Origin of the sequence: Glutamicibacter sp. NPDC087583 (genome assembly GCF_044743685.1) — a bacterium.
In the GTDB taxonomy this organism is placed as follows: domain Bacteria; phylum Actinomycetota; class Actinomycetes; order Actinomycetales; family Micrococcaceae; genus Glutamicibacter.
Map to the genome: position 1 here is coordinate 456,142 of NZ_JBIUWY010000002.1, position 57,317 is coordinate 513,458.

The 57,317-nt window shown below is 59.3% G+C and carries 52 protein-coding genes, 1 pseudogene and 1 riboswitch (1 of these 54 running past the window's edge); of the genes and pseudogenes, 14 read left to right on the plus strand and 39 right to left on the minus strand.

What is annotated here, in order from left to right; all coding sequences use genetic code 11:
• From ACIOU9_RS08270 to ACIOU9_RS08295, 6 genes are all read right to left on the minus strand, one after another.
• A protein-coding gene (locus ACIOU9_RS08270; RefSeq protein WP_402696502.1) for a LysR family transcriptional regulator crosses the window boundary here: on the minus strand, positions 1–232 show its beginning. The gene continues 695 nt to the left of window position 1, outside the view; the window shows 232 of its 927 coding nt (coding positions 1–232); the start codon lies at positions 230–232; its stop codon lies off the left edge, out of view.
• A 107-nt stretch (positions 233–339) separates the two neighbouring features.
• Complete coding sequence (locus ACIOU9_RS08275; RefSeq protein ID WP_402696504.1) at positions 340–852, minus strand: 2'-5' RNA ligase family protein; 513 nt, start codon at positions 850–852, stop codon at positions 340–342.
• A gap of 8 nt (positions 853–860) precedes the next feature.
• Entirely contained in the window at positions 861–1,877 is a 1,017-nt protein-coding gene (gene trpS, locus ACIOU9_RS08280; protein ID WP_013348087.1) for a tryptophan--tRNA ligase, read from the minus strand.
• A gap of 8 nt (positions 1,878–1,885) precedes the next feature.
• Entirely contained in the window at positions 1,886–2,725 is an 840-nt protein-coding gene (locus ACIOU9_RS08285; RefSeq protein WP_402696506.1) for an exodeoxyribonuclease III, read from the minus strand.
• Positions 2,726–2,827: 102 nt separating this feature from the next.
• Positions 2,828–3,325, minus strand: a complete 498-nt coding sequence (locus tag ACIOU9_RS08290) for a hypothetical protein (RefSeq protein ID WP_013348085.1) — start codon at positions 3,323–3,325, stop codon at positions 2,828–2,830.
• Between the two features lie 69 nt (positions 3,326–3,394).
• On the minus strand, positions 3,395–4,177 hold the full coding sequence (locus ACIOU9_RS08295; RefSeq protein WP_402696508.1) for a GAP family protein: 783 nt from the start codon (positions 4,175–4,177) through the stop codon (positions 3,395–3,397).
• 109 nt (positions 4,178–4,286) lie between these two features.
• Between ACIOU9_RS08295 and ACIOU9_RS08300 the strand changes: the two genes are divergently transcribed.
• Positions 4,287–5,450 carry a sensor histidine kinase gene (locus ACIOU9_RS08300; protein WP_402696509.1) on the plus strand — a complete coding sequence of 388 codons (1,164 nt, stop codon included), beginning with the start codon at positions 4,287–4,289 and terminating at the stop codon, positions 5,448–5,450.
• Positions 5,447–6,109: a response regulator gene (locus ACIOU9_RS08305; protein ID WP_402696510.1), complete on the plus strand. Its 663-nt coding sequence runs from the start codon at positions 5,447–5,449 to the stop codon at positions 6,107–6,109. Before ACIOU9_RS08300 ends, ACIOU9_RS08305 begins: the two co-directional genes overlap by 4 nt.
• Here the strand turns inward: ACIOU9_RS08305 and ACIOU9_RS08310 are convergent.
• Entirely contained in the window at positions 6,057–6,413 is a 357-nt protein-coding gene (locus tag ACIOU9_RS08310; protein ID WP_402696512.1) for a VOC family protein, read from the minus strand. The genes ACIOU9_RS08305 and ACIOU9_RS08310 overlap by 53 nt on opposite strands.
• Positions 6,414–6,445: 32 nt before the next feature.
• Positions 6,446–7,345, minus strand: a complete 900-nt coding sequence (locus ACIOU9_RS08315; RefSeq protein ID WP_402696513.1) for a LysR family transcriptional regulator — start codon at positions 7,343–7,345, stop codon at positions 6,446–6,448.
• Between the two features lie 127 nt (positions 7,346–7,472).
• Here ACIOU9_RS08315 and ACIOU9_RS08320 point away from each other — a divergent pair, with 127 nt between their 5' ends.
• Positions 7,473–8,858, plus strand: coding sequence for an MFS transporter (locus ACIOU9_RS08320; RefSeq protein WP_402696514.1), 1,386 nt, complete (start codon positions 7,473–7,475; stop codon positions 8,856–8,858).
• Between the two features lie 51 nt (positions 8,859–8,909).
• Here ACIOU9_RS08320 and ACIOU9_RS08325 read toward each other — a convergent pair whose 3' ends face one another.
• The 4 genes from ACIOU9_RS08325 to ACIOU9_RS08340 form a co-directional block, all read right to left on the minus strand.
• Entirely contained in the window at positions 8,910–9,062 is a 153-nt protein-coding gene (locus ACIOU9_RS08325) for a hypothetical protein (RefSeq protein ID WP_402696515.1), read from the minus strand.
• Positions 9,063–9,258: 196 nt separating this feature from the next.
• A complete protein-coding gene (locus tag ACIOU9_RS08330) occupies positions 9,259–9,603 on the minus strand; it encodes a TM2 domain-containing protein (RefSeq protein WP_193058526.1) in 345 nt (114 codons plus the stop codon).
• Positions 9,604–9,810: 207 nt separating this feature from the next.
• Positions 9,811–10,110, minus strand: coding sequence for a hypothetical protein (locus ACIOU9_RS08335; RefSeq protein WP_402696516.1), 300 nt, complete (start codon positions 10,108–10,110; stop codon positions 9,811–9,813).
• 117 nt (positions 10,111–10,227) lie between these two features.
• Positions 10,228–11,091: a bifunctional methylenetetrahydrofolate dehydrogenase/methenyltetrahydrofolate cyclohydrolase gene (locus ACIOU9_RS08340; protein ID WP_402696517.1), complete on the minus strand. Its 864-nt coding sequence runs from the start codon at positions 11,089–11,091 to the stop codon at positions 10,228–10,230.
• 170 nt (positions 11,092–11,261) lie between these two features.
• On the opposite strand from ACIOU9_RS08340, the gene ACIOU9_RS08345 reads away from it, so the two are divergent.
• Positions 11,262–12,296 (plus strand): flavin-containing monooxygenase, encoded by a 1,035-nt coding sequence (locus tag ACIOU9_RS08345; RefSeq protein ID WP_402696519.1) that lies wholly within the window; start codon positions 11,262–11,264, stop codon positions 12,294–12,296.
• A gap of 9 nt (positions 12,297–12,305) precedes the next feature.
• On the opposite strand, the gene ACIOU9_RS08350 is transcribed toward ACIOU9_RS08345, so the two are convergent.
• Positions 12,306–14,051: a hypothetical protein gene (locus ACIOU9_RS08350; protein WP_402696520.1), complete on the minus strand. Its 1,746-nt coding sequence runs from the start codon at positions 14,049–14,051 to the stop codon at positions 12,306–12,308.
• A 326-nt stretch (positions 14,052–14,377) separates the two neighbouring features.
• On the opposite strand from ACIOU9_RS08350, the gene purU reads away from it, so the two are divergent.
• Genes purU through ACIOU9_RS08365 form a run of 3 tightly spaced genes read left to right on the plus strand, consistent with a single transcriptional unit; the run spans position 14,378 to position 16,706 of the window.
• Positions 14,378–15,220, plus strand: coding sequence for a formyltetrahydrofolate deformylase (gene purU, locus ACIOU9_RS08355; protein ID WP_402696522.1), 843 nt, complete (start codon positions 14,378–14,380; stop codon positions 15,218–15,220).
• Between the two features lie 2 nt (positions 15,221–15,222).
• Positions 15,223–16,134, plus strand: a complete 912-nt coding sequence (locus tag ACIOU9_RS08360; RefSeq protein ID WP_402696524.1) for a DUF1266 domain-containing protein — start codon at positions 15,223–15,225, stop codon at positions 16,132–16,134.
• A 53-nt stretch (positions 16,135–16,187) separates the two neighbouring features.
• Entirely contained in the window at positions 16,188–16,706 is a 519-nt protein-coding gene (locus ACIOU9_RS08365) for a gamma carbonic anhydrase family protein (protein WP_402696525.1), read from the plus strand.
• A gap of 68 nt (positions 16,707–16,774) precedes the next feature.
• Here ACIOU9_RS08365 and ACIOU9_RS08370 read toward each other — a convergent pair whose 3' ends face one another.
• Entirely contained in the window at positions 16,775–18,541 is a 1,767-nt protein-coding gene (locus tag ACIOU9_RS08370) for a DUF222 domain-containing protein (RefSeq protein ID WP_402696527.1), read from the minus strand.
• Positions 18,542–18,913: 372 nt separating this feature from the next.
• Complete coding sequence (locus ACIOU9_RS08375; RefSeq protein ID WP_402696529.1) at positions 18,914–19,165, minus strand: hypothetical protein; 252 nt, start codon at positions 19,163–19,165, stop codon at positions 18,914–18,916.
• Positions 19,166–19,246: 81 nt separating this feature from the next.
• Between ACIOU9_RS08375 and ACIOU9_RS08380 the strand changes: the two genes are divergently transcribed.
• Positions 19,247–19,480 (plus strand): hypothetical protein, encoded by a 234-nt coding sequence (locus ACIOU9_RS08380; protein WP_402696531.1) that lies wholly within the window; start codon positions 19,247–19,249, stop codon positions 19,478–19,480.
• Between the two features lie 190 nt (positions 19,481–19,670).
• Here ACIOU9_RS08380 and ACIOU9_RS08385 read toward each other — a convergent pair whose 3' ends face one another.
• Entirely contained in the window at positions 19,671–19,958 is a 288-nt protein-coding gene (locus ACIOU9_RS08385) for a hypothetical protein (protein ID WP_402696533.1), read from the minus strand.
• Between ACIOU9_RS08385 and ACIOU9_RS08390 the strand changes: the two genes are divergently transcribed.
• A complete protein-coding gene (locus ACIOU9_RS08390) occupies positions 19,904–20,299 on the plus strand; it encodes a restriction endonuclease (protein WP_402696663.1) in 396 nt (131 codons plus the stop codon). The two genes, ACIOU9_RS08385 and ACIOU9_RS08390, sit on opposite strands and share 55 nt — an antisense overlap.
• Positions 20,300–20,674: 375 nt before the next feature.
• On the opposite strand, the pseudogene ACIOU9_RS08395 reads toward ACIOU9_RS08390, so the two are convergent.
• The 14 genes and pseudogenes from ACIOU9_RS08395 to ACIOU9_RS08460 form a co-directional block, all read right to left on the minus strand.
• Positions 20,675–21,433: pseudogene (locus ACIOU9_RS08395) on the minus strand (GyrI-like domain-containing protein).
• Between the two features lie 1,167 nt (positions 21,434–22,600).
• The gene (locus tag ACIOU9_RS08400) at positions 22,601–23,266 is read right to left on the minus strand and encodes a hypothetical protein (RefSeq protein WP_402696534.1); all 666 of its coding nucleotides are present in this window, start codon (positions 23,264–23,266) and stop codon (positions 22,601–22,603) included.
• 65 nt (positions 23,267–23,331) lie between these two features.
• Positions 23,332–23,769, minus strand: a complete 438-nt coding sequence (locus tag ACIOU9_RS08405) for an integrase core domain-containing protein (RefSeq protein ID WP_402696535.1) — start codon at positions 23,767–23,769, stop codon at positions 23,332–23,334.
• Positions 23,770–23,811: 42 nt separating this feature from the next.
• On the minus strand, positions 23,812–24,006 hold the full coding sequence (locus tag ACIOU9_RS08410) for a hypothetical protein (protein WP_402696537.1): 195 nt from the start codon (positions 24,004–24,006) through the stop codon (positions 23,812–23,814).
• A 9-nt stretch (positions 24,007–24,015) separates the two neighbouring features.
• Complete coding sequence (locus tag ACIOU9_RS08415; protein WP_402696538.1) at positions 24,016–24,243, minus strand: hypothetical protein; 228 nt, start codon at positions 24,241–24,243, stop codon at positions 24,016–24,018.
• 61 nt (positions 24,244–24,304) lie between these two features.
• Positions 24,305–24,619, minus strand: a complete 315-nt coding sequence (locus ACIOU9_RS08420) for a hypothetical protein (RefSeq protein ID WP_402696539.1) — start codon at positions 24,617–24,619, stop codon at positions 24,305–24,307.
• A 55-nt stretch (positions 24,620–24,674) separates the two neighbouring features.
• Complete coding sequence (locus ACIOU9_RS08425) at positions 24,675–25,298, minus strand: transposase (protein WP_402696541.1); 624 nt, start codon at positions 25,296–25,298, stop codon at positions 24,675–24,677.
• A 262-nt stretch (positions 25,299–25,560) separates the two neighbouring features.
• Positions 25,561–25,740: a hypothetical protein gene (locus ACIOU9_RS08430; protein WP_402696542.1), complete on the minus strand. Its 180-nt coding sequence runs from the start codon at positions 25,738–25,740 to the stop codon at positions 25,561–25,563.
• 682 nt (positions 25,741–26,422) lie between these two features.
• Entirely contained in the window at positions 26,423–27,049 is a 627-nt protein-coding gene (locus tag ACIOU9_RS08435; RefSeq protein WP_402696544.1) for a HEPN domain-containing protein, read from the minus strand.
• Positions 27,042–28,268 carry a DUF262 domain-containing protein gene (locus tag ACIOU9_RS08440; protein ID WP_402696546.1) on the minus strand — a complete coding sequence of 409 codons (1,227 nt, stop codon included), beginning with the start codon at positions 28,266–28,268 and terminating at the stop codon, positions 27,042–27,044. Before ACIOU9_RS08440 ends, ACIOU9_RS08435 begins: the two co-directional genes overlap by 8 nt.
• Positions 28,269–28,691: 423 nt before the next feature.
• Positions 28,692–28,952, minus strand: a complete 261-nt coding sequence (locus tag ACIOU9_RS08445) for a hypothetical protein (RefSeq protein ID WP_402696547.1) — start codon at positions 28,950–28,952, stop codon at positions 28,692–28,694.
• 103 nt (positions 28,953–29,055) lie between these two features.
• Positions 29,056–30,273: a cystathionine gamma-synthase gene (locus ACIOU9_RS08450; RefSeq protein ID WP_402696548.1), complete on the minus strand. Its 1,218-nt coding sequence runs from the start codon at positions 30,271–30,273 to the stop codon at positions 29,056–29,058.
• Complete coding sequence (locus ACIOU9_RS08455; RefSeq protein WP_402696549.1) at positions 30,270–31,586, minus strand: O-acetylhomoserine aminocarboxypropyltransferase/cysteine synthase family protein; 1,317 nt, start codon at positions 31,584–31,586, stop codon at positions 30,270–30,272. Before ACIOU9_RS08455 ends, ACIOU9_RS08450 begins: the two co-directional genes overlap by 4 nt.
• An 88-nt stretch (positions 31,587–31,674) precedes the next feature.
• A riboswitch (SAM riboswitch) is annotated at positions 31,675–31,765 on the minus strand.
• Positions 31,766–31,997: 232 nt separating this feature from the next.
• Positions 31,998–32,939, minus strand: a complete 942-nt coding sequence (locus tag ACIOU9_RS08460) for a LysR family transcriptional regulator (RefSeq protein WP_402696551.1) — start codon at positions 32,937–32,939, stop codon at positions 31,998–32,000.
• A 123-nt stretch (positions 32,940–33,062) separates the two neighbouring features.
• Between ACIOU9_RS08460 and ACIOU9_RS08465 the strand changes: the two genes are divergently transcribed.
• Entirely contained in the window at positions 33,063–34,055 is a 993-nt protein-coding gene (locus ACIOU9_RS08465; protein ID WP_402696552.1) for a DUF1852 domain-containing protein, read from the plus strand.
• Positions 34,056–34,086: 31 nt separating this feature from the next.
• Complete coding sequence (locus tag ACIOU9_RS08470) at positions 34,087–35,127, plus strand: methionine synthase (protein WP_402696554.1); 1,041 nt, start codon at positions 34,087–34,089, stop codon at positions 35,125–35,127.
• A 537-nt stretch (positions 35,128–35,664) separates the two neighbouring features.
• On the opposite strand, the gene ACIOU9_RS08475 is transcribed toward ACIOU9_RS08470, so the two are convergent.
• The 7 genes from ACIOU9_RS08475 to ACIOU9_RS08505 form a co-directional block, all read right to left on the minus strand.
• A complete protein-coding gene (locus ACIOU9_RS08475) occupies positions 35,665–36,381 on the minus strand; it encodes a hypothetical protein (RefSeq protein WP_402696555.1) in 717 nt (238 codons plus the stop codon).
• 249 nt (positions 36,382–36,630) lie between these two features.
• Positions 36,631–37,860 (minus strand): McrC family protein, encoded by a 1,230-nt coding sequence (locus ACIOU9_RS08480; RefSeq protein ID WP_402696557.1) that lies wholly within the window; start codon positions 37,858–37,860, stop codon positions 36,631–36,633.
• Positions 37,860–40,802 (minus strand): McrB family protein, encoded by a 2,943-nt coding sequence (locus ACIOU9_RS08485; RefSeq protein WP_402696558.1) that lies wholly within the window; start codon positions 40,800–40,802, stop codon positions 37,860–37,862. The genes ACIOU9_RS08480 and ACIOU9_RS08485 overlap by 1 nt, the downstream gene beginning before the upstream one ends.
• Positions 40,802–44,809, minus strand: a complete 4,008-nt coding sequence (locus ACIOU9_RS08490; RefSeq protein WP_402696559.1) for an Eco57I restriction-modification methylase domain-containing protein — start codon at positions 44,807–44,809, stop codon at positions 40,802–40,804. Before ACIOU9_RS08490 ends, ACIOU9_RS08485 begins: the two co-directional genes overlap by 1 nt.
• A complete protein-coding gene (locus tag ACIOU9_RS08495) occupies positions 44,806–47,595 on the minus strand; it encodes a helicase-related protein (protein WP_402696560.1) in 2,790 nt (929 codons plus the stop codon). Before ACIOU9_RS08495 ends, ACIOU9_RS08490 begins: the two co-directional genes overlap by 4 nt.
• Positions 47,596–47,684: 89 nt before the next feature.
• Positions 47,685–52,898 (minus strand): DEAD/DEAH box helicase, encoded by a 5,214-nt coding sequence (locus tag ACIOU9_RS08500; RefSeq protein ID WP_402696561.1) that lies wholly within the window; start codon positions 52,896–52,898, stop codon positions 47,685–47,687.
• Positions 52,899–53,164: 266 nt separating this feature from the next.
• Complete coding sequence (locus ACIOU9_RS08505; protein ID WP_402696562.1) at positions 53,165–53,359, minus strand: hypothetical protein; 195 nt, start codon at positions 53,357–53,359, stop codon at positions 53,165–53,167.
• Between the two features lie 734 nt (positions 53,360–54,093).
• Between ACIOU9_RS08505 and ACIOU9_RS08510 the strand changes: the two genes are divergently transcribed.
• The 3 genes from ACIOU9_RS08510 (at position 54,094) to ACIOU9_RS08520 (ending at position 55,563) form a co-directional block, all read left to right on the plus strand.
• Positions 54,094–54,660 carry a YdeI family protein gene (locus ACIOU9_RS08510; protein WP_402696563.1) on the plus strand — a complete coding sequence of 189 codons (567 nt, stop codon included), beginning with the start codon at positions 54,094–54,096 and terminating at the stop codon, positions 54,658–54,660.
• Between the two features lie 160 nt (positions 54,661–54,820).
• Positions 54,821–55,369: an SDR family NAD(P)-dependent oxidoreductase gene (locus tag ACIOU9_RS08515; protein ID WP_402696564.1), complete on the plus strand. Its 549-nt coding sequence runs from the start codon at positions 54,821–54,823 to the stop codon at positions 55,367–55,369.
• Complete coding sequence (locus ACIOU9_RS08520) at positions 55,360–55,563, plus strand: SDR family oxidoreductase (RefSeq protein ID WP_402696566.1); 204 nt, start codon at positions 55,360–55,362, stop codon at positions 55,561–55,563. Before ACIOU9_RS08515 ends, ACIOU9_RS08520 begins: the two co-directional genes overlap by 10 nt.
• 433 nt (positions 55,564–55,996) lie before the next feature.
• On the opposite strand, the gene hxlA is transcribed toward ACIOU9_RS08520, so the two are convergent.
• Positions 55,997–56,620, minus strand: a complete 624-nt coding sequence (gene hxlA, locus ACIOU9_RS08525) for a 3-hexulose-6-phosphate synthase (RefSeq protein WP_402696567.1) — start codon at positions 56,618–56,620, stop codon at positions 55,997–55,999.
• 57 nt (positions 56,621–56,677) lie between these two features.
• Positions 56,678–57,274, minus strand: coding sequence for a 6-phospho-3-hexuloisomerase (gene hxlB / locus ACIOU9_RS08530; protein ID WP_402696568.1), 597 nt, complete (start codon positions 57,272–57,274; stop codon positions 56,678–56,680).
• Positions 57,275–57,317 lie beyond the last annotated feature (43 nt).

Genomic DNA, 57,317 nt, shown 5'->3' on the forward strand with positions numbered 1-57,317 from the left:
CCAGCCGGGCCGGGCCCAGCAGCTCCTTGCCCGCTTCGCTGAGCACAACCCGGCGGCCAACCCGGTGGAACAGCGGCAAGCCGATCTCCTGCTCGAGGCTCTTGATCGTCTGCGACAGCGAAGGCTGCGCGATGAGCAGGTGCTCGGCGGCGCGGCTGAACCCCTCGTGGTCGGCGACCGCCAGGAAATACCTCAATTGCCGGACGTCCATATCCTGCCTCTCCGGCGCCATGGCTGCGTCGCGGCGCCTTCCACCATTATGTGAGCAGGAGCACCCGAATGCCGATTCGTGTGTCGTCGCGGGCAGAAACGTGCTGCCCTGCGGCAGCACGGGGTGCGCTATGAACCGAGCGCGATGTCCTCGCTGAAGTTCCACTCCCCGCCGCGGGTATCGAACAGCTGGATGCGGTCGGCGGTGAAGGACAGCTGCGCGTCGCCCAGCGCCGCCTGCGCGGCGTCCAATTGCGCTGCCGGCACGTTTTGCGCGATGGTCAGGTGCGGATGGTAGGCGAAAGCTGATTCGTGCCTCAGTGCGTCGCCGAGCAGCGCACGGTGCAGCGCCCAGCATTCATCGGCGCCGGTTTCAAGCGGCAGGAAAACCACGTCACTGGCTGGCCGGAAGGTTCGAGCCGGACCCAGCTGGATGCTGAAGGGCTGCACCGTGGCTGCCACCCGGCGCACCTGGGCCGCCGCCTTCTCCCAGGAATTCAGGTACGATCCGGACACCAGGGTGATATGCGGCGCGATCGGCCCGGTGGCCTCTCCCCCGTATTCCTGGCGCCACGCGCGCAGGGTCTCCCGGTGTGGCTGCGGCACCGGGATCACTACGCCCAGGGTGTACTCGAAAACCATCGGATTCGCTAGATTCCCAGCGGCGGCAGGAAGCCGACCTTCTGGTAGACATCGGCAACGGTCTTCGACGCGACCTCGCGCGCCTTGGTCGCTCCAACCAGCAGCAGGCGATCCAGCTCGGCGGGATCATCCAGCAGTTCCAAGGTGCGGGTACGGATCGGGGTCAGGCGCTCCACGACAGCTTCTGCCACAGCCACCTTCAAATGCCCGTACATCTTGCCCTCGAATTCGTTGACCAGCTCCGGAACATGCTTGCCGGTCACGGCGGCCAGGATATCCAGCAGGTTCGAAACCCCTGGCTTCTCAGCCTTGTCGTAGGCCACGACGGACCCGGCATCGGTCACGGCGGACTTGATGCGCTTGGCGATCAGCTTCGGCTCATCGAGCACGTTGATCAGGCCAGCCGGGGACTCGGCGGACTTGGACATCTTGGAGGTCGGGTTCTGCAGGTCGTAGATGCGCGCGCCCTCCTTCGGGATGAACGCCTCCGGAACGGTGAAGGTCTGCCCAAAACGGTGGTTGAAGCGCTTGGCCAGGTCGCGGGCCAGCTCCACGTGCTGGCGCTGGTCATCGCCCACTGGAACGCCTTCCGGCTGGTAGAGCAGGATGTCTGCAGCCATCAGGACCGGGTAGGTGAACAACCCGACGCTGGCGGCATCCGCGCCGCCCTTGGAGGACTTGTCCTTGAACTGGGTCATGCGGCTGGCTTCGCCGAAGCCGGTGATGCAGTTGAAGACCCACGCCAGCTGAGCGTGCTCGGGAACCTGCGACTGGACGAACAGGGTGGACTTGTCCAGGTCGATGCCGCCGGCGATGAACTGCGCGGCGGTCTTGCGGGTGCGGGCCCGCAGCTCGGCCGGGTCCTGCGGCGTGGTAATCGCGTGCATATCCGGGATGAAGAAGAATGCTTCGTGGTCATCCTGGGTCTTGACCCAGTTGACCAATGCGCCCAGATAGTTGCCAAGATGCAGCGAATCTCCCGAAGGCTGCATTCCTGAAAGTACGCGGGGACGGGTTGTTTCCATGGTTTTCCTTAGAACTGGTAGTCGACGACCAGCGGTGCATGGTCGGAGAAGCGCAAATCGTAGGCCGAGGCACGGTCTACGTGGGACTTGATGGCTTTGGCGGCTAGTGCCGGGGTGGCCATGTGGTAGTCGATACGCCAACCGGCATCGTTGTCGAAGGCCTGTCCGCGGAAGGACCACCAGGTGTACGGTCCCTGCACGTCGCCGGCCAGCTCGCGAGCCACATCCTTGTAGCCGATTTCCGGGCCGAAGAATCCGTCGAAGTAGGCGATTTCCTCGTCCATGACGCCGGCGCGCTTGTTATGGTTCGGCTTCCAGTTCTTGATGTCCTTCTGCGTGTGCACGACGTTCAAATCGCCCACCACCAGGACGTGGTCCTTCTCGCTCTTCAGTTCGGCCAGACGCACGTTCATGCGCTGCAGGAAGCGGTACTTGTCCTCCTGCTTCTGGGTGCCCAGCTCGCCGGAGTGGACGTAGGCGGAGACGACGGTGAAGACCTCGCCGTTGACTTCGAAGTCCGCTTCGACCCAGCGCCCGGATTCGGCGAAGTAGTCCTCGCCGATGTGCTCGCGCACGGCTACCGGCTCGGTCCGCGAGAGGACGGCGACCCCTGCGCGGCCCTTGTCCTTGGCCTCGGCATGCAGAATATGCCAACCCTCGCCAATCAGGTCGCGCAGGATCTTATCCGGTGCGCGTACTTCCTGCAGGCACAGGATGTCCACGTCACGGGCGGCGATCCAGTCCGCCATGTTGCGCTTGTAGGCCGCGCGAATGCCGTTGACGTTGACCGACGCGACGCGCAGCGCGCCGGCGTCCTTGTTGAGAATTTCCACACTGGTAGGTATCACTGTTCCAGCTTACAAAATTAAGCGTTCGATTACGCGCTGATCTGGCCTGCGCCCAAACACGGGCAACGAAAAAGGGCAACGCTTTCGCGTTGCCCTGGTCAGTTAGTCGATGATTTCGCCATCCATCGGCTTGGCCGGCTTGATCATGTCCCGCGCATTCGTCGCGGTCATCTGTATTGTCTCCAGCGCCCGGTCGATCATGCCCTCGTAGTCCTCGCCCTTCGCCTCGCGCTGCTCGGCAATCACGCGGGCCTGGACCTGGACGATCTTGAACGAGTGGTCCAGCTTCATGTCGCGCTGGCTTGTGGACTCGTCAACCACCACGGTGCCTGGCTGGGCGCGCGGGGTAGCCGCCGCGGTGGCTTCGCGCAGCGAGTTGTTGATCTTGTCCGCGCCTCGCTTGAGGCCGAACATCATGAATGCGGCCAGCAGCAGCCAACCGGCGGAGATGACGACAACGAACCAGCCGACGATCTCATTGGAGTTGGCAGCGAATACCACTGCCACCAGAAGGACGATGACCATGACGGACATTGCCAAAGTTGATGCGTTCAGGGTGACTTTCCTGCCCTGCTTCGCGCTGCTGCCTAGAGGTTCCATGCCGTCAATTCTCGCATCATTACCCCGCTTCAAGCCAATTGGAACCGTGCCCTTTCGCCCACAGCGTGGCTAGCCGAGCAAGCTGTGCAGATCCTGCCCGGAAAGGCATGCGCGAATCAGCAGGTATCCACCGATGCCCACCACCCAGCCAAGGGTTTCCTGGGCGTAGGCCGAGGCTTTGGCCCCCATCTTCTGCAGCCAGGCTTCGATGCGCGGGCCGGCGAGCGCACGGGCGCCAACCAGCACCAACGCCGGGACGATCATCACCAGGCAGTAGCCGATCAGCGCAAGCAGCTGCAAACCGGTGCCCCAGCCGGCGCCCTGCATGACGCCTACGGCGGCCAGGTAGGGAAGCATCGTGGGAAGTTCCAAGAGGCCGGCGAACAGGGCCAGGGCAATCAGCCCGGTGCGGGTATCCAGCGCAGTTCCCAAACGGCTGCGCAAGCGCCGCGGCACCTGGCCGGTTGCGTCCGCCGGGCTCGGTGCCGGTCCTTCAAGTGCCGCGCCGCTATGCGCGATGGCTTTCTTCCGTGCGCTGGCTTCCTTCTGCGCATCGGTGCGGTAGGTGAGCGCCCAGATGATCATCAGCGCCCCGACCGCCATTCCGGCCAGCCGGAAGAACCGGTGCTGGAAGATGCCGGGATCGATGAGCAGCAACCCGCTGCGCAGCAGCACCCCGACGATCCAGTAGAATCCGGCGATCACCAGCAGGTAGGCCAGGACCTTGGCAATGGCTTCGCGGCGCCCCCTGAGCAGCAGCCACAGCGGAATGACCAGGGTGCCGATGCTGGTCGAGTCGATCAGCGCCAGGATGAGAAGGGATAGTTCGGGATTGCTCGTCATGATGTCCATGGTTTCCACTGTTCCGCGGCCTGCCGATTCGCGGTATCGGCCAGTGGGCTGCGCTTTCTCCTCCTTAAGGGGGATACCGGCGGGCAGCCAGTTCGGGGATGCTGGAAGCATGAACTTCATTCGGCGGATGGGCAGCGGAGACAAGGAACCCGAGGTCGTCGGCACCTATCTGGTGCTCACCGCCATCTTGCATCTTTCGGGACTGGCCAATCCCCCATGGTTCGCGATCCGCGGATACGAGTGGATCCCCCTGCTGCTCATCGGCTTGGCCGCCGTGCTGGTCCGTCGCCGTTTTCTCGTAGCCAGCTCCGTGGCCATGCTGCTCGCCGGCGCCGGCCTGCTGGCCGTGGGCAGCATCGGCGGATACTTCCTGGTCTTCGAGTGCGTCTTCGGGTTGTTCCTGCTCGGTTCGGTGCGCATGCGGACGGTGGCACTGGCTCTGCTGTGCCTGGCCGCCATCTCGCTGGCCATCGCCACCTGGCTGGTCACCGGGAATCCGCAGGAGGTGGTGCTGGCCTTGTTCATGGCCGGCTTCATCCTCTTCACCCCGATGCTCTGGGCGGAGAATGTGCGCACCGCCAAGGAGCTGGCCAAGGCCGAAGCCCAGCGGGCAGAGGCTGTGCAGTCGGCGGCCGATGCCCGCGAAGACCAGCTGGTCGCCGAGCACGACTTTTCCCGCGTCCAGGAGCGCACAGCATTGGCCCGCGAGATGCATGATGTGCTCTCGGCCAGGTTCTCGTCAATCGCCCTGCTCTCCGGCGCCCTGCTTCCGGCCGCACCCCCAGATGCGCGGGCACCGTTGCAGAGCATCCGCGATGAGTCGGTGTCCGGCTTGGAGGACATGTCCGCAATGGTGCGGATGCTGCATGCCGGCGGCCCTGCGCTGCAGGCGCGGATCGAGGACCTGCCCGAGCTGGTGGCCGGATTCGGCAGCCCGGTGCGCTGGGAGTACCGGGTGGCGCATCCGCAGCGCTTCGGCCCGGCGGTGCATACCGCCGCGCACCGCACGGTCTGCGAGCTGCTGGTCAACCACGCCAAGCATGCCCCGGGCACTACCCTGGAACTGAGCGTGGTCCAGGAGAAGGGCCTGGCGATCACGGCGAGCAACGGGCTGCGCCAGGACGCCGGCCGCGCCCCCGGAGCGGGGACCGGGCTGGAGAATATCCGCACCCGCGTCGCCGCGCTCGACGGACGGTTCGAGGTGCGCACCGGCACGGATTTCGAAGTGCACGTCGAATTCCCGGGCCCAGCCGAAGCAATGGAGAAGCCATGAAAGTCCTGATCGTTGATGACCATGCAACCGTCCGCATGGGGATCCGGCTGGTGCTGCAGGCCGCGGAAGACCTGGAAGTCGTGGGCGAAGCGGCCGACGGGCGATCGGCCATTTCCATGGCCCGTGCCCTATCCCCCGACGTCATCCTGATGGATCTGCGCATGCCGGTGCTCGATGGCATCGAGGCCACCAAGGCGCTGCATGGCAGCTGCCGCGTCGTGGTGCTCACGACCTTCGATGATGACCAGTACCTTTTTGGCGCGCTGCAGGCCGGGGCGCACGGGTTCCTGCTCAAGAGCGCCGAACCGCAGGCGATCATCATGGGCGTGCGTGCCGCCGCCCGTGGCGAATCGGTGCTGGATCCGCAGGTGACTGCGCGGATTCTGGCCCGGGCGCTGGCGCCGGAGCCCGGCACCGCGAAGCTGCCTGATGGCTTGACCGGCAGGGAACGCGAGGTGCTCGACGGGTTGGCCGAAGGGCTGAGCAACCCGCAATTGGCGCAGCGGCTGGGCATCGGGCAGAGCACCGTGAAGACGCATGTCTCCCAGGTGCTGGCCAAGCTCGGAGTCTCGACCCGGCTGCAGGCGGCGAAGATCGCCTACGCGGCTACCAGCTCACCAGGCAGAACGGGTGGTCCTGCGGGTCCAGATAGACCCTGAAGGTCTTGGACCCTTCCCCGGTCCAGCGCGCACCAAGGTGCAGCACCTGTTCTTCGGCCAGGTCCAAATCCTTGACCTTCACATCGATATGCGCCTGCTGCGGGTGCACATGCCCGGGCCACTGCGGGGCCACGTACGGGCTAACCGCCTGGAAGGCGAGCGCAGGATGGTCCGGCGCGTCGCCAATGGATACCCAGTCGGGCTCGTTGACGATGCGCACCATCCCGAGGAGCTGTTCATAGAATCCGGCCAGTGCATCGGGGTCCTCGCAGTCGATGACCATGGCCTGCCACGTGCCAATCATGTGGCCATTATGCGCGCCCCGGGGGTGCGCGTCTACCAGGACTCAGCCATCGCGCAGGTGCAGTGGTCGATCAGCGCCTGGACGCGCGCGGGAATGCGCACCCCGCGCGGGGTGATGGCCACAACCGCATTCGGGTAGTTGGGAGCCTGGAGCTCGCGGAAGGCCAGCGGGCGGCCCTCGATGGAGACCTCGGCATTGTTCGGGCGGCGCATGAGCAGCCCGTAGCCCAGGCCACGGCCCACCATCGCGGAGACCAGGATCATCTGCGGGACCGAGGCGGCGATCCTGGGCTGTAGGCCCTGGGAGGCGAAGAGCTGCTTCTGGTGCTCGGTGCTCGGGTCGGACTCGTAGATGATCAGCGATTCGTCGACCAGGTCGGCCAGTTCCAGCGGCCGGGCGAGCTTGGCCAGCCGGTGCTCGGGATGCAGCACCACCTGCATCTCGGTCTGGTAGATCGACTGCTTGTCCATATCGGCGGGCAGCTGCAGGTCGTAGACGAAAGCAACGTCGATCTCGCCCTCGCGCAGGGCCGGCAGCAAGTCCTCGTGGGTGCCCACGCGCACATCGAGCTGCACCTCGGGGTGGTCGAACCCTTCCAGCGTGGCCGGAATCAGGTGCGGAGAGAGCGAAGCGAAGCAGCCGAAGCGCACCGGCCCGCGCAGCGCTCCTTCGGTTTGCGGGAATGTTGCACGCAATTCGCCGACATCGGAAAGGATCTTCCGGGCCATGGCGGCGAAGTGCTGCCCGGACGCGGTGAGCCGGATCCCGTGGGCCTTGCGCCGCAGGCACAAGGTCTCCCCGGCATGCTTCTCGATGGCGGTAATTGCCTGCGACAAGGCCGATTCCGAGATCCTCAATTCGCTGGCCGCCGAACCGAGCGTGCTGTGGACGGGCAGTTCAGCCATGATTTCCAGATGGCGCATCGAATACATAAGCCGACCTTCAGAAGTATTGCAGACATTTGAAGTTTACCTTACTTGTGCTTGGTGCCACACTGGAGTGACCCAAAACTCAGGTGCCAGTGATCGACGCCTCGGTACCACTCGCAAGGGAAGCACTATGACACAATCCAAGGCCGCCAAGGCCAACCAGCGCCGCGTAGCTTTCGCGACGGTCATCGGAACCACCGTGGAGTGGTACGACTTCTTCATCTACGCCACCGCAGCAGGCCTGGTCTTCAGCCAGCTGTTCTTCGAGCCAGCTGGCCAGGACATCGCGCTGCTGATCTCCTTCGCCTCGGTCGGCCTGTCCTTCCTCTTCCGCCCGCTGGGCGCATTCCTGGCCGGGCACTTCGGCGACAAGATCGGCCGCCGTGCGATGCTGGTCCTGACCCTGGCGCTGATGGGTGCAGCCACCACGCTGATCGGCGTGCTGCCGACCTACGAGACCGCAGGCATCTGGGCGCCGATCATGCTGCTGCTGCTGCGCATCCTGCAGGGCATCTCCGCTGGCGGCGAATGGGGCGGCGCAGTGCTGATGGCCGTCGAGCACGCCTCCGACGGCCACCGCGGCCGCGCAGGCTCCTACCCGCAGGTGGGCGTGCCGCTGGGCATGCTGCTGGCCTCGGGCACCATGGCGCTGATGACCGGGGTGATCTCCCCCGGCGATGCGTTCCTCGAATGGGGCTGGCGCGTTCCGTTCCTGGTGTCGATTATCCTGATCGCCGTCGGCTACTTCGTGCGCCGCTCGGTGGACGAGTCCCCGGTCTTCGAGGAAATCAGCGAGAACAAGGCCCAGACCGCTGTGCCGATCCTGGTGCTGTTCAAGAAGCACTGGCCACTGGTGCTCATTGCCGCGCTGGTCTTCGCCGGCAACAACGCCGCAGGCTACATGACCACCGGCGGCTTCTTCCAGGCCTACACCACCAACCCTGATGGCCCGGTCGGGCTGGAGCGCACCGACGTGCTGGTCGCCGTGGCCTTCGGCGCCGCCGTATGGCTGGTCATGACCCTGGTCGCTGGCCTGCTGGCCGACAAGATCGGGCGCAAGCGCACTTACCAGATCGGCTTCATTATTCTGGCAGCTTCGCTCTTCCCGGTCTTCGCACTGGTCAACTCCGGCTCGCTGGGCCTGCTCTACCTGGCCTTCGGCCTGTTCTCCATCGGACTGGGGCTGACCTACGGCCCGCAGGCGGCGCTCTACTCGGAGCTGTTCCCGGCCTCGGTACGCTTCTCCGGCGTCTCGATCTCCTACGCGATCGGCGCGATCGTCGGCGGCGCGTTCGCACCGACCATCGCCCAGGCGCTGGTGCAGGCGACCGGCGGCACCACCGCGGTGGCCATCTACCTGCTGATCGTCGTCGCGATCTCGTTCACCGCGGTCTCGCTGATCCGCGACCGGGCCGGAATCGACCTGTCCTTCCGCAACCAAGCGGAGCAGGAAGTGGGCGCGCTGGTCTTCGACAAGCGCCGCGCTGAAGCAGTGAAGTCCACGCAGGACGCCTAGTCTCCCTGAAAATGGCCCGTTCCAAAAGGAACGGGCCATTTGCGCATTCTGCTACTTCAGCTTGGTGCGCAAGACTTCCAGGCGCTGGCGGTACTCGGTGTCATCGATCTCCCCGCGAACGAAGCGTTCGCGCAACACCCTTCTGCCCTGGCCGGGCCTTGGTGCTGCCAGCGGCGGCGCTGGAAAGTGAAGACCGGCGATCACCAGGAATCCGGAAATCGGGACGAACCAGAACGAGCCTTATACCTAGCCTGCGGCGTGGGCGAGAGTCGTGATCACGATGCTCATTGGGCAGTGGGAACGGATGCATCCACTCTGCCTCGATCAGCCCACCGGCACATCCGCCTACGGAAGGCACTGTGCACTGGCCGTGCGCTCCCCTAGGCAGACTGCCGGTACGCTATGCCATGTATCGGGTGGCGCCGCGCTGGTTGATGCGTTGGACCGTGCCCGGGATGGTGAAAATGTCGATAATGAGCAAGATCCACAGCACGCCCAAGGGCACCCAGCCGATCAGGATGAAGGTCGTGGCCCAGCCGATAACACCCAGGGCCAGGTACACGACGCCCGCCACAACCTGGCCGAGATAGAACTTGTGGATGCCCAGCTGGCCGAGGAAGAACCATAGGACGTAGGCCAGGAGCGTGCTCTTCTGGTTCACCACAACAATGTGGTTGTTGATCTGGATGGGCTGCTGTGGTTGCTCGTAAGGGCGCTGTGGCTGGCCGCCAGTATTTTCCGTCATGGGTACCTCGATAGTGTTTGTTGCGTGTGATGATTCCACCACCACTTTATCCGACAAGTTGAGAATTCATTCCCAACCGGACGAGCATTACTCGTTGCCCAACTTTTCTACGAGAGTGACCAGCCGGATTCGTAGGCAAGGACCACCAGCGAGGTGCGACCGTGAACCCCAGCTTGCCAATGACCCGCGAAACATGGGTTTTTGCAGTCAGCGGGGGATGAAAAGTTCCGCGACGATCTCGGCGCTGTTCTTCCCGGTGCGACCTGGATCAGCGCTTCGCGCTCCCGAGCGGTCAGTTCGGCCAGGCGCGGCGGCGCTCAATGCGGCGCATCCGGCCGCGGCCAGGTCCGGCGATCGCCGCCGGAAAATCAAGAGGGCTGGCCCGGCCAGCAACAGCGCCACCCTCCCGACCGTGAGATCGACGCCTTGGCGCCAAGCGGCCATATGCGTGCCCACGATCTGGATGACGGCGACGGCCATGGGGAGGAACAGCGCTCGTCTTCTCATGAAACAGAGGATGCTCTGGCGGGCCGAGTCGACACATGCCACTGGCGGCGTGCGCGCAGTACTCCCGCGGGAGTACAGCAAAGCCCGCGCCGGGAACCGGCGCGGGCTTGGTTGAGACTAGCGGGCGTTGCGCTCGGCGGCCTCGACCACGTTGTTCAGCAGCATCGCGCGGGTCATCGGACCCACGCCGCCCGGGTTCGGCGAGATCCACGACGCGACCTCGGCAGCAGCCGGATCAACGTCGCCGGTGACCTTGCCATCCACGCGGGAAACGCCCACGTCCAGCACGATCGCGCCTTCCTTGATGGCGTCGGCCTTGATGATGTGCGGCACGCCGGCAGCGGCGATGACGACATCGGCCTGGGCCAGCAGCTCGGGAAGATTGGTGGTGCCGGTGTGGGCCAGGGTCACGGTCGCGTTCACGTCGCGGCGGGTCAGCAGCAGGCCGACCGGGCGGCCGATGGTCACGCCGCGGCCCAGGACCAGCACGTGCTTGCCGTTCAGGTCGATATCGTGGCGGGCCAGCAGTTCCACGCAGCCCAGCGGGGTGCATGGCAGCGGGGAGGCCATCGGGCGGTTGACGTTGGCGACCAGGCGGCCCAGGTTCATCGGGTGCAGGCCGTCGGCATCCTTGGCCGGATCCATGGCTTCGAGGATCACGTCCGTATCGATGTGCTTGGGCAGCGGCAGCTGCACGATGTAGCCGGTGCAGTTCGGGTTCTCGTTCAGCTCGCGCACCTTGGCCAGCAGCTCGTCCTGGGTGGTTTCCTCGGGCAAATCCACGCGGATCGACTCGATGCCCACTTCGGCGCAGTCCTTGTGCTTGCCGCCGACATACCAGGCCGAGCCCGGGTCGTTGCCAACCAGGATGGTGCCCAGTCCGGTGGTGTGCCCGGCAGCCTTGAGCTTGGCAACGCGTTCGACCAGTTCCTGCTTGATGGCGGCCGCGGTGGCCTTGCCGTCGAGAATGCGTGCGCTCACGCTGTTCCTTCCGTAGGTGCCCTGTTCCCAAGGCGGGTGGTGTGCAAACCCAGGCGCGCGGCTCGCACAATTAGCTCCCTGGTGGTTACCCACCTAACGCCAGTCACGCGTTCCAGTGTAGCGAAAATTGCTTCGGGAATGACTTTGAAGTGCGCAGAGTTACCTTATGCGTGTACTCGACAATCGTGATCGGCGCAGGGCAAGCCGGGCTTGCCGCCGCCTACCATCTGGCCAAGCGCGGCATCGACTTCCTGGTGCTCGACGCAAACCCTGCACCCGGCGGGGCCTGGCAGCACCGCTGGGATACCCTCACGCTGGGCGACGCGCATCATATCCACCCCTTGCCCGATTTCCCGCTCGAGGTGCAGGATTCCACCCGGCCGGCCTCGCAAGTGGTGTCCGAATACTATGCGGAATACGAACAGCGCTTCGCGTTGCCGGTACGCCACGGCGCACCGGTGACCTCGGTCGAAAACGACGGAGAAAACTTCGTGGTGCACGCCGATGCGGATTACCGGGCGCGCACCATCATCAACGCCACCGGGACCTGGAGCAATCCGTTCTGGCCGGTCTACCCCGGGCACTTCGACGGTCCGCAGGTGCACACAAATGGCTTCGTCTCCCCGCAGCAATTCGCCGGGCAGCGCGTTTTGGTGGTCGGGGCCGGCGCCAGTGCCACCCAGTTCATCGTGCAGTTGCGCGCTGCCGGCGTGGATGCCCTGTGGTCCACGCGCAGCGCACCGGACTGGCGCGACGTTCCCACCGGTGCCGAATGGGGCCAGGAAGTGGAGCGCCAGGTCAACGAGCGCACCAGTGCAGGGCTGCCGCCGAAGTCGGTGGTGGGCACCACCGGGTTGCTGCTCTCCGAGAAGATGCGCGCCGGGATCGCCTCCGGGGCGCTGGTTTCGCGGGGGAAGATCGACCGGCTGGAATCCGACGCCGTCGTCTTCTCCGACGGGTCACGCGAAAAGATCGATGCAATCCTGTGGGCGACCGGCTTCCGGCATGCCCACCGGCATTTGCGCGATCTGAAACTGCACACGGCTCAAGGCGGCATCCTGATGGAGGACGGGGTGGCTGCCGTGGCGGTGCCGGGGCTGTTCTTCGTCGGCTATGGCGCGTCGGCCTCGACTTTGGGCGCTACCCGGGCAGGGAGGAAGGCGGCGCTGGCAGCCAGCAAGTTCCTGTCCGCGGTTGCGGTATAGCGTGCCCAGTTACTTCTTGCTCACCTTGGTTAGCACGGTGGTGTAGCCGGGTTTCGAGGCCGTCACCCACACGCCCAAGGTCTTCCGGGCATCGGCTTTGACGACCTTGTAGTTCGGCTTGGTGGCCTTGGGGATGATCTTTCCGGAGCGCGTCCATTGGTAGGAGATCTTCACGTTTTTAGTGTTGTAGCTGCCTGCCGTGGCTTTCAAGGTCTTGCCGGTGGATTTCTTGCCGGTGATCACCGGCTTCTTCAGGACCTTGAGCTTGGCGGCTGCGATCTTCCCGGTCGCAGTGCTGGTCACGGTCTTGGTAGTGTAGTTGGCCTTGGCATAGGTCACCGAGACTGAGATCCGTTGGTTCAGATCTGCGGGTTTGAGCGCGTAGGTCTTTGCCGTGGCACCTTTGATCTTCTGGCCGCTGCGCAGCCACTGGTACTTAGTGGACTGGGCGGACGGAGCCGGTGTGGCGGCCTTGGCGGTGAGTTTGGAACCGACTTTTGAGGTTCCAGAGACCTTTGGCTTGGCAACCGTGATCGTACCCTTGACGACCTTGACTGCCGAGCTGGCCGGCAGCCATACCGATTCTCCGTCCGCCGCGTGCAGAGTTGCCCGCACGGCGATCTTGCGGTTGGCATAGGACTGAGGTGGGGTATAGGTTTTCGCGGTAGCCCGCGGAATCTCGAAACCGTCGACTAGCCACTGATAATGGCGTGTGAACTCCGGGAAGTATGCGGCGTCGAGGGAAGCGGTGAGCTTCTGTCCCACGATCTTGCTGCCGCTGATCGTCGGCTTGGCGATCGAGGCGACTGTCGCGGCAATCGGCGCTCCGTACTTCATCGTCCCCTGCGCCGAGGGGACCCATACTTCGCCGTTTTGACGAACTGCTTTCGTCTCATAGTTCAGCGCGATGACTTTCTTGGAGTCTTCGCGCACCAGCTGGTAGCTCTCTCCCACGGCACCGGGAATCGGTGCCCCGTTGCGGGTCCACTGCAGGGCCGTGTATGGGTAATTGGTTGTCGGTGCCAGCAGGGCATCTCCCACGACCGCCGCGTCATGGCCCGCCAGCGACGGGTTCCTGTTCAGTGAAATTCGGCCGAGCTGGGCAGTATCGCGCACGCCAATGTGCCAGCTGGCCGCGTAGCTGACAGACTTCAGATTCTCCTGTCCCGGGATCACCGCCTCGAAGTCGGTGAGTTCAGCCGCCACACCCGCGAATCCAGCTTTGTTCGCGGTGAATCCGGTGGGGCTGATCTGGCCCAGGATTCGTTCGCGGGTGTATTCCCACGGCTTGAGCACACTGCCATCCACCGTGATCACCGGTTCAATTTCCGTGCTGGCACCGATCTTCAGTTCGATGAGCGGCTTGGTGTAGCTGGCCAGATCCAGTACTTCGAGATCAGACAGATCCTTGGCCCAGCGATAATCCGTCGAACTCGTGGCGAGCACTTCAAGTTCCTTCAGGTCAGACAACTGTCCCAGCCCAGCCAGCTGCACCTGCTGCCCCTTGGGGAATGTCAATGACAGTGACTCCAGCACTGGCAGCTTGGCTAGTTCCGCGATGATTTCCTGTGGAGCCTTATTGATCCGCACCGATTGCAACTGGGGGTTGGCGGCCAGGACTTCCAGCCCACCGAGCGCCTGCTCCTTCCGGGTGTCGACGCCGATCCACTGGATATCGCGCGTCATCGGCAGTTCCTGCAACGATGCCACGTTCTTGCAGGACAAACCCACGACGACACTAGCGGTCTCATCCATGTACTCGAAGCAGTCTGCAGGGCTGATAGCACCGTGGGCTGGGGGCACGAGCCCGGCGAATACCAAGGCGGTGGCGCCTATAACCGAAGTAAAACGATGCAGCAGCCTCATGTGTTTCCCCAAGTGTGAAAAAGCCAAATTTATAGACATCATGTCATAGCGCGGCCAGGTATTGATCATTAGTTCGAACGGTGTTTTTTGAAGACGCATAAAGCACCTCGGCTGAGTGCGGAAACCTGCTGATGATCCAGTAGCTTCGACGCCTAACTGTGTAACTCCACCGAGACGAATGTGCATGCAGCGCGCCAGCCGGTTAATCTCAATGCATGAACAATTTCATCGTCACCCTATCTTGCATCGACCGTCCCGGCATCGTCCATGCCATTTCCGGGGGTCTACTGGGTGCCGGTTGCAATATCACCGAGTCCCAGCAGTTCCTCTCGCCCGAAACCGGCACCTTCTTCATGCGCATCGAGGTAGCCACCGAGCAGTCCCTGGAACAGATCCGCGCGGGGCTCGCGCCCATCCGCGACGATTTCCACATGTCCCTCCGTGTGGACGATGGCGCCAAGCGCACCCGCACCATGATCATGTGCTCCAAGGCCGGGCATGCGCTCAACGACCTGCTGTTCGCCCAGCGTGCCGGCACGCTGGCCATCGACGTGCCGGTGATCGTCTCCAACCACCTGGATTTGAAGCCGATGGCCGACTTCTACGGCGTGGACTTCGTGCACCTGCCAGTGACCAAGGAGAACAAGTCGCAGGCCGAGGCTGAGCTGCTCAAGCTCGCCGAGGACTACGGCATCGAGCTGGTGGTGCTTGCCCGCTACATGCAGATCCTCTCGGATTCGCTTTGCGAGCGCATGGAAGGCCGAGTCATCAACATCCACCATTCCTTCCTTCCCTCATTCAAGGGCGCGAAGCCATACCATCAGGCCTACGCCCGCGGCGTGAAGCTGATCGGCGCAACCGCGCACTACGTCACCGCTGACCTGGATGAAGGTCCGATCATCGACCAGGAAGTCACCCACGTCTCGCACACCCGCACCGCCGAGCAGCTAGTTGAGCTGGGTCGCAGCGTAGAGGGCCGGACACTGACCCGCGCCGTGCAGTGGCATGCCGAGCACCGCGTGATGCTCGACGGCCAGCGCACCATAGTCTTCTCGTAGGCATGGATTATGCAGCACTGGCCGTCCTCGCCCTGCTGGTTGCCGCCTCGGCGTGCTGGCCATTGCTCAGGGCGTCAAGCAAGCGCCGCAAGGCGTTGAAGGCCCAGGCGCTGCAGCTGCCAGAGCACCATCGGCCGCGCTACCGGCAATCTCTCGCCGGAGATCCGCTGGCTTTCCCTCTGGCCATGAGCAGCGGCTATGCGCTGTGCCGAGGGGCGGACCTCGATGCCTTCCTCTTCCCCGATCCGGAAGAAGAGCGGATTATCCTGGCCGAAGCGTGGGGCATCTTCGATGACGAAGATGCTTTGCAAGAGATCTGGTCATTGCTTTCGCACGGGCACCGGTCTGTCTGGCAGCAGGCACGGGACCTGGTCGAGACGGGTGGAACTCCGCTGGCCCAGCACCGAAATGCGCTTGGCAAGCAGGCACGGACTTCCGACGAGGCCCGCGAACAATTGCTGTCCCTGCGCCGGTTGCAGCGCAATGAGCGCGGTGTGCTGGAACTGGACTTCCTGGCGTGGGATCTTTCACGCGCCGTCATGGTTGCACGATCCGCGGCCACCTGCGGATACCTGGATCTGCGTATAGCTCAGGACGTCGCCTTGCAAGCTGCGTCGTATGCCCAGCAAACCTATGGTTCGTGGGATGAATTCGTGAACGCATTTGATACCGCGCGATGGTTCTGGCGCGCGCAACAAGACAACGCGCTGGACGATGCCCACGACGCGCACCGGACCGAAGTGCTCACCGGCGCTGACGGCCCTTTCGCGCAGGTGGATTTCGCCGCGCCGATACCGGACAGCCAACTGCTGCTCCTCGAAGCCGCGGAGCAGCTGGGCCTGCCGTTGCGCGCGCTCGAGGAGGATCGGGACTGGCAGCGTGCACTGGTTGCCGCAGCCCGCTCGCGGACTTGAGATCTTCGATAGTGAACTCGCCGCTGCAGTGCTTGGCCATTACAGTAGGTGGAATGACGCACATTATTACCATTGACGGCGCGACCCCGAAGGTCGGCCAGGACGTTTTCGTAGCCCCTACCGCCACCTTGAGCGGCGATGTCGAGCTGTCTGACCGTGCCAGCGCCTTCTACGGGGTTTCCGTGCGCGGCGATTCGGCACCGATTCGTGTGGGCGAAGGCACCAATTTGCAGGATAACGTCGTGCTGCACGCCGATGAAGGATTCCCTTGCACCCTGGGCGCGGGCATCTCCGTGGGCCACTCGGCAGTCGTGCATGGCGCCAGCGTGGGCGATGGCTGCCTGATCGGCATGAGCGCCACCATCATGAACGGTGCCGAGATCGGTGAGCAGTCGCTGGTTGCTGCAGGTGCACTGGTTCTGGAAGGAACACAAGTTCCGCCGCGTTCCCTGGTTGCCGGCGTTCCTGCCAAGGTCCGCCGCGAACTGAGCGAAGAGGAAGTCGCCGGGTTGAAGACCAACGCTGACCACTACCTCGTGCTGGCAGCCAAGCATCTGGAAGCCAACGCCTAGAGTTTTCAAGGTCCTGGAAGCGCACTGCTTCCAGGATCTTTCACTTTAAGCATTGCGCGCGCCGCTGTTCAGGGCTCGGCGATTTCGACGTCCAGCAACCCAGCACGCCACTTCGCTGTGCTCTCCTCTGCCAAGGCTTCGGCCTCCAACCCTTCGGCCGGAGTCATGAAATACGTATTGACCCGCAACTTCTGCTCCGGATCCAACTCCGGCGGCAACAGCACCATCGGCCGGCTCCCAGGGATCTTCACCGCCTGGAACAACCCGCAATGCCTGGCCGTATGGTGAATCAAGCAATTCAACACCGCAGACTTGATATCAGTTCGCCCGCCCTTCTCCCACGGATCCAGATGATCCGCCTCGCACCGCTGCGCAGGCATGCTGCACCCGGGATAGGAACAGCCTCGATAGGCTGCACTCAGGGCTCGGACTTGGGCCTTGGTGAATAGCCGCTGTGTTCGTCCGAGATCTAGGGGCAGGCTCTTGCCGTTCAACACCACCGGGAGAATCCCGGCATTGCACAGTGCGGTCCTGGCTTCCCCCGGAGATAGCAGAATCCCCGAGGAGGTCACAGCGAAATTCTCAGTTTGCTGCTGCAATTTATCCCAATCCAAGATGACGCTCACCTGCGCGCTGGCAAGTCCCGATTGCTGTTCCGGCGGGCATCTGCTGGGTTTCCGTTCGCTCATCAGCAATGCCATGAAACCAACGAGCCGTCTGCGTTCGGGTTTCAAATCTTCCCATTCAAGGGTCGCCGGATTCGCTTCAGTTGCAGCTTCTTCCGGCACTAATTCATCGTCGTCGGAGTGGGGATCCACTGCTTCTGGTCGGAGTCCTTCATCCGGCGGACGATCCTCGTCTTCCGGCCGAAGATCTTCATCTTCTTGGCGGAGTTCTTCGTCTTCCGTTGCCTCGTCACCCGGTCTGTCTTTCGCCCAGTCGGGCTTGCTGTCCTCGTCATCCCAGCCGCTGGTTTCCTCACCGGTGAACTGGGCATCGACGTCCTTCAAGCCCTGGCGGTTGCCGGCAACGGTGGCAGGATTATCAAGATTCGCGAAATACGCCTCGATGTAGGCGGATTGCGAGGGAAGAACACGGATGAGGTATTCGACAAAGCCCTTGCGCATACCGCGCTTGAAGATCCCAATACCATCCAGGAGGGCTTTGAGCGGGCGCTTGCCGGCCTTCACCTGCGCGACCAGGTCGTTGATGTGCTTGCGCGCCGACTTCGGTTCCGACCGCAGGAAGGCCGCGGACTCGGCCTGGAGCTGCTGCTTCTTCGCTTCAGCGCCTTTTCCTTCGCCCAGATCCTTGCGAAGGGATTGCAGCTTCATGGCCGCCGAAGTCACCAGCCGCGGATCAATGCCCGGGTCCTCGAACTGCACGGCAAGTTCCGGCAACCACGGTTCCGTCGCTTGTCCTGCTTCGTCCACGCCGCCAAGCAGGCAGTCGGCCTGCACCAGCCGGGCGGCGGCGGTGCTGCGCGGGATATCCAGCCAGCCGGTCATCAGGCCCTTGGCATCCTTGAAATGCGTGCGCCCCGTGGTGGTGCGCCCCTTCGCCGCTTCGATCTCTTCAATGGTGGGGTCGGGCCCGAGGTCGGTGATGGTCTGGAACGATTCCTGGTCGAGCTTGTGGGCACCGGTACTGCGCAGCGCGGCGGCAGCGTGGACCTGGGTCCGGGTGAGTACCTGGGTCATGTCTTCGGTGAGCAGCGCGAAATAGGCGGCCTGGCCTGCGGTGAATCCGCCTTGGGCCAGGTGCCGGGTCGCTGAAGCGGCCAACGCTTTGGCGTTGGCCAGGTCCTTCAGTGCTTGCGCGATTCCTGTGCTCATGGGAACCAGTTTGAACCGCAGCATTGGATCTGCGGGGCAAGCGCGTGCGAGCTGTGGACAAACCTAGTTATCGGCTTGCGCCGGAAGTCATAGCTCGCAGGTGGAAAGCACCCATGCCAGACAGAAGGAGCACTGCTCTTGGATAGTGGCGCTATCGCTTAGTGCTACATTCGAGGTGGACTCTGGAGTCGAAAATCGAGCTACTACTCCTCGCCGTTCGGTCCCGTTAAATACGCTGGCCCGGCTCGTCGCACCTGAACTGTCGGGCCTACTTTCGAAAGCTACTGCCTTCGGCGCCTGCCCTCTGCCCAAAACAGCGCTACCCAGCAGACCATGACAGATACCGATGCTGCTGGGTACTTTCAAGCCTATTTAGTAGTTGTAAACGATCGTGCCGATGAAAGCGCGCTGGTACTTATTCCATTCGCAGGGGTACTGGGCACCAATACTCCCTGTGAGTTGCTTGACGGCAGTTCGGTATTCCGCTTGGCATGCCGACAAGGTGCTGCGCTTAATCTGATAATAATAAGCATCCGCATTGGCAGCCGGCGCCATGACAGTTCCGGCTCCTGCGAGCAACCCTAGGGAAAGTGCACGAGAAGCGAGCTTAGCCTTAATGTTCATTACTTCTCCTAATTATTAGAATTAACTGACAAACCAACAATAACGACTGACGGAACTTCCGAACAATAGGAGGTCGGTTTTATGAAAGCTGGATACAGCACATGTACCTACGATCCGTATGTTGTCGTTCTCCGTGCCTACACCACTGAACTGGTTGAAGAAAACTTCGTCTGCATCAGCTGGGACACCATTTCTGATCTCTCGCAGATCTCAGGCACACGCGACGGGCTCATAGCCGAGCTCGCCCGCATCACCCCCGAGGAACGTCACAAGGCAATCCCCCACCTGGGCAGGGATGCTCCTGCGTTTCCGTGATGAAATGTAGATCGGTGGCATCGTCGTCGCACCATACAAGCCCGACAGCACGATCAATATCGGTGTCGTCAGTAGCGACTACTACTTCGATGCTGCGGCAAAAACGCATCCTCATCGTCGCAAGGTGGAATGGAAGAAAATCGGTCTTTCCCGCACCGTCGTCACTCAACCAGCGCTCTGCGAAATCGGCTCAGCACTGACGCTCTTCAAAGTCAGTAAGCACGCGCACGAATTCCTCGCTGTCCTCTAAACTCGCACCGAAGACATCGAAAAATTCACCACGATCCTTGAACAGGCCGCAGCACGCAACTCCCACGATGACGATGTATCCGATGAGCCCTGCGCGTCCAGGATTGATCGCCATACCCGAGACTTCGTCCTCGAAGTACTCAGCGAACGCATAAACCACCGCCAGTTCGAAGAATACGCCGCCAACTTCCTGCGGGTCCTCGGCTACCAAGCCCGAGTCACCGCCCATTCCAAGTCGGTGGTGTCGATGTCATCGCCCACAAGGATCCCTTAGGTGTTGAGCCCCCGCTGATCAAGGTCCAGTGCAAGCACAAGACCGCCACGATTGACGCTCCCGAAGTACAGCAACTCATCGGTGTTCAAGGCGCCGGCGAACTCGTGGTATTCATGACTTTTGGGGCCTACAGCCGCGACGTCTTAGCGCTTGAAGGCCAACGACCAGCATTGCGCCTGGTCACGGGCGAAGACACTATCTCCCTCGTCTTGGAACACTACGCAGCACTGCCTGAACGCTGGCGGTCCCTCATGCCGCTGACTCCTGTGCTCATCGTCGCCGACATCGCATCTTGACCGCGGAAAACTTCGCTTCCCAAACTCTGCTCGCCGAACTAGTCAAGCATTTCGACAACAACGTTCAACAGCTCATTGACGAACAGTTCGCCGTCAATGCCAGCGGATGGCCTAATTATCTACCCATGGCCAGGTTTCGAGGCGATCGACTCGATCTAACTCGATACACCACCAAACGTGGCAAAGGTGGCCGGAATCTCCAGCGGCGTGCGGCTATCGAGGCAATATTCTTGTCATACGGATATCGGACCAGCGATTCCACCCCGAACGAGGAAGTCAAGTGCTAAGTCGCAGCTGGAAGACTAACTTTGGATACCTCGTGCTGGCAGCCAAGCCCCACAAAGGCTATTTCAGATCTTTGGCGAGGCGCCCGTCCTACCCTCGTTCTACGGGCAACCAAAGCTCGCAGGTAGCGTTGCTGAAATCCTCAGCTCGTTCCGGCACTGCCACCATGGACGGGCCTTCGCGCAGCATCCACGCATTCGAAGGGAACCACTGCGTAGCGGTGTAAGCCCGGACCTCCCGCAGAGCCGCGGAATGACGACCAGATGTGCGGAAAAACGCCCACGTCCCGGCAGACACCGTGAGGTCATCCGACTCTTCGGGCACCGGCCCGTCCAGCACTGCGACCCCGTGCAGGTATGTCAGCTTGGTGCTTTCCCTGTAATCGGTATCCACGTCGGCGCTGACCTGGAGCAGGCCGGCAGGTTCGGCGTTGCCCAATTCCTTGAGCCGAGCATGCTCGCTGATCAGTAGCGATGCGATATGGGCTTGGATTTGCGGGTTGACCCCTTCGTGGATCAAGGGCACTCGGGCCGCGTGGCCCACCAGCATGAATTCCGACCGTTCAACAATTCGGGCATCCATGAGGGCACTCCCTTCGGCAGTCAGGCTGAACCTGAGTATTGGCTGGCTTCGAAGGCGTCCGCCTGCACGGCGAATATCGCCCGAGCTGGCTCCGTGCACCGCAAGAAATGCCCGGCCGAAGGCTTCTGCCAAACCGTAGCCTAAGCGCACGGCAAGGCCTAGCAGGTCCTAGCCTTCCAGCAGATCTGCAGCCGCAACTGCCATGCGCCGACGGCGCACGTGGTACACAGTGTTACCCGACCTCTCCAGCAACTGACCAAGATCTATTACCGCATCAAGCTACTGTTCGATCTGCTCCATGAGCCGATTCAGAATTCCAATCATGTAGCTACCCTTCACCAGTCAGTATCCCGAGTGGAAGCGTAGTCGCGCCCGACTTTTGCGATTCGTTATGGTCAGATGGGTCGAAGACTCCAGACATTACCATCGCCGATAGTCGACAACAGATCCTGATTGTGTTTACCACTGACTTCGACCGAATCGTACCTATGCGGGAATAACGGAACATCTTTACGCACAGCATTTAGCAGCGGTTGCAACAGACCTAAAAATGTTCAGGCGACGCCAATGCCTTCAACGAAGGTGCCCCGGAGGTGGCTTGACCTAAATCTATCCTCAGCCTAGATGCAGTTGGGAGGGCAAATTTTCGCATCTACGTCGTTCCGGACTGCTTAAGTGATTAACGCCCTCGAAGAACAGGCACCAGCCGCTACTCACGGGTCATCACTAGGCCAGGAGTTCAGCATCCGAGCAAAGAATCATTCTCCCCATGCTTCAGCTTCTCTAGGCAAGGTTCGGCCGGGGTCCTGCCGTGGACAGTGGACCCATAACAATCTTTAATTAGGGAAGGATGCCAGCACATGGGCCCGCACCTGCTGTCCGGTCCCGTGCTTCCTAATACAGGGGTGAGGTCCACAACTTCACTCCCTTGCCTGCAGGATGATAGCTGAAACCCATCCATTCGAACGGTCCCCCCAATATTTTTCTTACCACCCCACAATGGTCACGTCGATACGAAACTTCCAAAGCAGTACCAAGCTGGCTCCCTTGAATATACAAAATCTCCTTGCGCCCACGCCGGAAGGAACCCACAATTATGTCTGCATCATTTGTTAACTCCACCGACGATCCATGAAAATTACCTAGAGATAGGATCACTGCAGGAGGCCTGTGGACGCGCTCCAATACCCATAAGTCCTTAGATAATTTCGTGAGGGACCAAGGCTCCTCACGACCTATTTGCCTCCAGTCGAGAACTGCAACTATAAGCGCTGCCGCCGATGTGAATAAAGCTCCCGCAGCCAACATGAGTGATAAGGCAGTTCCGTCCATGATTCTCTACATCCATATATTAAATGCATCATTCGGCAAAAATTTTCCAAAAACTCAAGAAACAAGTAATTCCGTTTGTCTTCTGAAGTTGAATATGAAGACTCAACACATTCGTGCTGGAAACTCACGTTGCTCTAACGATTGCGGTCCCCTACGCCAATGCTTGCCCCAAGTGTCGGTAAAGTCCACCTCGCATATATCAAGCATTTCCCCAAAGACTGGGGGCTCCTTAGACACACTTGTCCCGTAGTCACTGATCTGCCCACCCGGGAGAATTGTTCCTTCAACAAGCTCAGCATATTCCCCAGTAAATCCGCCGGATTCGCCAAATTGAGGAACTCGAATCACCGCCATGTCAACAGGGAACGGACTTGAATTATGAACGACGAATTCAACGCACCAGATATCTTCCACGCCACCAAGATAAGGATGCTCCAGAAACTCATGGTGGCTCACTTTGGACCTAACGGCGACTTTTCTTGCATTTGCAAGTCGCATCTCGGCCTCCTCGGCGATTCGCCGACCTTCCTCAATCTTTCTCTGGGCCACTTGATGGCGAAGACCTAGACCGGCATACATGAGACCTCCAAAGGTGCCAGCCGCAGCTACCCATGTGCCAATATCCCCCCAGACCGTGGCATAAGGCACCAACTCAAATATCCAAGCTCCTGCAAAAATAATCGCAAGAACCCAACCACACAGCGCTAGAATCCAAATCTTATAAGGCATTATTTTTAAGACTATTTTCAAGTCCAGCATCTTCATCACTCAGTAAGTTTCCCTTAGGACTTAGGTCTATTGTTGTCAGAATTGGCTATGACCCGTCCCGGAAATCACGCCGCTAATTTACTAGCGGCAACATCGGATAACGTGCCGGTGATTTCATCATAGTAGAGATCCTCGAACTCCACCGGAGTCCGATAGCCGAGGGTCGAGTGTAACCTAGCATTGTTGTACCAGTGCATACATTCCACGACCACGTCATCCAGGTCCGCCTTGGCGGCCAAGGCTCCCGTGCGGAACGGGGAATTCCTGGCCACGGCCTCATTCTTGACTAACCCCATCACAGTCTCGGCAGCGGCGTCATCGAACGCATCGCCGAACGAACCGATCGACGGGACCAGCCCTTCCTCGGCCAGCGCCTGGGTGTACCGTCGCGAGGTATATTCAGCATCGGCGTCACTGTGATGTATCGTGCCTTGAAGCGGGATTTTATGAGATTCCGAGCACTTGCGACGCTGCCATAACGCCGTCCGGAGAGCTACCTCCACAAACTCCGTGTCATGCGACGTCGACGTCGCCCAAGACAAGATCTACCGTGAGAACAGGTCGATCACGAATGACACGTACGTGAACCCGGCACCGGTGGGAACATAAGTGAAATCAGTGATCCACACCGTGTCAAGTGCGTCAGTGCAGAGGTTTCGATTCAACAGATCCTTGGCTCGCACAGTGTCCTTACCCCGGGTCGTGGTGACGGTCTGCCGGCCATGCACCAGGATGTTCATTCCTGCGTCTCACATCAGCCGGTCCACGGTGTGCTTGGAGACATCGGGGAAACCGTTGCGCTGCAGCCAGGCCCGCATTTTCCGCCGCCCGTACAGTACCTCGGGTCGTGGCCTGCTGGTCGTCGATTCGGGTTGCTGTAGATCGTGCAGGACGTTGAGGATCTGGGCGTCGGTGATGACCCGGGATGCCGGTTGGTGTTGTTTCCAGCCGCAGTACGTGCGCGCAGAAACCTTCAAGCCGTGGATGGTCAGGACTTGGCATGTCTGCTCGACTGCATAGCCGCACTCGCGCTGCTGGTCAATGAATTCGGTGATTAGCGCCGGCGAGTGTCGAGCTCTCTCGCGAAGAAAATCGCTGGCTGCCGGAGGATTTCATTGGTTTCTTCCAGATCCTTGACCTTGGCCTTGAGCGCTTTGATCTCGGCGAGTTCCTCGCTGGTGGGCCGGTCCGGTCCCCGACGTCGATTTGGATCTGGACGACCCAGCGGCGCAGGGTCTCGGCGCGGATGTTCAGCTTCGGGGCGAGGCCCTGGCATGGGCCGTAGACGGACTTGTAGCGGCCCAGACGGTCCAGGACGTAGGTGATGACTTCAGGGGTGTACTGCTTGGGCATGTGTTCCATTCTCTCAAATAGGAACGGCATGATTTCCGGGATGCTTCTATGTTTGTCAAGCAACCGATAGAGGCGGGTTTGAGGTCAGGACCCGATGGATTTGCCTGGTGATGTAGCGCTTGAGACTCCGCATGATTTCGCGTTTGCTTCGTCCTTCGGCGATCTTGCGTTGGACATATTCGCGGGTGGCTTTGTCGGTGCGCATTCGTGTCAACGCGATGGTGTTGATAGCCCGGTTCAGTCGCCGGTCACCACCGCGGTTGAGCCGGTGCCGGACCGTGTTTCCTGAGGACGCCGGGATCGGGCAGGTGCCCGCGATCATCGCGCATGCAGATTCGGATCGGATGCGTCCCGGGTGTGACCTGACGGCCATAATGATCGCAGCGTTCACCGCTCCCACTCCGTGCATGTCCAGCAGTGACGGCACATGTTCAGTGGTCAGTTTGGTGAGCTGGACCTGGTTGGCCTTCAAGTCGCCATCCAGGCCAGTGATCTGCTTGGCCAGGCGCACGGCCTCGCCGCGGGCAACAGTGGCACCGAGGGTCTCATCGCGTGTGCGCCATGCCGCGATGGTCTTGATTTGGGATTCGGTCAGCGGTTTGCGCGCATCAAGGCCCAGGTCGTGGGCGCGTACCAGTGCTGTCAGGGCATTGATGGCACGTAACCGATCGGCGTTCATCTGGTCACGTCCAAACTCTGAGCAGTTTCAGGGCGGTCTGAGCCTCGCCCGCCCGGCGGTTCCGCAGCTTGTCCAAGTCCATGACGAGGGTCGATCTGGCAGCCGTGATCGCGTCCAAGGTAGCGGTTTTGCCTTTGCCCCGCAGGCGTTTGGTTGAAGGCGTGGGGCTTCAACTACGCGATAGCCGACCTGCGCAAAACGGTCGGACATCACGGCCCCGTAGGAGCCGGCGCACTCGGCCGAGATGAGCGCACTCTCGATGTCACCTTCGGTGCGGCGCCCAATCCAGGCTGCCGAGCGTTCCAAGCCGGCGCTCGTGGTTGGAAAGGTTTCCTGCGCCCGAAGTTTGCTCGAGGGCGACTCCAAGATCGCGTAGGATATGAGTTGCGGCGTGTGTATCCACGCCGATGATGAATCGATGGTGATCTGCCAAAATTGACATGCGATGTCTCCTTCTAACGTGCGGACGTCGTGACCGGCGTCGGCCCGGGAGAATATCACTACGAGGCATGCCTGTAAGGGGCCACAATCCCCAGGGATTGGGCAGGCTTCTAATCAAGCCATCGCGGTGGGCCGGGGCGGCGCCGGCCCTTCCAACCAAGTGGACAGATCCCGGGAATGACACCCCGCAGGGGTCAGACGATTCATGAATCACACCTGGTCGGAGGAACCAGCACCACTCTGCCAGCTAGCCCCAGGCCAGCCACCACCACCAACTCTTACAGACGATTCAGTATCGAGGAACGCAACGGATTGGTTTTCCCGGCTCCCGGAAATGACGCTGATGACCTGTTGTTAATCCATTCCAGCACCCGGAGCCCACTCAGAAAAATGCGGACAGCGCCTAATGAACTCGCCCGTACGTGGCCTCAGATGCCGGGAGAGCTTGATCGGCCGACGGCTGGTCAGTTGCGACCAGACTAACCCCGGCACCGTCTGGTTCAGGGCGGCCCTACGTTCAATTCTGGGTTGGACAGAGATTCTGTAACGAAACCTCTGGGGCGTCTCCAGGGTTCGCCGGTCGTTTCAAAACAATCGTTTCTGGTTCACCAGAGTTCGTTTTCTCGGCAGAGAGCGGATCCGTATGTGTCTCGGACGACCAACAACTGGCGCGCTACTGCGTTCTAAGCAGAAATTTCAGCAACGACTGTCTCGATCCGGATGACGGTGTTTGCAGCCTGATTGACCCATTCTCGAACATTGGCCGGATATTCTTCGCCTGAGAGGGAGCTGTCATTTCCACTAAATAGTGAGGTATGCCCGGCCGCACCGCGTTTCACCGCTAAAGTTGTTAATGCGGACATCTCAACTCCCGCTGCATCATCTATAATGCCCCACTCAATCCCTACTAGCTTGGCAAGATCCCGGACGTTTTCCATCTTTAGTCCATGATTCTTTCTGATCACGCTCGTGACGTGTTCAAGCGCCTGAGGATTATTCATAAAGCCTAACCAATTTCGCTTACTGTACGTCGGAAGAAAGGTGACGCCCCACTCCAACGATGCAGCGTAAAAAGAGAGGAGCTCCCGTGGAATAGGCTTGTCATCTGAGATCAAAGCGAGGGCACTCTTGAAGTGCTCCATGAAAATGTTCTCAATGCGTTCCTCCAGCACTGCATGACACAAGAGGAGATAAGCCCGAGTCCGTGTTCGTTCTTCCGAGCTGAGCGGATCCGGAGGTTCCGTCGTAACCGTGCTCAATAGGGTGTTATCGATTTCGGCGATTTCAGCCAGCAACGGATGATCAGTCACGCTGGAGTGCACCCGGAAGCTCGTAGGAAACACCCGTCGATTCCTGCACGATGGATTGCCATGCTCGGTGACGAGTAATGAAAGCGCTAGCAGTTTTGGTCGTCGTGCTGACAGATCTAACGAATGTCTCATCTGTTACACAAAGTTGTTTGAACGCGCTAATAACCTGGTCTGATTGCACGGCTATTGCCGCGCGTACGTGGGGAAAACTCAGAGAATAGACCTGAACGTCAAACAGAGCACGGTTGAGAGCGCGCTCCCAGTGCCCAGTCGCAGTGGTGGTGCCTGTTCCGCTCCATTTACGGCAGAAGTGCTTACCGAATAGTTCTTGCCCGAGTTGTAACCCCGCGTTGAAGTTACTGTTCGCTGCATTCAGTTTTTCTTCTACTGTGGTCCAGTTTTGGCTCAAATCGCGCGATGTGTCATCGAGAAAGGTTTTCAAGTTACCGCGGTATGGCAGTGGCGATGTACTAAATGCGATGTGTCGCAATAGTAGCTCTGCATCAATCATGCGGCGATCCGGATGCTCAATCCCGAGAAGGTTCTGTAATTCCTTAGAGTTACCAGAAGTTGCGTCGATCCATTGCATAAAAGGGCCGGGAATCAGCGCCTGTCGCAATTCTTGCGGTGACAGAGCAACGCTACCGGTGTTGAGCCTCAAGAACAGTGAAAGTAGTAGCGATTCTGAATTCCAATTGCTCAGTACGACGGTGCGCATAGTAGCGTTCTCGAGCGCACTGAAAGAATCAGGCCGACTCATTTCTAGGTCTTTAACAGTTTTCCGGTTTAGCTCCGTCAGCACTTCCAGGCCCGTCAAAGTGAGAGGATCAAAGCTCGCGTCTCGCTCTTCATCTGGGTCTGCGAAATACTGTCGTAGAGCTAGCAAACGCTGTTTGCCGTCCAGTACAAAGTACTGACCACGTTGACCGGGTTTCTCAGCGAGTACGATTTGGGGGATTGGAAAACCTAGGACTATCGATTCGATTAGCTTGCTCTTACGATTAGCAAGCCAGGCGTTACGACGCTGAAAGGTCGGATCTAAATCAATTCGTCCTTTGCGCATCTGGTTAACGAGCGTCTCTACAGTCCAGTCAGCGCCACTCACAGACGCAGAGAAACCTTTGGTAGGTGGGAGCGCATCTTCTTCGGATTCACCTTGATTTGGGATGAGTCCGATGAGCTGTTCTTCTTTGCCCTGCTGAACTGGATCTATAGTCACTCCGCTATCATGACAGGAATACATCCTCTTTGCACTTCGCGTGAATGACTTGTTGCCCAAGTGATATCGACTGAAGAGCGAAAATTCCGGTTTCGCAGATTCCAGCTTTCGGTTGACAAGGGTTCTCAGTTGAACGCCGCAGCAAAGTTCTCCATCGTGGAGTCCCTCATGTCGACGAGTCCACCGTCATCAACTACACCAAACTCACAGGACTTCTCTTTTTAACCACTCTGCTTCGCATGATTACAAGTACTGCTTTTCATGCTAATTGGTAGTATCGTCGGACCAATCATCAAGTTTAACGTTGCCTGACTTAAGAATCCCAGATTCTGAATTATCCCAAACAAATATTGGTGCGAGGTTCCAACGAAATCGGATTGCGGCGTCGACCCTATTGATTAACTAAACCACGCGGTCCCTCGCCTAATTGGCGTTCTGTTCCTCCGTGGCGGAGCGCTGCCCGCAACCTGTCATCTTGAACAGCCCTGCAACAATAAGCACGACCAGAACTACTAGCTTCAGCACGGAACCGTACGCTACCAACCAGATCAATTCGGAATTCGGAAGCATCAGGCCCGGATCAACACTGGACTCCGACTCCATACGGCCAACGGCGGCGCTGTCGGCAATCAGCAGCTGGACCAAGAAGGCCAGCACCTCGATGTTCAACGCAAACACGGTCACAGCGCCAATGATGCCGAGTTTTCATTGGATTTCGCGGCATGCTCGTCTCCCTGTCTGATCTGCCCCACAGACTCCATTCGCTGAATCGTACAGCAACGGCAGACTAGGCGTGCTCCAAGGTCCGCTCGCGCACGCCGCGCTTCACCGGCTGGGTCGCGCGGGCCGCGGCCAGGCCGCGTTCCAGATCGGCAATCAGGTCGTCGGCCTCCTCGATGCCCACCGAGAGGCGGACCAGGTTGGCCGGGATCTCCAGCTCGGTGCCGATCAGCGAGGCGTGGGTCATTTCGCGCGGGTAGCAGACCAGGGATTCCACCCCGCCCAGGGAAACCGAGAGCTGGAAGTACTCCATGGACTGGGCGAAGGCGCGGGCCGCAGGTTCATCGGCCAGGGCCACCGAGAGGATCCCGCCAAAGCCACGGCCGGCCGCGGACTGGGATTTGGCCAGTTCATGGCCCGGGTGGCTTTCCAGCCCCGGGTAGTAGACCCGGGTGACCTCAGCCTGGTCATCAAGCCAGCGGGCCAGGGTGCTGGCTGTAGCGCCGTGCCGTTCCATGCGCAGGCCCAGGGTCTTCAGCCCGCGGGCGGCCAGGTAGGAATCCTGCGGACCGGAGACCGCTCCCCCGGCAAACTGCTGGTAGCCCACGGCTTCAGCCAGGCTCTGCCCGCGGTGCAGGTGATCGGCCACGATGACGGCCCCTCCGAGCACGTCGGAGTGCCCGCCGATGTACTTGGTGGTGGAATGGACCACCGCGTGGGCACCGAAATCCAGCGGCCGCTGCAGGTAGGGGGTGGCGAAGGTGTTGTCCACCACCAGCAGGGCGCCGTGCTCGCGGGCGATGGCCGCCCAGCCGGCCAGGTCGGCGATGCCCAGCAGCGGGTTGGACGGGGTTTCCACCCAGAGCAGCGCGGTGTTCGGGCGTACTGCCGCGCGCACCGCGTCCAGGTTGGTGATGTCTACCGCCGAAGAGCTGATCCCCCATTTGCCGTGCAGCTTGGAGATCAGCCGGTTGGTGCCGCCGTAGCCGTCGGCACCCAGCACGATGTGATCGCCAGGCGCCAGCACTGCGCGCAGCAGCGCGTCTTCGGCGGCGATGCCCGAAGCGAAGGAGAAGCCGGCGGCGCCGCCTTCCAGCGCGGTGAGCTGGGATTCGAACCCGTTGCGGGTCGGGTTGGAACCGCGCGAGTATTCGTGCCCGGCGCGCAGCACGTTGATGCCGTCCTGGATGAAGGTGCTGGTCTGGTAGATCGGCGGGATCACCGCACCGGTGTGCGGGTCCTTGTGCTGGCCGGCGTGGACTGCGAGGGTGTTGAAGCCGCTCATGCGAAGCTCACTTCCTTGGTTTCGTTTAGCGCTGACTGGGTCGAGGCCAGTGCGTGATCCAGTGCCTGGGTGATATCTGCCAGCAGGTCGGCCGGGTCTTCCAGGCCCACCGAAAGGCGCAGGGTGGAGGTGTTCAGGCCGGCGGCGGCCAGTTGCGCTTCCGAGAGCCGGCAGTGGGTCATGGTGGCTGGGTGCGAAATCATGGTACGGGTATCCCCCACATTGGCGGCCAGGGAAATCAGCTGCAGCCCGTCGATTACCGGGGAAACCAGCGATGGGTGGGCCAGCTCGATGGCCACCACGCAGCCAGTGCCCTTCGGGGTGAGACGTTGGGCCAGCTCGTGGCTCGGGTGGCCGGGCAGGGACGGGTGGTGGATGGCCGCGATGCCCGGGTGGGCCGAGAGCTCTTGAATCAGGGTGGTGACGCTGCGCTGCACGTGCCCGGCGCGTACCGGCAGTGTCTCGATTCCGGCCAGGATTCCCTGGGCGCTAGCCGGGGCGAGCGTCGGGCCCAGATCGTGCAGGAACTTGGAACGCACCAGCATCGCGTAGGCGGCCGGTCCGTGGCGTTCAAGCAGCGAGGTGTTGTTCAGCCGAACCCGCGGGGCGGCGATCTGCGGCCAGCGGGCGGTATCGGAGAAGTCGAATTTGCCCGAGTCCACCACGATCCCGCCGAGCACGGAGCCGTGTCCGGCCAGGCCCTTGGTGGCTGAGTGCACCACGATGTCGGCGCCGAAATCCAGTGGCCGAATATTCAGCGGGGTGGCCAGGGTGTTGTCGACCACCACCGGGATGTTGTGCTCGTGGGCGATCGCCGCGATGGCGGGCAGGTCGGCCACGGTGCACAGCGGGTTGGAGACGGACTCCAAGAAGAACGCCCGGGTGTCTTCCTCGATGGCCGAAGCCCAGGCGGCGGGATCGGCCTGGTCGACAAAGTTGATGCGGATCCCGAAGTCGGCGAAGGTGTCGGTGAACAGATCCACGGTGCCGCCGTACAGCGAGGAGGAAGCCACGATGTGCTTGGGGCCCTGGGTCAGCGCCAGCAGGGACAAGGCCACGGCGGCCTGCCCGGTGGCGGTGGCCACCGCGTGGGTCCCGCCTTCCAGGGCGGCTACGCGCTGCTCGAGGATGGACACGGTGGGGTTGCCGGTGCGCGAGTAGGTGAAGCCTGCCTGGCGCAGCGCGAACTTCTCGACCGCTTCGGCATGCGTCGCGAATTGGTACGCCGCGGAATTGTGCAGTGGCGGCAGCATCGGGCGGAAGTCTCCGCTCGGGCGGTACCCTGCGTGCACCGCGTCGGTTTCCTGGCTCATGGCTCCTCCTCGATTCTCTGCGAGGGAGTGCACCGATTGGCATCGTGCGGCGGCACGAAGCACAGCACGCAAAAACGCGTTCGGAACTGCTCCATCGTTCCTGGCGGTAGCACCTTTCGGTTTCCCGATGGTTGCTGCGGCGTCTTCGAGCCAGATCTCTCAGCCGCTCTTGATGGTTTGTTGTTCTTCCATGGTTGGCTATCCGCCGCAAACGGTGCAAGCGGTATCCGGCGCCCGGCTTCATACAAGGCCGCCACGCTTCATATGTCGTCGCCTTGTCATGATGACGCGGGGGCCTGACCCCTTTTATGACGCGAGCTTTTGAGCGGAATCGTTGTGATGTAGAGGTTTTGCTGGAAGTTTGTGACGAAGTGCAGGTGCTCAATGACCGGCGGTTACGCTGCTGGCGGCTCAGCCGAGCACTTCTACCCCGAAGCTGGCGACCACGGTGCGCACTTCTTGCAGGTAGCGCTGGGCCTGGTCGGTGAGCGGGATGGCGGCGTGGTCAATCCAGCCGATCTCGATGCGCTCCTCGATGGCCAGCGGGATGGCAACGATGGAGGGATCCAGTTCGTCGCTGATGATGCCGGTGGAGATCGTGTAACCGCCCAAGCCGATCATCAGGTTGAAGATGGTGGCGCGGTCCGAGACCTGGATTTCGCGTTGGCTGGAGCGCGTGGAGAGCACCTCCTCGGCGAAGTAGAAGGAATTATTCGCGCCCTGGTCGAAGGTCAGCCGGGGCAGGTCTTCGAGGTCTTCGAGCGTGACCTGGGTTCGGGTGGCCAGCGGGTTGCTGCGCGAGATGAAGATATGCGGATCGGCCAGGAACAGCGGGTGGAAGACCAGCCGGGATTCGCGCAGCAGCTTGTCGATGACCTTCCGGTTGAAGTCGTTGCGGTACAGGATCCCGATGTCGCTGCGCAGCGTGCGCACGTCCTCGATGATCTGCTCGGTGCGGGTCTCGCGCAGCGAAAACTGGTACTCCTCGGCCCCGCTGGCCTGCACCATCCGCACGAAAGCGTCCACCGAAAAGGAGTAGTGCTGGGTGGAGACGCCCAGCAGCCGCCGGGCCGAGGGGCGGCCGAGGTACCGATGCTCAAGAAGCTCCACCTGCTCGAGGACCTGTCGGGCGTAGCCGAGGAATTCCGCGCCTTCGGCGGTGAGCGTCACTCCCCTGGCCGAGCGCATCAGCAAGGTGCGCCCCACCCGCGATTCAAGCTCCTTCATCGCTGAGGACATGCTGGGCTGTGCGACGTAAATGAGGTCGGCGGCAGCCGAGATCGACCCCTCTGAGGCGACCGCCACGAAATAGCGAAGTTGCTGCAGCGTCAATCCATTTGATCCCTGAACCATAGCCAGAGTCTATATGAATCCATAGTTATATCGAGTTACCCGATATCAAGAATCACCCTGCATGATTGACGCATCGACTTCCCCTCGGCCCACCACGGTCCCCTCAGATACAGATTGGCCATCATGGCAGACGCGTTGACCTTCAGCATTAGCACCACTAAATTCGACGAGAATTACACCCCTTCAGCAAATTCGCGCATCACCACGAACTTCGCCAATTTGGCACGTGGAGAGCGCCGCGCAGAGAACCTGAACAATGCTTTAAAAATGATCAACCGCCGCTTCAATTCCTTGGCTCACTGGGACAATCCCCAAGGAGACCGCTATGCGCTGGAATTGGAAATCATTTCTGCAAATGTGCATTTCACTGCCGATAATATCGACCAGAAGTTTCCCCTTTTAGAAGTCCTTGAAACCACGATCGTGGATAAACTCCTTGGCACTCGAACCCAGGGCATGGTCGGAAATAATTTTTCTTCTTATGTCCGCGATTACGACTTCAGCGTGGTGCTTCCAGCTTCGTGTAATGACAGCGGAGCTCCGGTGCTTCCGGAAGATTTTGGCGATCTCCATGGACAGCTCTTCCAGCATTTTTTGAACTCACAGGCGTACCGTGAGCGTTTTGCCCAGCTGCCGGTGGTCAGCATCAGCGTCTCGACTTCCAAGACCTATTTCCGCACCGGCAACAGCCATCCAGTGCTCGGTTTGGAGTACCAGCAGGATGAAAATTCATTAACCGACGCGTACTTCGGAAAAATGGGTTTGAGCGTGCGCTACTTCATGCCGCCGGGTGCCGTGGCTCCGCTGGCGTTCTACTTCCGCGGTGACCTGCTCAACGATTACACCAATCTGCAGTTGATCAGCCTGATCAGCACCATGGAGACCTTCCAGAAGATCTACCGTCCGGAAATCTACAACGCCAACGCGGCAGCGCCTGCTGTGTACCACCCGAGTCTAGGCGCCCAGGATTTCTCCCCTACCCGCGTTTTTTATGACCGCGAAGAACGAACCCAGCTAGGCAAGATCCAAGGGAAGTTCACCGAAGAGCATTTCATTATTCCGAATCGCGAACTGCTCGAATCCTGGGCTGCCAACTGTGCAGTCCCCACCGCCTAATCAATTATCTTAGGAATCCGAAGGACCAATTATGACCAATTCCCTGCTTCCAACCTCTATCGTCGGCTCCCTGCCCAAGCCTTCATGGCTTTCTGAAACCGAGACCCTGTGGTCTCCGTGGAAGCTGGAAGGAACGGCGCTGGCCGAGGGCAAGCAGGACGCGATGCGTGCCGCGGTGCTGGAGCAGACCCGCCGCGGCATCGACATCATTTCCGACGGGGAGCAAACTCGCCAGCACTTCGTGACCACCTTCATTGAGCACCTGTCAGGGGTTGACTTCGAGAACAAGCAGACCGTGTTGATCCGCGACCGCTACGAGGCCAACGTGCCCAGCGTTGTCGGCGCGGTGGAACGCAAAGCCCCGGTCTTCGTAGAAGATGCAAAGTTCCTACGCACACTGACCGACCGACAGATCAAGTGGACACTGCCCGGTCCGATGACCATGGTGGACACCCTGCACGACGGCTACTACGGCAGGCGCGAAAAGCTGGCCTGGAAGTTCGCGTCCATCCTGAACCAGGAAGCCAAGGAATTGGAAGCCGCAGGGGTGGATGTCATCCAGTTCGACGAACCTGCCTTCAACGTCTTCTTCGACGAGGTGGCCGACTGGGGCGTGGCCGCTCTGGAACGCGCCTGCGAAGGATTGAAGGCTGAGACCGTGGCACATATTTGTTTCGGCTACGGCATCAAGGCAAACAATGATTGGAAAGCAACTCTGGGCACCCAGTGGCGTCACTACGAGAAGTCCTTCCCGCTGCTGCAGCGCTCGACCATCGACACTATTTCGCTGGAATCCCACCATTCGAATGTTCCGCTGGAGGTCGTGGAGCTGGTGCGCGGCAAGCGGGTCATGCTTGGCGCAATTGACGTGGCCAACCAGCAGATCGAGACACCGGACAAGGTGGCAGAAACCCTGCGCAAGGCACTGGAGTATGTAGATGCAGACAAGCTCATCCCAAGCACCAACTGCGGCATGGCGCCATTTCCCCGCGATGTGGCACTGGCCAAGCTCAGCGCGTTGAGCGCCGGCGCCTCAGTGCTGCGCGAGGAGCTTGTCGGCGCCCGCGTCTAAGCCGGCTGAATCATAACTTTTGCTGCCAGCAGAAGACTTCAAGGCAGCGTTGCACGGGCACCCCGTGGGGTTGCAATGACCGCCGCGGATTCGGGCAAAGGTCCAGTGGTTCTGACTGCAGCGTCGGTAGCTTCGGCCAGCGAGCAGTTACTGCTACAGGTGTTCTCGGTTTAGGCTGGGTCTCTGTAGTGCTGGGCCGAACCGAAACTGTGGCTATGAATTTCCTGGTTTCCCAGGTAGCGAAGTGGCGAAATTGGGTGTACCCAACGGTATCGGCCGCTTTGCCTAGAAGCTGACCTGGAGCGGCTGAACACCGACGAAACGAAGCTCAAACATGTACGGGGCGACTGCCTTGCTAAATCGACAAGCGCAATCCGATCGGAGAATCAACTTTACTTGCCGCCCTCGCCACACTTTACAGAGCCCTCACCGACGATCAACAACATGAATTACGTCGGCATTAATCGATTCGAAATTATGCAGAACTTCGATATCTTCGCTTGATATCACAAAAGTTGCAATTCATTGTTGCCTTCACTACTTGAATTGAAAATCGCGGTACGAACTCTGTACATTAAAACGCCGCCCATCTTTACGGCGCTGCAGAAAACCAGCAACAGTGTCGACGTCCTTGGGATGCATCCCGAGTGCACGGCATTTTGCACGAACTTGTTCCACGCTGATTGAAACCCAGCGCTCAGGTTGGTTCATCATGTCAGCTTTAAGCATGTCTTCTTCATTCCATTTCAGCCCTGACGAATAGCCGGCTGCCATTCGCGCGACATGCTCAAGGATGCTGTCGACCCCGTTAGGAAGTGGTTCACCCGTGTCCTTCACGGTGTCAACATCAGGTTCGACAGTTCGATCGGCGAAAAGCTGCACAGGATTCGCCCCTTCCAAGCACTCAGCTGTCACTGATTCGTTCCATTCAATGACCGCGACCGCGTCTGCGCCACATCCCCATAGGAGTTGCAAGCGCTCACGATCTGGCCAAGCGTACAGCACACGTGAGCTATGTAGAACACCGGGCGAGAAACCGCGCCATGTCACGTGCTTTACCTGAGGATGAGCAACCAGTTTCTTCAAAATTGGGCTCTCGAAGTTCTTCTTCGGGGTCACGACTACCACCGCGCCGCCTTGTTGTTTTAACAGCCACTTAATCGCGCGCAAGTTCTGTGGTTCTCGCGAGGTCTCATTCTCCGTCAGTCGGGAAATCGCCAATGAGAGGGGGTAACCATTCGGTGCCATCGTCATCCTCGTTTTCTACTCGTAGGCAATGCCTTCACGATACAGTTACGATCCGACATTTAGCGGACTGCTCTGATAGTCGGCACGCTCATTTACCGTCTTGGAAAACCCAGAAAACGACTACGAGATATTCCACCAAGAGGTGGAGGATCCATGGCGTCGCGCCCCATCTGATCTCGTGATGAATTCGGTCGCGCCATCCATAGGCCTCAGAAATAACAAAACGTGGCGAGCATTTTCTGAATGATGCAACAGCTAGATAATGGGATGTTCAACGAACACTGTGGTGAATGAACTCTTTGCCAAGTAATCTACCCTGGCAAGTACTTCAGAAGGCCGCCCAGAAAGATCAATAGGATATTCGTGCACGAAGATTTCAGAATTACGGACTCGACGTCTGGTCGGCATTCCTGAATCGGCATAGATAAGCCAAGCGTTGGTCCTGTCCATCGCAGTTGCGTAGGCCAACATTTGGTAGTGGTCCGCGTTCGGATACTGCCCGTTTGCTGATGCTGATTTGTACTTGGCGTCAAAGATTAACGTTGCTTCTCCATCAACGAAATGAACGATGTCCGGCTTCAGAACAATGCCCGGTGTACCGTCAGAACAAGGTTCGTCCATGTACGTCTTGTATTGCGCTACAGTGCGTCCCGGATATTTCCGTAACGCTTCGGTCAGTGCCATTGTCACGAAATCCTCGAATACCTTGGCCATGTTCACCACGAAGGAAGCGACATGGAGCTTCCCTGGGGAAGCCTCGGCCACCATATTCCTCAGTACCACCTCGGCGATACGTAAGGCAGGCACGTAAGCGGCATTCAATCGTGATGGTGTCCATTGTGGGAGTCGGTGGCCCCGGACCAACGATGATACGTCTGCCAACTTCCGATCAAGGTGCAAAAGTCGTCTGCGTACTTCTACATCTAGTTTGGGCACTACCAACATACGGCGCACGGCCGCTCGCAAGATCCGATTCTCTGGAACGTCGATTGTGTATTCGTCGTGGGTTACCTCGATCGGGAACATAAAGCCTGGCCTGTGCGTTACCTGATCCGACATTCGGATTCGGCCGCGCACAGTCCGTAGTGCTTCATCCTGCGAGACATATCCCTGGAGTACACCCCGCGAGGTAGCTCGCTCTCCTAGCCGCGCCAGCGTTTCGCCCAATGCTGCCCACAAATCCTCTGTAGTTTCCGCTTCGACGTTCTGCGGCCGGAACCCGGGGTCTTTCGCATAACTTAGGAGAAAAAGGATCTGGGAAATACCAACTTTATCCTTGGGCTTTACTTCGACGAGAAGATTATCGATTTGAACAGCTCCGACTAATCCGTTCGGTATCAGTTTCCACTTGCCGTGACCAGCACCTCTGACAACGACCAACCTGGTGCTTTCCAATGCCAAGCGTGTATCCTCATCGAGCTCCAGTGGAGCAGAATCAATCGCCAGTTCATCGAGAGTGATGTGGCGGGTGGGCGCCTTGAGCATTAGTCGGCATCCGCATCAATCGGAAGCTGCAGTTCGTCTAGGGAACGCCCCAATCCGTGGAGCAAAGCTTCCAGAGAGAAACGCTCGTGGACTTGCTCCCGGTCCAATTCGCCAAAATGATACTCCTCGAGCAGGGGCAGCAACTCGTATTTCCAGACTCTTCTCAAGCCCGCGGCATCCAGAGCATCATCCTTCATGAAGTAAGACGGCCCCACCGCCAAATCACGCTTGTCTGAACCAAGTTCCTCGTTGAGAGCATCAAGTAAGTCTGCGACCAGAGCTGGATGTCCGTTGGCAGCTAAGAAACGTCCGAGGACTTCCTTGACAATCCCATCCTGCGGATGAAGTTCAACGAAAGCAAAGCGCCGGCGGATAGCCGCATCGACCATCGCGATGGAACGATCGGCGGTGTTCATCGTTCCAATGATGAACAAGTTCTGCGGCAGTGAGAAGTCCTCGTCCGGGCTGTACTGCAGACGGATGCTGTCTTTGCGGTATTCCAACAAGAAATACAGTTCGCCAAAGACTTTTGCCAAATTTCCACGGTTCATCTCGTCGATCAGCAAGAAGAACGGCTTGTCCTCGTTGCCCGCCTGGCTGGCAAGTTTGGCGAGCCTTCGTAGGGGTCCAGGCTGCAGCTCAAACCCAACCTGCCCATTGGCCGGTGCGCTAGGCCGGAAGCCTTCGAAAAAGTCCTCGTAAGAATAGGACGGGTGGAACTGCACGATCTGGGTGTGCTCGGCATGCTCAGTTCCGGCCAAATAACGGGCCAGATGTTTACCGATAAACGTCTTGCCTGTCCCCGGCGGGCCATACAGGACAATCTGCCGTCGGGTTCGGAGGAGATCGATCATTTCCTGCAGATCTTGCCGCTCAACATGCAGTTTCTCTGCCAATTCATCGCTGGCGTTTTTCAGCTGGGGGACGACGTCGATACGTGGCTTGAGTGTTCCCGCTCCTGAAGGGGCAGGATTTTCCCCACTGTTCGCGGTGGGGCGTTTTCGCCAAGTTTCGATAGCCAGCAGTGCCTCCGTGACATCCACGATTCCGCCAGGTTCGCCTAGCAATCGCGGAAGGGGATCCGGAAGATCCGCATTGGGAACGGCATCCGGATGCCAGTCGACGGTACGGCATAGCTTATTGCCGTGGAAATCTCCGACGTAAGCCTCGCTGTCCACGGTGCCGACGAGCAGGACTTCTTCCCACGGGGCGATGACCAGATCCCCTTCGTCCATCTGGCTGGCGAACCGATGAAGCTCCTTGGCTTTGTCCTTCTGGTCTGCCAAGTTGATGTGGCCGTAAACGTCTTTGACCGAGTCGAGAACCGATTCGAAATCATGACCGATGATCTCCTGACCCAACGTCTGCGCCGGGAGGGTAACGATGCCTTCTGCTTGCCAGGTCTCAGCCATAGGGCTGCCCGCTTGGGCTTGGCGGACAAGCCACGCTTTCCGAACGGTTCCCGCGAAATTCTGCCATTGCGACTTGTAGGGTTCCCCGTACCATTCAGTGAATTGACCAGATTCGCCGTCATGAATCTGGCGGATATCGTGAAGGTCCTGTGCGATATCGAGCTCAGTGTTGCCACGTGACCCTCCGAGAAGATTCACAAAAGTATCACGGATCTTCTTACGGTCTTCTTTAGCGACGATCGGCTGGAGATAATCTGGCCATACGAGGTAGTCGATCGCATATCGTATTGCGGGGACATCGTCCGGAACGGCAGACGTCATTTCCATCCACACCCATGGGCTTGATAAGGCAGCGTCGAGCTCGGTCTGTGAGAGGTTCCGGATATGCTTGACAAAGCGCAATAACCAGCCGATATGGGCAGCGATGTGCATGTTGAAGCCCATGCCTCCATGGAAAGAGCCAGGGGCTTCCAGTGCCACCGCGAGTTCAGGCGGAAGCTCAAATGGGCCATCCGGGGACCAGCCCAAGATCGTGTTGATCCGCTCCGTCTTTTTGACCGCCCCTATGTTGGATAGGGCTATGCATTGCAAATAGGTCATTTCTGCGGCGAGCAGATAAACATCGTTGGACGACTCCGCCAACTGGACTTCAAGCCGCTCGAGGAAGCCTCCAGCGTCAGCTGCGTCTTGGCTCTCGCGTGTTTGTAGAAGACTGGATGATGCGAACGTCGTCCATGTCTGCGTTACGCCGTCAATTGGGGAAGCCTTGCCGAACAGGCCCGGTTCCAGTATCTTCCATGCGGCGCTCTCGGTAGCGGGTGACTTCCCGGGACCCCTTGTATATTCCGGTGCCGAGATACTCTTGTCTCCACGCCAGCTGTGGAAGGCTTGGGCTTCATCACTGGGCCATGTAGGATCTGGGTCCGAGTTGGTGAGTGTCCAGATGAGCCCCTGGGCATCCAGACGATCCTGGATGGGAAGACCCGCGGACTGGGCATGTTCGACCAGTTCGTCCAGAATATCCAGCACTTGCCCGTACCGGTCACAGGCCGATGCACTTGATTTCAGTGGCTCTCGTCCTAGTAGCCGTATGAACTCCGCTGTCCGTCGCGCACGAAACGGAACGTATTGGGTTGGCGAAACCGCCATGAGCAATAACGCCCCGAACCCGATTGCCCCGCCGGCCGAGAGTCGCTGTGGATTCAGGGCTCTTAGGTCATATTCCAGTTTGTCTAACTTGTCTGGTGATACGGGATCAACCCAAAAATCGAGAACGGCTTTGCGTAATTCATCAGGTCTTTCATTCGCAGCTTTGATGAGCGCCATCATGAAATATTGATTGACGAGATTCGTTTTAGAGACCTCCCGGCGCAGAGTTTCGAACCATTGCTGCTGGCCATTCAGCAGTTGTTGTCGGGCAGCTTTGGCCCCCAGGGCAAAGGAGAGCTTGTAACTGCGTTCTTCGGAATCTAGATCGACTTGGTCTAGAAAAAGCCGCGAGTACTGTAGGATCTCGCTCCAAACAGTCATCAGATCATCTCCTCAAGAATGTGACGAGCTCCCTGTCCAGGCGGCGGCAAGAGCGGTGAATCATAAGTCTGTCCCAGTAAGCTTGCAGCATGCATCGCGTCGTATACCTCAAGAACAAGCTTTTTGGTCAGGAATTCTCCGTACTTTAAGTGATCTTTCCGTGCCGTGATTTCGAACGAATCCAGTAGGTATACCGCTGACTCTCGGTCCATGCCAAATATATGCAACATGGCCGCGTCGATTTCTGCTCGGATTCTTGTGCGACGAGCATCATCCCAAACGTAGCTGTGTTCATTCATCGCGATTGAGCAGTCACTGAGCTCGATGACTCGCTGGCCCACCCATGCAGCATCAATGCCATTCGGACGCGTCTCCGTGCTAAAGAACATCTCCGGATGCGGGAACGGAAGCTGTTTTAGATATGAGTATGTTAGGTGAGTTCCCCCAACCTTTTGCCGCGTCACATAGTCAAATACGAATGAGTTGGCAATCGCAGAAGCAACATCTGCTCCTCGCGACAGTCTCATTATGGGAGCCGTGTGGCCAACTCCAACGAGGGGGATCTCCGCGAAGATCGCCGTTCGTTCGTCAGTCGACCGTGCGATGTCCCTGAAAACAAGTAAATGATTACCTGTATTCCCTCCCGCCCTATTGAGTGTCTCGATTTCGGAAACCCAGTAACGTGGAGTCGGTTCGAAACTGGGATCCATTCGCTCGGTCTGCGTCACGTCACGTGCATCTAATCCGTCGTATGTGGCCCATCGGTGGTCAAACTGATGAATCATCTTGGCTTCATAAAGGGGGAACATTTTCTGAAGCTCGCCAGTCAGGGTTTGCCGTCTGAAAATGTTGCCACTGAGGCTCCAGCCTTCCTGCTCAAGCTGTTCACGAGTTTGAAAAAGATGAGAGTCACTGGTCATGTTGAAGAGACCCTGCCTGAATGAGACACCCCAGGGATTACCGTTAACCGAATCGTTTTCATTGATGAGTACTGGTACGCGTTTGTAAATCCCGAGCGTGATCTCAGCATCCCGACGGGTACGGAAGATCGGCAATGTCCCTGTGTTTGGGTTAAGAAGCCTGATTTCTTCTGGCGTCAGTTCGAACGAAGACGATTCGATGAGCGCCGGGTCATGAAGGAAGAAAGCGAACCGAGCTGCTTCAGAAATTCGGAACCTTCCGTTCAAGGTCAGGAGACAGAACTTGTAGCTTCGGTGAACGCCATCGAAGATAGGAGCGGCGTTTTCGAAGTCGAAGAGGGCTACGATCGATTTCTTCTCGACGAGATCCCTAAAGAAGTACTGGGTTGTGTGGTCAGTTGCGATTCCGGTGGGAACAATTACCCCGACGCTGCCCCTAGGAGCAGAAAGATCTCGGAAGAGCTCAGCAAAAACCGAATCGGTCTTTATCCTGCCGCGACCAGTTAGTGGAAACTTACCCGAAACGCTGTAGAAATGCCGTTGTCCATCGATGATTCGCTTGTCGTGTTCGAATTTCTCGGCCAGCAGCGGATCCGTTAGTGGCAGCTCCTTAATCATTTTCTTACGCTTCGCGCCCGTTGCGTTGGCGATTTCTGGAGCTTGCGCTGCAAAGTACTCTTGTTCTTTGAGTTCTACATGCTCCCATGGTGGGTTGCCTAGCAGGCAGCTAAAGCCGCCGGGCCACCCGTCAGGTCCGTTTGCATCGACGCTGGAAGGGTCGCCGAATATTTCGGGAAATTCCAAGTGCCAGTGGAAGAAGCGATACTCGTTGCGAAGACTTGCAACTTCGTTTATGGTATCGGCCCACGAGCCCGTGGCATAGGCTGTGCCGATGTTGCGGAAAACTGAATTAGTTGGCGGATTCGGGTGCTCTCCGTCCAGCCGCCACACGAAACTAGCGCACCATGCGTCGGCCTCCAGTCGACGCATGCGAAGGTCCTCAGACTCATCAAAGGTAGCGTATTCGCGGGCAAGACGTCGCGCATCGGCTGCCGTCGAGGAAGGCCGGTTCAGACGCTGACGATCAGCAATTAGCTTTTCGAATGATGACTCTGCCCCATCAATGTTGAGGGAGTCCTGCCCAAGGTGTTGGATGTACTGGTCACTATTAGATTTAGCTTGCGTCTTGTTAACCTTACGTACCTCGGACGCATAGGACTTTTCATCTCCGTCAAGTGGTTTGAAAGCCTCATCAGGTATTCCAGCGGCCATAAGTGACGGGGTAGCCCCTATCAGACTGTTGCCAATCTTGATGCGGGAATCGAGGAATGTTAGCGGTTTTCCAGGTACCATGGCTTCGAGCCAGAGCGACACCTTGGCCAATTCAGCTGCAAGGTCGTTCATGTCAACGCCGTAAATACATCGGTCCACCACGTCGTGTAGAGCGTGGCGGATCTCCTCAGGTGTCGGCTCGTCCTCACCAGCGCGTACTTCAGCCAAGCGACGCGCCATGCGGCGAGCTGCAGCGACGAGAAAGCCGCCTGACCCGGAGGCTGGGTCGCAGACCGTCAGCTCGAGCAAGCGCCGTTCGGCATCGACAAGATCAGCAGCTTCTCGGACCGCTTCGTCGAGCAGTGGGTCGAGGGTAGTGTCCAAGAGTGCCGATACGAGGTTTGGCGGGGTGTAGTAGGATCCGGTCACTTTGCGTTCGTTGCCGGCGACATTCTCCAACTCGAAGGTTTTCGCTTCGAGATCCAGCCGAGGGATTAGTTCGAGCAAGGATTCGTAGACCGATCCGAATTCTTCAGCGCCCAGGTGGCGGTAGTCAACGGGTTCAACGCGTCCTGACGAGTTCTTCACCCATGACAGTGAGCGTACGGCCCGCAGCAGGTCTCGGTTGGCGATCTCGCATGCGAGTGCAATGTCGGAGCCCGGCTGGGTCGCGGGGACGGCAGCGCGGGGATCCGGATCGAAGAGGCCACCCAAGGCCGGCAGCCCCAATGCCTCCAGACCGTCGCCGCCCAGCGCGCGCAGAACCAGTTTCTGAGTCTGCCATAGATCTTTATGTGGTCCGCCATCGTGTTTCCGGGACAGGTCGCGGAGGCGGCGCGTGGAGAAGAACTCCGCGTACCGGCCCCGAACCTCGGCGGACGCTTCAGGAGTGTGCAACGCACCGCGGTCCTCGACGACAAAACAGAACAGCAGACGGTAGGCAGTACGTAGCAAGGCCTTGTGAAAGTCATGGCGGGACAGGTCATCTGCTCGTAGGGCCTCCACGAGCCAGGCGTTGTCCGGGTGTTGCAGAAGCCCTGTGCCAAGCTGCTCCAACGCGTGTTGGACGCCGACGCCAAGGCGATCCAAGGCACGGCTTCCGGACTCTACCGATTCCGACCGCCAGGACTCAAGCCAGCAGCTTTCGGGGCCTGACTCAGTGTCTCGTGGAGCAAGACGCGACTGGTGGCAAAGCTGCCAGAGCAGCTGGAACTCGGGATAAAGCTCCGAGTTAAAGATCGTCTCGAGATCAAATTCGATATAGGCGGAACCTGCGAGAGCTGTTGAATCGCGCAACAGGCGTAATTGGAAACCGTTGCTAAGGATGCCCCAAAGGTAATCGGATTTGTGGTTGAGGAATTCCTGCAGCATCTTCTGTGGAGCCTTCGCAGCTCCATCTATGCCGGGGTTCCGCTTATCCAGTTGAACGCGAGGGCCGAGTAGGTGGATGGGCACACTACCCCACAAATGGGATACGGGATATGTAGACCGATCCTCGACCCCGGATCCTGCCGGCGGAACCTGGCCGTAGCCGAGTTCACGAAGCAGGATGAGCAACCAGCGCTGCCTCGCGTCACCGGTGCCAGGCCCGGTGGTGCTCTTACGGGCATCAACGTCCTGCCAGTCCTGCCACACACCTTTGAGGTAGGACCAGGAGCGCGACGCCGCATCGCCGATGGTCTCGCGTCCAGAAAGGAAGTAAGACGCTGGATCCAGACCGGTCCGGTCTTGCAAATTACCGGTCTGAATGCGACCTAGCATTGCAGGTGGAAGCACGCCTCCAACGACTGTGATTGCCTGGAACGAGCCGCTCACTGCTTGCCTCCTGCAGGTGCATAGATGTAGACGCCAAGAATGTCGGCGGGAAGGTTTGGTTCTACAGTCAGGCCACGGATACCGAGCCGACCGGCTGTCGAATCGCCACGAGCTGCCAGTCTGATCTCGGTGTGATCCCGTTGTATCTGTTCCGCGACGGAGGCGGCTTTCTCAGCGAGGTCCGATTCCAGCAATGGCACGCCACTGAGGATCGCGGCTGCCATATTTCTAGCAGTTTGCTCACCGACATTGGCCGATGGCTTGGCTGCTAGGAGGAGATCGACTTCATCCTCAGTCAGCCACTGATGCTTCCCTGGGACTCCACGGAATGCGACAATCCTTGCCTCCTCGGCGAGGTCTTGCTGCGCATGGTTTTCCCGGTTGATTCGGGCCGGAAGCAGAAGCTTGGTGCGGAACCTCACCAGCAACGCCACCGTTACGGATTCAACGTCAGAAGTGGCGACATAGCCGCAACGTGCGGCAGGTCGATCTTTCTTTCCATTGAGCTGTTCGTCCAACGCGGTGTTGAGGACGTACTGGGCAATCCCAGCGACAACTGGATCAGTTCTGGTGAGAACGTGGGCCCCAGGAAGGGCCGGATGATCCAACACGAAACGGGCATCCTTGTCTGAAGTGAAAATACTTCGAATACCAGGTGCCGCTGCGCTGATATCAGCTGTGAACCCGTCGTCCACATCTTGAAGATGAGCGCCCGTTTCTTCCAGGGCACGTCGGACGAAGCGTGCAACGTCCTCCGAAGTGCCAAGGCTGTTGCGTGCGGCATCCATCGCTGCCTGCACACGGTCTGGATGCACGGCGCCTTGTGCGTAGCGCGTACGGCTGGCTTTCTCGGTCTCAGCGCTGGAACGCCATTCGTCATCCAGCTTGACGGCTTCTGGTGTCAAGCCGAGATCAAATTCAAGCTGGTCGGAATCCTGACTGCGCATCAGCACGCCTTCGAGCAATGCGGCCAAGACCTGGTCGCTCTGCGGTGGGACAGGAACGCTGACACCGAGGTCCTTGCGGATTCTCTCGTGCTTGCGCAACAAGATGTCCAGAACAATACCGTCAATACCGTTATCCTCGCCATACATGAGCAAAGCCCGGACGGTATCTGCTGTCTGACCAAAACGGTCGACACGGCCTTCGCGCTGCTCATGTCGAGTCGGGTTCCACGCAAGATCATAGTGGACTACGGCCTGAAAATGGTCTTGCAGATTAACGCCTTCGGAGAGGCAATCCGTCGCAACGAGGATCTTTTGTCCGCCATCGGCACGTTCTGCGAGCCGATCGATGCGGGCGGCACGTTCCTCCGTCGGAAGTTCTCCGGTGACGACCTCGATGCTGACCTTCTTGAGGTTTTCGCGAAGATAGTCGGTGACATACTGGGCCGTAGGGATAAACCGGCAGAAAACGATCGGATGATATCCGTCTTTCAACAGACCCTTGACGTGCTTGACGACTGCTTGGAGCTTAGTATCAAGCGACGGGTCCGCCTGGAGCGCCTTGGCGGTGCGCGCCAGCGACTGCAATTGGCGGGCAGTTGACGAGGTGCTGGCTTCGGCCTCGGTAACACCCGCGGGTGCGATGTCTATGCCTTCGCCGCCGTCATCCTCCATCTGGTCCATGACGGCTGCGATGCCCCGGTTGTCTGCCTGGGCCGGAGACTCCCCTTCGGTGTGTGCTGCACGAGTGGACAGAGTGGCTGCTGCCGCGGCCGGCGATGAAGCCATGGATCGAAGCAGGGACAAGGCGGACCACCAACGAACGCGCTGTTCCAGTTTGGTACCAGAGGTATCCTGAACGCGTCCACGGACGTATGCAAGAACTGCATCAAAGAAATCCCGGTGTTCAGGGGACAGCTTGTATGGCTGTTCGCTGGTTCTCCGGTCCGAGGGGAACTTGGTGTCCTCGTTGAGGTACCTTCGGATGTCTGCTCGGCGGCGCTGCACCATATATTCGGCGAGCAGACGACGTCCTGTCTCGGTTTCGAGAGGCATAGTCTTGAGCGCGGGATCGAGGAGACCAATCAGGTTTCGGAAGGCTCCGTCATTGCCAGAATGCGGGGTGGCAGTTACAAGGATCAGATGGCGTTGGGCATCGTCAGCCAGGGCACGGACCAATTGGAAGCGTTGAGTTCGGCCTGCGCCACCACGGCCCGAATCGTCCGCAGCGACGCCATGCGCCTCGTCTACGATTACAAGGTCCGGTGCGTGCTGGAGGAAATTGTCACGGCGAGATGAGTTCTTGATGAAATCCGTCGAGACAATGGTTGCGTCGAAGTGTTCGAAAACAGACCGTCCGTAGCCGGCCTCGGCCTCCAGCCGGCGAACGGTTCCCGGAAGAACCAACGCTGCTTGAATGCCGAATTTTTCGTCCAGTTCCCGACGCCATTGTTCGGCAAGGCTAGGAGGGCAGAGCACGGCAAGTTTCCGAGCACTTCCCTGTGCGAGCAGTTCTGCTGCTACCAGCCCAGCCTCTACCGTCTTGCCGATGCCAACGTCATCGGCAACTAGCAGGCGCACGACCTCTTGACGCAAAGCCAACAGCAATGGAACCAACTGATATGGGCGGGGAGTGACGTTTAATCCGGCGAGCGAACGGAATGGGCCCCCACTGGAGCGGAAGCCGATGCGCAGAGCGTCACGCAATAGCCGTGAGCTCCTGTCATCGCCCAGGTCCTCGGGAGAGGGCAGGCCGAAAGTTGCTGATTCGATCGTCTCGATACCACGCAGAACACCAGCAATTTCCTCGTCAGTGCCTCCGAGTGGTCGGAGGACCAGCATGGCGTCATCCGACTCAGGAAGCACAACCCATTCACGTCCGCGAGCTCTCACGAGTGACCCCACGGCAAAGGTCTCTTGGACAGGTGTAGTCACTTCACTTCTCCGAACGTTTCGCTGTTCTGTTGTACAAATTCCTCGATGCTTTGAGCATCGTCGAGTATCAGGGTTTGCCAGTTCTCGTAGGCCAGGTCCATGGCCCGCAAAGCTCCCTGGCCGTCTTCATCGACAAGTATCGCGGTTGGTAGCGCCCCGTTCTGTTCCACGGTTCCGTGCAACAGGTGGCCAGAAATCTCAACGTTGATCCGGTCCAGGCCTCGCAAACCGTGGGTTTGCAGATAATCGCCGAGCGCAGTGATCCGGTGATGCGGTCCAGGTGCGTCATCCCCCGGCAGTCCCCCTACATATCGGTGAGCCCCCGGGACGCTGGTTGTCCCAGCAGGCTGTTTTGCAGGTGCCGGCGGAGTGGTTGTGGAACGGCAAAGTTCCAGCAACAGGTCGCGTACTGTTCTCCTGTCGATTTTCTCATGGGCCCGCTGGTTTCCGTAGGAAAGCAAGCATCGGTAGCAGCCGCGGACGCACGCCTGATCTTTGTCCTGGCCGGTGGCAGGGTCGACATGCAAGATGTCGAGGGCCTTAGCCGCCACCTTTGCCAAGGCGTCAGGCTCAGCTTGAAGCCGGCGAAGTACACCGGCACCACCTTCAGCAGCTTCGACGAGCAAGATGCGGCCCCGCTCGTCGTTATCTGGCAGCAACTCAGATGTCAGCTCTGAATCCTCGAGTTGGAAGACCGCCTCGATACCACGTTCGATAGCGTACTGCGCAGTCGTCGCTTGCGCCTCATCGAGATGCTCCGCCCAACGGAAAATCGCAATGTTCCGGTGATCTTCCACGTACGGGATAACCCTGTCTTTACGCTTGGACTGTTCCACGGTCAGTGCCTCGGGATCCGCCTCTTCGTCATCCGCAGCGTTGGCCTTGGCCTCACTCAACCATTGACCACTAACGAGATCCAGCCAGTAGCCGTACTCGTCCTTGTTCTTGCGGTTGACACGGCCAATGTTGGTCACCCTGACAGTGGCGCCGTCGCCGTAAACAATATCGGCAATCACCGAGCCGTCTACCGAGACCGCTGCTTCCGAGCTCCGAGGCTGCATGATTGACCCAGCGAATCGATAGCTGGTCTTCAACTCGAATCCCTGCCGGTTACGTTCTTCCTCGTCGGCACTGATGCGTTCTCGCCGGACAGTGATGACAGATTGGAGCTGCATCATATTCTTCCAGGTGTGTTCGAGATCCGCGCCGCACTGTTCGCAAACCTCCAGCCCGACTGCCCGCTCATGCAAGTAACCACAGGCAGGGCAGATGCGTGCTTCGGACATGGCGACTTCGCCGCCGTCGTCCCCGTCACCCCCACGTGGCAGGCTGACCTTGGTCACTTGGTAGCGGGAACCTTCATGGTAGATAAATGACTGTGGACCGAATTCGCTAATGGCCAGGAAACGGGAACGCTGCAACCACGTGCTATTGCTGTCATCCCGGCGAGTTGACTGTCCCGGAATGAATGCAGCAAGAGGCAGACGCGGGAAAGAATACCCTGGTAGGAACCCTTCTGAAGCAAAGTATCGGTAAGTGTAGAAATCAGACTGTCCATAGCCGTTGGTGTCGTTGAGCAGGATCTGGATACGTTGATAAGCCTCATTGGATCGCCGGTTAGCGGCGTCCCGATCTTTCTTCGTTGCTGACGCATCATTGGCAGCACGGAACGCCTGTTCGCGCTCCACCGTGGCATTGCGGTACAGATCGCGCCAGCGTGCGCATGCACGGTCAAAGTGGGTGAACGCATTGTCAATAACTCGGTCAGCCCACCCTTGATCCCACCAAATTGTGGATGTCAGTTCATCGGCGATAGCGGAAACCAAGCTAGCTGCTCGCACCTTTGCAGCCCGAGCCGCCCGTACGTCGCGGAGGGCTGCCGCTGTCCCTTGCTTAATGGGATAACCGGCCGTGCTGAGATCGAGCACGCTAGACATCTTAGATCCCAGACCGTCGCCCGCGAGCGATAGAGCCTCCGCTAGCCAAACTGCGTGCACATGAGACTTGACCAGGTCTTCATTTGCGAAGTCCAGTCTTGGCGGCTGGACTTGTCCCGATACCATCAGCTCGGACCGATCGAAATAATATGAATCGTGAGCATTTCCGGACGCACAATAGGTCACGACCAGTGCGGGTTGGCCAGAACGCCCGGCGCGGCCGCTACGTTGCGCGTAGTTAGCAGGCGTCGGCGGGACATTCCGCATAGCGACGGCGTTGAGCGACTTGATGTCGACGCCGAGTTCCATGGTCGGTGAACAGAAAAGAAGCGGAAGTTCCGCATTCCCAAATTCCTTCTCGCGAGCTTCTCGAATCGGGCCAGGGACCTGAGCCGTATGTTCGGCGGCCCGCAACCCAGCGAGTCCTGAAGCCTGTTCAGCATAGAGATCGCGGAAGAACTTCACAACGCGTGGCTTGCGATCAGCGTGGTAGCTACGGCGGATGGGATCAGCTGCCCCCGCCATTCCATCACCAGCTCGTAGAACCATCGCCGAGAGCTTGAGCTGGTACCCCTGCTGTCGCTTTCCCGGGACATAGCTGATGAGGCCATGCTTTGCTAGAAGGAAGACGAGGTCCTCAATGACTTCATTGGCTTCGCTCGGAGCCAAAGGCCTTCCGAATCGTTCCGGTCGGCGAAGCCAGCGGCCGAAACCGCTCTTGCCAGTAATCATTAGCAGATTGCGGCCCTTTTGTCCCTCGCGCATGGACTCGGGGACCGCCAATCCTGTCTCCGGCGCACGTTCACGGTCATTGACAGCCCAGACACCCTTGAGATGTTCTGTGCTCTGTACCCGCAGCTTGTCGAGCCATTCTTGTGTGAATTCGTCGGCCTCGATGGCGAGGACGCGGCGAAATTCGTCAAGAAGCACACGGATGATCTCTTCGCGTTGTGCCGGCTCTGCGTCACGAAGAAGGTAGTGAGCATCTGCCCAGCGGTGTTCCTGCACGGCCAGCAGCTTTGCATGAGGGTAGTCGACTACCATCAAGCCCGTCTGTTCGAGGTTTGGCAGGGTGATCCGCCAACCACGTTGCAGGTCCCGCAATGCCCGATAGGTCAGTACTTGATGCAAGGCGCGTTTCGCAGGGCGGGGGTCTAAGGGATCCTCCACCTTGCCGTATTCGCTTAATGAGAGGTTCAAGCCGTTTACCAGCGCCTCCCCAAGCTCAATGGCTGGCAGCTCCTCATCTGATGCCTGTTGCAATGCTCGCACCAGCGCCGCCCTGAGCTGAGCTACCTGGACGAAATCGTTGAGATGACCGGATTGGAGCGCTGCGTCCTGCCGGTTGTCCACGAACGTCAATAGTTTTTTGGCGTCCGCGCTAAGGTCTTGGCCAGCATCAGACTTGAGCAGCTGGACCAGCCGTGTTGCTATCACGGTGATAGCGCTCGAACGGCCTTCTTGATCGAGCGTTACGAGCTTGCTGTATTCTCCGCTGCGAATTGCCTCGTATGTCACGCGGCAACCAAGACAGAAGCCGAGTGAACCTGGAATCCAAGCCGCGAGCTGGCCGCCTTCCAATACTTGCACGTCCTCGGGGATGGCGCTGCCGTTAGGCAGCACAGAGTACCGTTCGGGGACTCGATCTCGTTTCGTTTCAACTACACGCGGACCGCTCGGTGAATCTATCCTCCACGAGCTCGGGAGCCGGTCCTCGGCCATCGGGTCCTTCGGCCATTCAGCGTCAGTTGAGATATAGAGATAGCCGTCTTGCCCTTCTGGGTTGTCTTTTTGAATGCGCAGCTCGTGTCGGGCCAAGAAGGTGGTGCCTGAGGCGGTTTCCGGTTTCGTCACCATGAGATACTCCTGCCCGCATTCACGGCAGAAAGCTAACGGGTAAAGTCGGCGTTCATGGTCCACCGTAACTTGGAAATTCGTTTCGATGGCGCGAGTTTCTTTGTCTTCAGCGGTGACAAATACAGAGCCACCCTTGGAAACGAACTGATGTAGACGGAAAGCAAACAAAGGACGTTGCGTTTCCGGATGCTTCGACTGCGAGCCAGCTAGCAGCGTAGCTCGAATCGCTCTTGCGCAGTCGGAGGTTTCCGCGCCGATATCAAGCGCCAGCTTTGCAGCTGCTTTATCTACAGTCTGGGGTACTGCTCGGACGAGTCTGCCGGTTTCTGATTCGATATGGAGCCCAAACTCATCCTCAATCCACGATGCCAACGGATCGTTCTGTAAAGCGGCGTAGTCAGCAGCAAGTGAAGCAATTGAGAATTCAGCATCGGATCTTTCGTTCACTGCGTAGGCCAGTGAAGAGTCCGTTGGCGTGCGGTCATTAGTAACACGCATCAACGACTCCATTACTACGTTTTCGCCGGGCACGGAGGTGCCAAAGATGCGGGAAGCCACCCGGCCAACGTCGTTTCGCTGATCCAGAGTCGTACCTTCGGAGGACATCGTTGCAGATGTTCCCACGCACTGAAGCGTTTCTTGAGCGTCGCAGGCGTCACGTAGTCGGCGTACCAGCATTGACACGTCGGCGCCCTGACGGCCGCGGTACGTGTGCAACTCGTCGAGGACGAGGAAGCGAAGTCCCTTAGCTGCGCTGATGAGTGAACTTCGTTCGTCCGGCCGAGTCAGAACATATTCGAGCATCACGTAGTTGGTCAACAGAATATCCGGTGGGTTCTTGAGGATTTCCTGTCGGGTTTCAGCATCCTCTTGCCCCGTGTAACGCTGGAACGTCACAGGAGGCTTACCGTCATAGCCATTTAGGAGGAACTTTTCCAGTTCTTCACGCTGGCTGTTCGCCAAAGCATTCATGGGGTAGACAATGATCGCTTGCACGCCCCTACCGCTACCGTTGCGGAGGACATGATCGACAATCGGGATAATGTAGGACAGTGACTTGCCTGAGCCCGTTCCAGTGGTCAGGACATAGGACTGGCGTGAACTGGCAATCTTTACTGCATCGGTCTGGTGCTGATGCAACGTGAGATCACGGGATCCGTAATCGTCCCGTGAATTCTTGACACGAAAAACACGGCGGCATTCTTCATGCAGTAAGCCTCGGCCGACGAGTTCGTCAATCGATCCGCCCGACTTGAAAGAGGGGTTGAGTGAAAGCCACGGGTCCGGCCATTGGCGTCCTTGGCTACTTTCTTCCTCGACCTTCTCGGCAATTCGGCGGTCCTGGATATCCACGAACCCTTCGCTGAATGAGCGGTAACCGTCAATCATCTTGTTCCGGATACCGAACGCGTCCATAGTTCCCCCGAATCACGAAACACGCGGTAGCTGTTACCACGCACTTTCCCCTACATTAGTACGGATTCCAACATAACCATGGACGCATGACTAGCGGTATTCGAATAGTCCAACTTTTTCAGACATTTCTCGTGTGTTGTCATGCTGCTCTATGACGGCGTTTGTAGCTTACCTATCCGAATACGAGTGAAATGGGAGATATGGTGTCGCCAATTCATGCTGGAAATAATTACAAATTACCAAAAGGAGACCAGGAGGTCCTGTCTCTAATTACTCGCGACAACATCAGCTAATGCACTAGTGTTTTCGCCATAATAGCGTTCGTAAAATTCCATCGGGTGCAGGTTTCCTATGGTCGGCGGAAAACAGAAATGAATATACCAATGCTCCCGTGCCATAACTTCTTCTTCTGCGAGGTCACCTATCGTTACCCATGGGCCGCTACGAACCGGGGATTCCATGACCATGGTCCTGCCCATGGGCAACCCCATCACAGTATTGTCAGCCGTGTATTCGAGCGATTACCCAATCGCGGCAATAGGTATCTCTGAGATGTATACTCGCTACCGCGTCCGAGCGGTGCATGGTGCCCAGAACCGTACTCTTACGAGTTTCCGAATCATGCCGTCGCCGCCAAAACACCATCATGAAACATTCGTCCACAAACTTCATGTCATGCGAAGACGAGCATTCCAAGACAGGGCTCGACCCGAAAATGAGTCGGTCACGAACGACACTCAGGCGAAACCCGGACCGAGAGAACTATGGAGTCGCTGTTGCAGTTCGCCCTCAGTGATCTACCCTCCCGAGGTGGTTTCAGCGAGAACCGCTTCCCTGGCAATCGCTGATACACCTTGACACAGCCGGCTCAGCTTTCGCATAAATGCCGGGGTCGGTGATTAACGACTATTCGGGTTTCGCGGACTCTGGAACACCGACGCGCTGAATCCCATGTGCGCAGCCAGCTGCTAGTCTGACGCGACTGCTGCGGCGGTTCCGGCAAGTGCAAAGTCAGCATCCTGAACGGATTGTTCTGCACCTGCCGAGCAGATGTCCGCTGCGAACTCGACGGTGTGCGACATGGGATGAGGTGCCGTTGAAGCGCACCCTGAAGCGGTCGCTCACTGTGAAGGTTTGTCAGCAGTAACTCAACTCCTCCTCGCGCTCAGCGCCCATGGCCAGCACAATGGTTGCCATGGAGTATGACAACCCGCTGATCCGCAAGGACGTCGACGCATGGCGGGCTTGGCTGGATGAAAACGAAGAAACTAGCGATGGCGTGTGGCTGCTCGTAGCCAAGAAAGGCACCACCGAACCGACCTCATTGCTGGTTGCCGATGCGTTGCAGGAAGCCTTATGCAGCGGGTGGATCGATGGCCAGCGGCGCAGCAATGACGAGAAGACGTTCCTGCAGCGCTACACACCCCGGCGCAAAGCATCGGTCTGGTCCGAGAAGAACACCCAGTACGTGCAGGAGCTGATCGCCCAGGGCAGGATGCGCCCGCGCGGGCAGGCTGAGATCGACAAGGCCAAAGTCGATGGCCGATGGGACCGTGCCTACCAGGGACAGGCGAATGCCCACGTCCCCGAGGATCTGCAGCGCGCGCTGGATGCCGAGCCGGCGGCGAAGGCTGCTTTTGAGGCATTGAAGTCCCAGCCGCGCTATCACATTCTGCACCAGTGGATGATCGCCAAGACGGAGAAAACCAGAGCTGCCCGCATTGCCCGTTTCATCGCCCGGTTGAACGAGGAAGCTGGATAATCCGGCAACAGGTGAGTACCATTTCCGCTAGTCAATTTCGGATAATCTCCCACTGGGACTGCACTCCCCCAACGTTTCGCGCTCGGGTAGACTCCGGAATGACGTCGGAAAATCGGCGCCTGGAACGTGGCGGTTCCGGTACCGTCTCAGGGAGAAATTCATGCAGCTTGAGAACAAGGTCGTCGTTGTCACCGGTGGCGCATCCGGCATTGGCGGAGCGATCTCGCGCGTCCTGGCCCTCCGCGGTGCCAAGGTCGTGGCAGTGGATCTGAATACCGAGGCCGGAACCGTCCTGGCGGAAGAACTCCGCGACTCGGTTATCTTCATCGAAGGCGATGTCAGCAAGCAGGAAACCGCAGATACAGCTGTTGCCGCAGCCGTGGAGAACTTCGGCGGGCTGGACGGCTTGGTAAACAACGCCCACGCTTCGCGCCAGGCACCGTTCACCGATCTGGACCAGACTGCCTGGGAGCTGTCCTTCAAGACCGGTTTCCTGGCCACCCGCCAGTTCATGCTCGCTGCCTACCCGCATCTGAAGGACAACGGCGGCTCGATTGTTAACTTCGGCTCCGGCTCGGCCATGGTCGGCCAGCCGACCCAGGCCGCCTACGCTTCGGCCAAGGAAGCCATCCGCGGCCTGTCCCGCGTGACCGCCAACGAATGGGCGGCCAACAACATCCGCGTCAACGCGGTCTCCCCATGGCGCTGACCGACGGCGTCAAGGCCTGGAGCCAGGCCTTCCCAGACCTGTACGAGCAGTCGCTGACCAAGGTTCCGCTGGGCCGCTTCGGTGATCCGGAATCCGATGTCGCACCGGTTGTCGCTTTCCTGCTCTCGGACGACGCCAAGTACGTCACCGGCCAAACTCTCATGGCAGATGGTGGAGCCAACAAGCTCTACTAGTCTCCTGAACCCTTTCCTGCACTCCAGGGCCGGAATATTGTCCCGGCCTCTGGAGCGCTCTAGCGCCCCCATCTCAATGTGCACGATGTCGATTATTGGCTACTCTCGGTGGGGTCGCCAATGGTTCTGACCGGCAGAGTCAAAGCCTGGAGCCAGGCTTTCCCAGAACTGTATGAGCAGTCGTTGGCCAAGGTCCTGCTAACTGTAGTTCCCCGGGACATTGTGAACACTAGAGAATGAAGAAGACCTCCGGCAGGATCCTGGTTACCCCATTCACCATCGTGGGTTACCCCATTCACCATCGTGCACGGGGTCTTCATGTCCCACGGAGCTACGGCGCCTGGCCTCACCACCATGAGCATCGTCGACCCCGCACTAGGATTGGTGGCCCTGTTCCGTCAGATTATATTCACAACCCCACGGGGAACTGCGTCTAGACCAGCGCGGCCTGCAGTTGCTTGGCTGCCTGCGCCGGGTCATCGGCCGAGTAGATGGCACCGCCGGCCACGGCTACCTGCGCGCCGGACTTCTGGACGTCGGCAATCGTGCTGATGCTGACGCCGCCAGCTACCGAGAACGGCACCTGGGATTCCGCGCCAGCGCTCAGCAGGACATCCAGGTTGTAGCCTGGCTGCGCCTGCTCGTCCAGGCCAGCATGGAATTCGACAAACTGGACGCCCAGCGCGGCAACTTCGCGGGCCCGGGCTGGCTTGTCGGCAATGCCGATCAGATCCACGACGATGCCCTTGCCGCGCTCGGTGGCGGACTTGACCGCGCCGGCAATCGTGGAATTGTCGGCGGCGCCGAGGATGGAAACCAGGTCCGCGCCAGCAGCGAAAGCAATATCCGCTTCCAGTTCCCCGGCATCCATGGTCTTCATATCCGCGAAGACGGTCTTGTCCGGGTGGGCCTGCTTGATTGCCGTGATCACCGACAGCCCTTCGGCCTTGATCAGCGGGGTACCCAGCTCGATGATGTCCACATACGGGGCGACTTTTCCAGCCAGCTCAAGGGCTTCGGCAGTGCTGAGCAGATCGATGGCAACTTGGATTTTCATGATGTTCCCTTTCAGGGGTTATTGATAGTGGATTGATGCTGGCGCCAAGGCGCCGGACTACTCCAGATTCGCGTGGCGCTGCCACAGCTGCTGCGCGGTGGCGTCATCCGCGCTCCAGAGCGTGTGGAACACGATTTCGGTGATCAGGAACAGCGCCTGCTCGAAGAGGCTGCCGGAGTATTGGCGGGTGATGGACGATCCGTGCTCCGTTTTCCCGGCGGCCGGGACTTCTACGAGAACGTGGGCGCCCGACCCGATGGGGCTGGATGGATCGGTGGTGATGGCCGCGATCCGGGCGCCGACCCGCTGGGCGGTGCGGACGCTCTGGACCACACCCGCTGTGGTTCCGGATCCGGAGGCCACGAGCAGCAGGTCCCCCTCGGCGATGGCCGGCGTGGTGGCATCCCCGGCGACGTGCACGGCCAGGCCCAGATGCATCAGGCGCATCGCCGCCATGCGCAAGGCCAGCCCGCTGCGCCCGGCACCGGCCACGAACACCCTCGGTGCAGCGCGCAGCTGCGCTGCGAGTTCGATGACCTGCCGCGGCTTCACGCCCCGCACGGTTGCCTCGATCTCCGAGTGGACCAGGTCCATGGTGTCCAGCACGTCCTGCTGGGATATCGCTTCCGCGAGGGGTTCGGCCATGGTGTTCATGCCATTCCTTTCGACAGCGCCTCCCGGCTGACCGGATCGGCTT

Coding starts and splice junctions, on each gene's coding strand:
- ACIOU9_RS08275 (WP_402696504.1), bottom strand. CDS start 852: ATGGTTTTCGAGTACACCCTGGGCGTAGTGATCCCGGTGCCGCAGCCA.
- trpS (WP_013348087.1), bottom strand. CDS start 1,877: ATGGAAACAACCCGTCCCCGCGTACTTTCAGGAATGCAGCCTTCGGGA.
- ACIOU9_RS08290 (WP_013348085.1), bottom strand. CDS start 3,325: ATGGAACCTCTAGGCAGCAGCGCGAAGCAGGGCAGGAAAGTCACCCTG.
- ACIOU9_RS08295 (WP_402696508.1), bottom strand. CDS start 4,177: ATGGACATCATGACGAGCAATCCCGAACTATCCCTTCTCATCCTGGCG.
- ACIOU9_RS08300 (WP_402696509.1), top strand. CDS start 4,287: ATGAACTTCATTCGGCGGATGGGCAGCGGAGACAAGGAACCCGAGGTC.
- ACIOU9_RS08305 (WP_402696510.1), top strand. CDS start 5,447: ATGAAAGTCCTGATCGTTGATGACCATGCAACCGTCCGCATGGGGATC.
- ACIOU9_RS08310 (WP_402696512.1), bottom strand. CDS start 6,413: ATGATTGGCACGTGGCAGGCCATGGTCATCGACTGCGAGGACCCCGAT.
- ACIOU9_RS08315 (WP_402696513.1), bottom strand. CDS start 7,345: ATGTATTCGATGCGCCATCTGGAAATCATGGCTGAACTGCCCGTCCAC.
- ACIOU9_RS08320 (WP_402696514.1), top strand. CDS start 7,473: ATGACACAATCCAAGGCCGCCAAGGCCAACCAGCGCCGCGTAGCTTTC.
- ACIOU9_RS08330 (WP_193058526.1), bottom strand. CDS start 9,603: ATGACGGAAAATACTGGCGGCCAGCCACAGCGCCCTTACGAGCAACCA.
- ACIOU9_RS08335 (WP_402696516.1), bottom strand. CDS start 10,110: ATGAGAAGACGAGCGCTGTTCCTCCCCATGGCCGTCGCCGTCATCCAG.
- ACIOU9_RS08350 (WP_402696520.1), bottom strand. CDS start 14,051: ATGGATGAGACCGCTAGTGTCGTCGTGGGTTTGTCCTGCAAGAACGTG.
- purU (WP_402696522.1), top strand. CDS start 14,378: ATGAACAATTTCATCGTCACCCTATCTTGCATCGACCGTCCCGGCATC.
- ACIOU9_RS08360 (WP_402696524.1), top strand. CDS start 15,223: ATGGATTATGCAGCACTGGCCGTCCTCGCCCTGCTGGTTGCCGCCTCG.
- ACIOU9_RS08365 (WP_402696525.1), top strand. CDS start 16,188: ATGACGCACATTATTACCATTGACGGCGCGACCCCGAAGGTCGGCCAG.
- ACIOU9_RS08370 (WP_402696527.1), bottom strand. CDS start 18,541: ATGAGCACAGGAATCGCGCAAGCACTGAAGGACCTGGCCAACGCCAAA.
- ACIOU9_RS08375 (WP_402696529.1), bottom strand. CDS start 19,165: ATGAACATTAAGGCTAAGCTCGCTTCTCGTGCACTTTCCCTAGGGTTG.
- ACIOU9_RS08380 (WP_402696531.1), top strand. CDS start 19,247: ATGAAAGCTGGATACAGCACATGTACCTACGATCCGTATGTTGTCGTT.
- ACIOU9_RS08385 (WP_402696533.1), bottom strand. CDS start 19,958: ATGGGCGGTGACTCGGGCTTGGTAGCCGAGGACCCGCAGGAAGTTGGC.
- ACIOU9_RS08410 (WP_402696537.1), bottom strand. CDS start 24,006: ATGAACATCCTGGTGCATGGCCGGCAGACCGTCACCACGACCCGGGGT.
- ACIOU9_RS08420 (WP_402696539.1), bottom strand. CDS start 24,619: ATGCCCAAGCAGTACACCCCTGAAGTCATCACCTACGTCCTGGACCGT.
- ACIOU9_RS08425 (WP_402696541.1), bottom strand. CDS start 25,298: ATGAACGCCGATCGGTTACGTGCCATCAATGCCCTGACAGCACTGGTA.
- ACIOU9_RS08430 (WP_402696542.1), bottom strand. CDS start 25,740: ATGTCAATTTTGGCAGATCACCATCGATTCATCATCGGCGTGGATACA.
- ACIOU9_RS08450 (WP_402696548.1), bottom strand. CDS start 30,273: ATGAGCGGCTTCAACACCCTCGCAGTCCACGCCGGCCAGCACAAGGAC.
- ACIOU9_RS08455 (WP_402696549.1), bottom strand. CDS start 31,586: ATGAGCCAGGAAACCGACGCGGTGCACGCAGGGTACCGCCCGAGCGGA.
- ACIOU9_RS08460 (WP_402696551.1), bottom strand. CDS start 32,939: ATGGTTCAGGGATCAAATGGATTGACGCTGCAGCAACTTCGCTATTTC.
- ACIOU9_RS08465 (WP_402696552.1), top strand. CDS start 33,063: ATGGCAGACGCGTTGACCTTCAGCATTAGCACCACTAAATTCGACGAG.
- ACIOU9_RS08470 (WP_402696554.1), top strand. CDS start 34,087: ATGACCAATTCCCTGCTTCCAACCTCTATCGTCGGCTCCCTGCCCAAG.
- ACIOU9_RS08475 (WP_402696555.1), bottom strand. CDS start 36,381: ATGACGATGGCACCGAATGGTTACCCCCTCTCATTGGCGATTTCCCGA.
- ACIOU9_RS08480 (WP_402696557.1), bottom strand. CDS start 37,860: ATGCTCAAGGCGCCCACCCGCCACATCACTCTCGATGAACTGGCGATT.
- ACIOU9_RS08485 (WP_402696558.1), bottom strand. CDS start 40,802: ATGACTGTTTGGAGCGAGATCCTACAGTACTCGCGGCTTTTTCTAGAC.
- ACIOU9_RS08495 (WP_402696560.1), bottom strand. CDS start 47,595: ATGCTGGTCCTCCGACCACTCGGAGGCACTGACGAGGAAATTGCTGGT.
- ACIOU9_RS08500 (WP_402696561.1), bottom strand. CDS start 52,898: ATGGACGCGTTCGGTATCCGGAACAAGATGATTGACGGTTACCGCTCA.
- ACIOU9_RS08505 (WP_402696562.1), bottom strand. CDS start 53,359: ATGGAATCCCCGGTTCGTAGCGGCCCATGGGTAACGATAGGTGACCTC.
- ACIOU9_RS08510 (WP_402696563.1), top strand. CDS start 54,094: ATGGAGTATGACAACCCGCTGATCCGCAAGGACGTCGACGCATGGCGG.
- ACIOU9_RS08515 (WP_402696564.1), top strand. CDS start 54,821: ATGCAGCTTGAGAACAAGGTCGTCGTTGTCACCGGTGGCGCATCCGGC.
- ACIOU9_RS08520 (WP_402696566.1), top strand. CDS start 55,360: ATGGCGCTGACCGACGGCGTCAAGGCCTGGAGCCAGGCCTTCCCAGAC.
- hxlA (WP_402696567.1), bottom strand. CDS start 56,620: ATGAAAATCCAAGTTGCCATCGATCTGCTCAGCACTGCCGAAGCCCTT.
- hxlB (WP_402696568.1), bottom strand. CDS start 57,274: ATGAACACCATGGCCGAACCCCTCGCGGAAGCGATATCCCAGCAGGAC.